We start from the raw sequence: 56831 nt of genomic DNA, 5'->3' as shown, positions 1-56831 counted from the left end.
GCCGAGGCGCGCGGGCGGGGCCCCTTCCTGCCCGCGACCGCCGGGGCCGCGTGCCCGCGAGCAAGCGCCGGGCCACGGTGCCGGCGACCACGCCGCCGGCGTCGGACGCGGGCCCGCGGCAGCGGCCCGGCGGTGAGCGACGGGGCCTAGCCCAGCCCCGGCCGGGAGACGGGGCGAGCTCCCGGCTCCCGGCCAGGGCCGCGTCAGCGTCCGTGCACGTCGTTCGTCGCCTCGATCTTCTTCCATGACCTCGGCCGGACGGGCGCCGCCGCGGGCTTCGCGACCGACGCGGCGCGGGCGGCGGGCGCGGACGGCTTCGACGGCTGGAACAGCCAGGTGTCGAAGAGCGTCCCGAGGGGCTTGCCGGAGACCTGCTCGGCGTACTTGCGGAAGTCGGCCACCGAGGCGTTGCCGTACGCGTGCTCCTTCGGCCAGCCCTTGAGGATGGCGAAGAAGGCGTCGTCGCCGACCTCGTTGCGCAGCGCCTGGACGGCGAGCGCGCCCCGGTCGTAGACCGCGGCGTCGAACTGGTTGTCCGGGCCCGGGTCACCGGGCGCGACCGTCCAGAACGGGTCGTCGGCCGGGTGCGAGGCGTACACGTAGTCCGCCAGCTCCTGCGTGGTGCCCTCGCCCTCGTGCTCGGACCACAGCCACTGCGCGTACCGGGCGAAGCCCTCGTTGATCCAGATGTCCTTCCAGCCCTTCAGCGACACGTCGTCGCCGTACCACTGGTGCGCCAGCTCGTGCACCACCACGGAGGCGTTGGAGCCGTTTCCGAACTGCTTGGGGCTGTAGTACACCCGGGTCTGCGTCTCCAGCGCGTACCCGGTGGTGGTGTTCGGCACGTAGCCGCCCGCAGAGGCGAACGGGTACGGCCCGAAGTAGCCGCTGAGCCAGTCCACCAGCTCCCCGGTCCGCTCCACGCTCGCCCGCGCCGCCCCGTCGTTGTCGCCGAGGTCTTTGCTGTAGGCGTTGACGACGGGGACACCGCCCTCGGACGTGCTGGTCGTGATGTCGAACTTGCCGACCGCGAGGGTGGCCAGATACGTCGCCTGCGGCTTGTTCTGCCGCCAGCTGTAGCGGGTCCAGCCGAGTTTCGAGCTCGTCGACTGGAGCGTGCCGTTGGAGAGGGCCTGGGTGCCGTCCGGCACGGCCACCGACACGTCGTAGGTGGCCTTGTCCAGCGGGTGGTCGTTGCTGGGGAACCACCACCAGGCGGCCTCGGGCTCGTCCGCCGCGACGGCCCCGTCCGGGGTGCGGTGCCAGGTCGAGAACCCGTACGCGCTCTTCGTCGACGGCACCCCGCTGTAGCGGACCACGACGGTGATCGGTGTGCCCTTCGCCAGCGGCGTCTTCGGGGTGATCTCCAGCTCGTGCTGCCCGGAGGTGACGAAGGCGGCCTTGGCGCCGTTGACCCGGACCTCGCTCACGTCCAGCAGGAAGTCCAGGTCGAAGCGGGACAGGTCCTCGGTGGTCCGCGCCAGGATCGTCGCGGTGCCCTGGAGTTCGTCCGTCGCCGGCTGGTACTGGAGCCTCAGGTCGTAGTGGGAGACGTCGTAACCGCCGTTGCCGTAGTACGGGTAGTAGGGGTCGCCGATGCCCGGTGCGCCGGGTGCGTAGCTCGCGGCCGATGCCGGGATCGCCAGCAGCAGGGAGGCCGCCGCGAGTGCGCCCGGGGCGAGGATTCTGCGGTGCACGTCAGCTCCAAGTCGTAGGGACGACAAGTCTGTTCGGAGCCTATTCAGACCCTGTGGCTCCGGGCGTGTCCACAGCACCCCCTGTCACACGATCGCCATTCGGCCGTCACGAACCGACGGCCACTCATATGCCCCCTTCTGAACGGGAGTTGACCGGGGTAACGTCCGCGCATGCCGAAACGCACGCGCTTCACGATCTGGCGAACGTCCGCGACAGCGGCCGTCGCCGTTCTCATGGCCGCCTTCCTCACCCCGGCAGCGGCCCACGCCGCCCCGGCCCCGAGGGAGAGCCGGCCGGTCTACTCCTACGCCGACGCCGTCCGGGAGTCCGTCTGGGTGGACACCGGCCTCGACGCCGACGGCGACGGCAGGACCGACCGCGTCGCCGCCGACATCGTCCGGCCGAGCGAACCCGCCCGGCAGGGCCGCAAGATCCCCGTCATCATGGACGCCAGCCCGTACTACTCCTGCTGCGGGCGCGGCAACGAGAGCCAGACGAAGACCTACGACGCGAGCGGCCACGTCGTGCGGATGCCGCTGTTCTACGACAACTACTTCGTACCCCGCGGCTACGCCTTCGTCGGCGTCGACCTCGCCGGCACCAACCGCTCCGACGGCTGTATCGACATCGGCGGCCGAAGCGACATCCAGTCCGCGAAGGCCGTCGTCGACTGGCTGAACGGCCGCGCCCGCGCCTACACCAGCCGTACCGGCACCACCACCGTCAAGGCGACCTGGACCAACGGCCGCACCGGCATGATCGGCAAGAGCTGGGACGGCACCATCGCCAACGGCGTCGCCGCCACCGGCGTCAAGGGCCTGAAGACGATCGTGCCGATCAGCGCCATCTCCTCCTGGTACGACTACTACTTCGCCAAGGGCGCCCCGCTGTACGACTCCGGCCCCGACGCGCTGTCCGACGCGGTGGAGAGCGACGGCGCCCACGCCAAGTGCGCCGCCGTCCAGCGCGAACTTGTCGACGGGGCCCCGCGCACCGGCGACTGGACGCCCCTGTGGACCGAACGCGACTACGTCAAGGACGCGGGCAAGGTACGGGCGAGCGTCTTCCTCGTGCACGGCATGCAGGACCTCAACGTCCGCACCAAGCACTTCGGCCAGTGGTGGGACGCCCTCGCGGGGCACGGCGTCGAGCGCAAGATCTGGCTCTCCCAGACCGGACACGTCGACCCCTTCGACTACCGGCGCGCTGACTGGGTCGAGACCGTGCACCGCTGGTTCGACCACGAACTCCTCGGCTACGCCAACGGCATCGACCGCGAGCCGATGGCCGACATCGAGCGCCACCCCGACCAGTGGGCCACCTCGAAGGTCTGGCCGCCGAGCGGTACGCGGGCCACCACGCTCCGCCCGGCCACCGGCCCGCAGGCGGGCGTCGGCACCCTCGGCCTGCGCAAGGGCTCCGGCACCGAGACCTTCACCGACGACCCGCGCCTGAGCGAGACCGACTGGGCCGCGCAGGTCACCCGGCCGACCGCCGCGAAGGCCGGTTTCATCACCCGGCCGCTCACCCGTGACCTCCGCCTGTCCGGCTCCTCCAAGGTCACCGTCACCGCCACCCCGACCACCTCGACGGCCCACCTGTCCGCCGTCCTCGTCGACCTCGGTCCCGACACGATCCGGGACTACGCGGACGACGCCGAGGGCATCACCACGCTCACCGACCGCACCTGCTGGGGCGCGAGCACGGCCGGGGACAGCGCCTGCTTCAAGGCGACCCGGGCGAAGACGGCCGCCGTCGACTACACGGTCTTCAGCCGCGGCTGGGCCGACCTCGGCAACTACGCCTCCGACCGCAAGGGCGTCCCGCTCACCCCGGGCAAGGCGTACACCATCACGCTCGACCTCGCGGCCACCGACCACGTCGTCCCCAAGGGCCACCGCCTGGCGCTGATCGTCGCGGGCACGGACAAGGACCTCATCGATCCGCCGTCCACCACCCCGAAGCTCACCCTGGACCTGGCCCGTACCTCGGCCCGGGTGCCGCTCGTCGGCGGCGCCGCCGCGTTCACCCGCGCCACCTCGGGCGGCACCTCCGCCGCGCCGAAGGCCACCACCCTGGACGGCGTGCGGGCACCGCGCACCATCCGGCACGTCCCCGGCAGCTGACGGGACCGGGCGGCCGGGCGAACCGGCCCGGCCGCCACCCCGGCGTGACGGCGGTTGCGGGTGGCTGTCGCGGAACATGTCATGGCGCGCTCGGATTCGTCCCCCTCCGGGAATACTCACGGCATGTCCGCCGCACACGCGACCTTCGGCCTGGCACCGGCGACGCGCGCCGGCGGTGTCCTCGCCGACGGCGGCCATCAGCTCCACCGGGACTTCCTGGACTTCGTGGTCGACGGCCGCCCGCTGCTGCCGCGGCTCCGTGACCTCGACGCCGTCTCCCCGCTCGCCTCCGACGTGCCGCCCGCGATCTTCACCGCCCAGGTCCGCGGCCTGCTGCTCCAGACCGGGGCGCCGCTCCCGGGCGGCCGGTTCGTCATCTACCGCTGCCCCGAGTGCGCGGACCTGGCGTGCGGCGCGGTCACCGCCGTCATCGAACGGGACGGCGACGACTACGTCTGGCGGGACTTCGCCTGGCAGACGGACGCCCACTCGGACCTCGAGCTCAACGGCTACCACGGCGTAGGGCCGTTCCGCTTCCACGGGCCCGAGTACCGGGCGGCCCTGGGTGCCCTGCTCGACGGCGAGGGCCCCCCGCCCCGCCGCCGCGTCCTGCTGATCGGCACCCGCGTCGGCCTGCTCGCCAGGCTCGCCGCCGCCCTGCGCTCCACCGGCATCGGCGCCGACATCACCCCCGACATCGACGACGTACCCGCCGAGGAGCTGCGCCCGTACGGCGCCGTCGCCTTCGGCCCCGCCCTCGGCGAGGACGAACGGGCCGCCGCCCGCCGGGTGTTCGAGCGGGCCGGGATCACCGCGGTCTTCGTCGACGGCCTCGCCCCGATCGTCCCGCTGCTCGTCGCGCAGGTCGAACAGGCCCTGGACCGCGGCCCCGTCGCACAGCGGCGTCTGATCGCTCTGGCGGCCGGCGGCGGCGGAGCGGTGGTCGAGGTCGCCTCGCCCTGCCGGGTGCGCGTCACGGCGTACCACCTCGGCCGGTTCTCCCGGACCCACGCCCATGAGGTCTTCGACGGAGTGCTGGAAGCCGGGCGGCACCGGATCGCGCTGGACGTGAGGACGGTGAAGGGGGAGGCCTTCGTGGTGGCCAGGACGTCCGAGAGCGTGCTGGCGGCGGCGGTGAGCCGCGGGAAACCCGGCTGAGCGGCGGGCGGCCGGGCCGTTAGGATCGGCGTCCTGATGACTGCCACCCTCGTCGCCAAGAACCTCGCCGCCGGCCACGGCGACCGTTCGCTCTTCTCCGGCCTCGACCTCGTCGTCGCCCCCGGGGACGTGATCGGGCTCGTCGGAGCCAACGGAGCGGGCAAGTCCACGCTGCTGCGGATGCTCGCCCAACTGGCCGTGCCGGAAGAGGGCGAGCTCAGGCTCTCCCCGCCCACGGCGACCGTGGGGCACCTCCCGCAGGAGCCGGAGCGCCGGCCCGGCGAGACCGTACGGGAGTTCCTGGCCCGCCGCACCGGTGTCGCCGAGGCCCAGCGGACGATGGACGAGGCCACCGAGGCGCTGGTCGAGGGCGCGCCCGGCGCCGACGACGCCTACGCGGCGAGCCTGGAGCGCTGGCTCGGCCTCGGCGGCGCCGACCTGGACGAGCGGGCCGAGGAGGTCGCCGACTCCCTCGGCCTCGCCGTGGACCTGGACCAGCCGATGACCTCCCTCTCCGGCGGCCAGGCGGCCCGCGCGGGTCTCGCCTCGCTGCTGCTCTCCCGCTACGACGTGTTCCTGCTCGACGAGCCCACCAACGACCTCGACCTCGACGGCCTGGAGCGCCTCGAACGCTTCGTCTCCGGACTGCGCGCCGGCACCGTGGTCGTCAGCCACGACCGCGAGTTCCTCACCCGCACGGTCACCAAGGTCCTCGAACTCGACCTCGCCCAGCACCGGATCAACCTCTACGGCGGCGGCTACGAGGCCTACCTGGAGGAACGCGAGACGGCCCGCCGGCACGCCCGGGAGGGCTACGAGGAGTACGCCGACAAGAAGGCGGCCCTCCAGGACCGGGCGCAGACCCAGCGCGCCTGGATGGACAAGGGCGTGAAGAACGCGCGCCGCAAGGCGGGCAACGACAACGACAAGATCGGCCGCAAGTTCCGCAGCGAGGCCAGCGAGAAGCAGGCAGCGAAGGCCCGCCAGACCCAGCGCATGATCGAGCGCCTCGAAGTCGTCGAGGAGCCCCGCAAGGAGTGGGAACTGCGCATGGAGATCGCGGCGGCCCCGCGCTCCGGCTCGGTCGTGGCCTGGCTGCGGGACGCGGAGGTACGGCGCGGCGACTTCACCTTCGGGCCGGTCTCCCTCCAGATCGACTGGGCGGACCGGGTCGCGGTCACCGGTGCCAACGGCGCGGGCAAGTCCACCCTCCTCGGCGCGCTGCTCGGCCGGATCCCCCTGGACGCCGGGCACGCGGCGCTCGGCTCGGGTGTCCTGGTCGGCGAGGTCGACCAGGCCCGCGGGCTGTTCCACGGTCCGCAGGCCCTCCTGGACGCCTTCTGCGCGGCCGTCCCCGACACCGAACCGGTCGAGGTGCGCACCCTGCTGGCCAAGTTCGGCCTGAAGTCGGACCATGTGCTGCGCCCGGCCGCGAGCCTCTCCCCGGGGGAACGCACCCGGGCCGCCCTGGCCCTGCTCCAGGGCCGCGGCGTCAACCTCCTCGTCCTGGACGAGCCGACGAACCACCTCGACCTGCCCGCCATCGAACAACTGGAGTCGGCCCTCGACTCCTACGAGGGCACGCTCCTCCTGGTCACCCACGACCGGCGGATGCTCGACGCGGTACGGGTGACCCGCCGCCTGGAGGTCGCGGCCGGCAAGGTGACCGAGCGCTGAGGTGAGCAAGCGTCAGGCGTACCGGAGTCGCGCCGCCCTGGCCGCCTCCTCCACACGGCTGCGGTGCGCCCGCCGGGCCTCGGCGTCCCCGGGTGACATGTTGAGGCCCTTCTCACGCTGCCCCGCCGCTCCGTCGATCAACTCCCGGACGATGTCGGCGTGCCCGGCGTGCCGCTGGGTCTCGGCGATCATGTGGGTGAGGACACGGTGGAGCGTGATGTCGTTCCCCGGCCCGCCGGGCACCTGGCCCACCGCGTCCAGGGGCAGTGCGGCGATCGTCTCGTCCGAGTGGGCCCACGCCCGCCGGTACAGGCCGGTGATCTCCTCCCGGCTCTCCTCGGGCCGCGCCCACAGGTCCGCGTCCGGCTCGGCGTCCCCGGTGATCCACAGCGCGGGCCCGTCGTCGAAGGGCCGTCCGAAGGTCGCGCCGAAGTACAGCGCCTCGGCACCGGCGAGATGCTTGAGGAGTCCGAGCAGGTTGGTGCCGGTGGGGGTGAGGGGCCGCCGGACGTCGTACTCGGACAGGCCGTCCAGCTTCCACAGCAGCACGTCGCGGGCGTCCTGAAGGTACACCTGGAGGTCGGTCTTGGGATCGGTTGCGGGCATGGGGCCAGTCTCGCCGCCCGGTGATCGGCCGGACCACCGGTTTTACGCGGGGCCGGGCGCTTCCTCGCGGAAGGCCCGGCCCCGGGTGCTCAGCGCCGCCCGTTCTTCGGGTCGAGCAGCCCCGCGCGCCGCAGCGCGTCGGCCATCGCGCTGTTAGCGGGCGGCGGGGGAGCCTGGCGGGAACCGCCGCCACCGCCGCCACCGCCGCCGCGGGCCTGGCGCTGCTGCGGCGGGCGTCCGCCGCGCTGCCGCCGCTCGCCGCCGCCCTGCTGCTTCTCCTGCGGCGCGGCCTCGTCGTCCAGGCGCAGGGTCAGCGAGATCCGCTTGCGCGGGATGTCCACGTCGAGGACCTTCACCTTGACGATGTCACCGGGCTTGACCACATCACGCGGGTCCTTCACGAACGTCCGCGACATCGCGGAGACGTGCACGAGACCGTCCTGGTGGACGCCGACGTCCACGAACGCCCCGAACGCCGCCACGTTCGTCACGACGCCCTCCAGCACCATCCCGGAGGACAGGTCGGAGATCTTCTCCACACCCTCCTTGAAGGTGGCCGTCTTGAAGGCGGGACGCGGGTCACGCCCCGGCTTCTCCAGCTCCTTCAGGATGTCGGTGACCGTCGGCAGACCGAAGGTGTCGTCCACGAAGTCGGCCGGCCGCATGGACCGCAGCACACCGGTGTTGCCGATGAGGGAGGCGACCTCCTGCCCCGTCGTCTTCACCATGCGGCGCACCACCGGATAGGCCTCGGGGTGCACACTGGAGGCGTCCAGCGGGTCGCCGCCGCGGATACGGAGGAAGCCCGCGCACTGCTCGTACGCCTTCGGGCCCAGCCGGGCCACCTTCTTCAGCTCGGTGCGCGAGGTGAACGGGCCGTTCGCGTCACGGTGCGCCACGATGTTCTCCGCGAGTCCGGAGGTGATGCCGGAGACCCGGGCCAGCAGCGGGGCCGACGCCGTGTTCACGTCCACACCCACGCCGTTCACACAGTCCTCCACCACCGCGTCCAGCGAACGCGACAGCTTCACCTCGGACAGGTCGTGCTGGTACTGGCCGACGCCGATCGACTTCGGGTCGATCTTCACCAGCTCGGCCAGCGGGTCCTGGAGACGGCGGGCGATCGACACCGCGCCGCGCAGCGACACGTCCATGTCGGGCAGCTCCTGCGAGGCGAAGGCGGAGGCCGAGTACACGGACGCGCCCGCCTCGGACACCATCACCTTGGTGAGCTTCAGCTCCGGGTGCTTCGTGATGAGTTCACCGGCGAGCTTGTCGGTCTCCCGGGACGCGGTGCCGTTGCCGATCGCGACCAGCTCGACCGCGTGCTCCTTCGCCAGCCGGGCCAGCTTCGCCAGGGCTTCGTCCCACTTGTTGGCCGGGACGTGCGGGTAGATGACGTCGGTGGCCACGACCTTGCCGGTCGCGTCGACCACGGCCACCTTCACGCCCGTACGGAAGCCGGGGTCCAGGCCCAGCGTCGCGCGCGTGCCCGCCGGAGCGGCGAGCAGCAGGTCGCGCAGGTTCGCCGCGAACACGTTCACCGCCTCGTCCTCGGCGGCCGTGCGCAGCCTCAGGCGCAGGTCGATGCCGAGGTGCACCAGGATCCGGGTGCGCCAGGCCCAGCGGACCGTGTCGGCCAGCCACTTGTCGGCGGGACGTCCGCGGTCGGCGATCTGGAACTTGTGGGCGACGATCCCCTCGTACGACGAAGGGCCGTCGGTCGGCTCCTCCGGCTCCAGGACGAGGTCGAGGACCTCCTCCTTCTCGCCGCGCAGCATGGCGAGGATCCGGTGCGAGGGCAGCTCGGTGAAGGGCTCGGCGAAGTCGAAGTAGTCGGCGAACTTGGCGCCCGCCTCCTCCTTGCCGTCCCGCACCTTGGCGGCCAGCCGCCCGCGCACCCACATCCGCTCGCGCAGCTCGCCGATCAGGTCGGCGTCCTCCGAGAACCGCTCGGTGAGGATCGCCCGCGCGCCGTCGAGCGCGGCCTGCGGGTCCGCGACGCCCTTGTCGGCGTCGACGAACGCGGCGGCGGCGGCGAGGGGTTCGACACCCGGGTCGCCCAGCAGCCCTTCGGCCAGTGGCTCAAGGCCCGCCTCGCGCGCGATCTGCGCCTTGGTGCGCCGCTTCGGCTTGTACGGCAGGTAGATGTCCTCGAGGCGCGCCTTGGTCTGGGCGCCACGGATCTGCGCCTCGAGCTCGTCGGTGAGCTTGCCCTGCTCGCGCACCGACTCCAGGATCGCCGCCCGCCGCTCCTGAAGCTCCCGCAGGTAGCGCAGCCGCTCCTCGATCGTGCGCAGCTGCGCGTCGTCGAGCATCTCGGTCGCTTCCTTGCGGTAGCGGGCGATGAAGGGCACCGTCGAACCGCCGTCGAGCAGTTCCACCGCGGCCTTCACCTGCCGCTCCCGTACGCCGAGCTCCTCGGCGATCCTGCCTTCGATGGATCCCGCTTCGATGGATCCGGGTGTCGTCACGTTCCCGTACCGCCTTCTCCACTGAGGTTGCGCGGCAATTGTGGCAGGTCGCACCGACAACCGGGGATCAGGGCGGCACCCGGCGGGGCGGGCGCGCCGCCGTCAGGCGCTGTGGCCCCGCGCCGAGCTCGACGCGCCGCCGAACAGCCGCGCAAGGGCCCGGAACGGCAGCGTCACGACGGTGGCGATGGCGCCACCGATCTGGCGCAGTACGTCTGCGATCGCACGGAACACGGACTTTCCCCTTTCGTCTCCCGGCCGCTCCGGCCGGGAGAGTACGGGTACCTCGGTGATCGCCGGGCATGCCCCGCCGCCGCGCCAGGCCCGCGGCTCAGCCCTTGCCGATCAGGTCGGCGGGGAAGGCACCGGCCGCCAGCGCCGCGCCGGCGAAGGCCTTGCCGAGCTCCGTGAGCCGCGCGACGCCCTCCGCTCCCAGGTGCTCGTAGGGGGCCGCGTCGAGGCGGTCCGTCTCCCGCTCGATCTCCTCGCGCAGCGCGACACCCCGCTCGGTCAGTTCGCCCTCGCCGTCCAGCAGCCCGCGCTCCCTCAGCCGCCCGGACGCCGCGTCCCACTCGTCCCGGCTCCAGCCTCGGGTGACGAAGACCCACTTCGGGTTGATGCCCTTGCCGGTCGCCGTGTGGGTCACCAGCGCCTCCAGGCCGTCGAGTCCGGCGGCCGTCAGCACCGCCAGGTGCCCGTCGCCCCGGTGCTCGCGCAGCAGGGTGGCCGCGTGCCAGTAGGCCAGGTGCGGTTCCTCGGGGACCGGCAGGTCGGCGTGGGCGGCGTACAGCGGGCGGCCGGAGCGGGAGCAGGCCTCGGCGGCACGCAGGGCCAGCCGCGCGGCCTCCGTCATCTCCGCCGAGCTCACGGCCTCCCCGCCGAGCAGCCGGCGCAGTGTCGCGTCGGCGGCACGCGCGCGTGCCGCCAGCACCGGGCCGGGCGCCGCGGTCTCCCAGACGGCGGGCACATGGCGCGCCACCAGCTCGTACTTGTAGTTGTAGAACGTCGCGGTCACCGTGCCGGCGCCGACCGCCCCCAGGGCGGCGGCCCGCACCGCGAAGTTCACCGCCCGGGGGTCGGTGATCCCCACGGCGCCCAGTTCGCGCCCCAGGTCGGGCGAGAAGTAGAGGGTGGCGTGCAGGGAGTTGAGCACGGAGTGGCAGCGGCGGCCCGCGCGCGGGCCGAGGGCGACAGTAGTCATGAACCGCACGTTACCGACCGGTCGGTACCTTCGGGAGGGCGGCCGCGGTGAACGGGGGGCGAATGGCAGGAAAGGTGGGAAGTTCGTCATTGCGGCCATCCGTGCGCCTTTGAAGAATCGGTGGCATGACGCAGCGATCCGTTCTCGTCCTGCTCTTCGACGGCGTCCAGAGCCTGGACGTCACCGGCCCGGTGGAGGTCTTCGCCGGGGCCGAGACGCACACCCCGGGCAGCTACCGCATCCGGACCGCCTCCCTGGACGGCGCGCCCGTGCGCACCTCCAGCGGCCTGACCCTCCTACCGGACCAGGCGCTGCCGGAGGCGGCCGGGACGCACACGCTGCTCGTGCCCGGGGGACACGGCACCCGCGAGCCCGATCCGCGGCTGACCGGCTGGCTGCGCGAGAACGGACCGCGCGCGGCCCGCCTGGTCTCCGTGTGCACCGGCGCGCTCCTGCTCGCCCGGGCGGGCCTGCTGGACGGCCGGCGTGTCACGACCCACTGGGCCTACTGCGACAAGCTCGCCCGCGACCACCCGGCGGTGCAGGTCGACCCCGACCCCATCTACGTGCGCGACGGACGGGTCTCCACCTCCGCCGGCGTCACCTCGGGCATCGATCTCGTCCTCGCCCTGGTCGAGGAGGACCTGGGCCGGGAGACGGCACTCGTCATCGCCCGCCATCTGGTGGTCTTCCTGCGCCGCCCCGGCAACCAGGCCCAGTTCAGCGCCCAGCTCGCCGCGCAGACCGCACAGCGCGAGCCGCTGCGGGAGGTCCAGCGGTGGATCACCGAGCACCCTGCCGACGACCTCACCGTGGAGTCCCTCGCCGCCCGCGCCCGCCTCTCGCCCCGCCACTTCGCCCGCGCCTTCCAGCACGAGACCGGCACCACCCCCGGCCGCTACGTCGACCGGGTGCGGCTCGAACACGCCCGCCGCCTGCTGGAGGACACCGGCGACGGCGTCGAGGAGATCTCCCGGGCCAGCGGTTACGGCACCCCCGAGGCCATGCGCCGTGCCTTCGTCAGGGCCCTCGGCGCGTCCCCGGCCGAGTACCGCCGCCGTTTCCGGCCCGTACCCGCCTCCTGAAGACATCCCTCGGAAAATCACAAAAAGGAGACCCATGCAGATCGCCATGGTCGTCTACGACCGTTTCACCGCCCTGGACGCCGTGGGGCCGTACGAGATCCTCAGCCGCCTCCCGGACGCGCGCGTCGACTTCGTCGCCGAACGGCCGGGCCCCGTGCGCACCGACACGGGCTTCCTCGCCGTCACCGCGGACAAGGCGCTGGACGAGGTGCCCCACCCCGACGTCGTCGTGGTGGCCGGCGGCCCCGGCACCTCCACCGCGATCGAGAACGAGGCCCTCCTCGCCTGGCTGCGGGCCGCCGACGCGACCAGCACCTGGACCACCTCCGTCTGCTCGGGCTCCCTGCTCCTCGCCGCCGCGGGCCTCCTCGACGGCCGCCGAGCCACCTCCCACTGGCTCGCCCTCGACCTCCTGCGGCAGTACGGCGCCGAACCGACCGGCGAGCGGGTGGTGACCGACGGCAAGTACGTCACGGCCGCCGGGGTCTCCTCCGGTATCGACATGGGGCTCACCCTGCTCGGCCGGATCGCGGGCGACGAACACGCCCAGGCCGTCCAGCTGCTGACGGAGTACGACCCGCAGCCGCCCTACGACGCCGGATCGCCCGCCAAGGCGCCCGCGCACCTCGTCGAGGAGTTCCGCACCGGCGGCCGGTTCAGCCTGACGTAGGCACACTCCAGGTGAAGCGCGGCGGCCGGCGCTCCAGGAAGGCGGCGACCCCCTCAGCGGTGTCGCCGCTGCCCCGCATCTGCCCCGTCCAGTACCCGTCCCGGTCCGTGTGCCCGTCCGCGAACTCCTTCGCCGCGGCCTGGGTCAGCTGCGAGCGGGACACCAGGATCCGGGTGAACTCCGCGACCCGCTTGCCGAGCTCCCCCTCCGGCAGCACCTCGTCGACGAAGCCCGTGCGCAGCGCGCGGGCCGTGTCGATCAACTCGCCGGAGAACAGCAGGTACTTGGCGGTGGCCGGGCCCACCAGCGACACCAGCCGGCGCGTGGCGGAGGCCGGATAGACGATGCCCAGCTTGGCGGGCGTCACCCCGAACAGCGACCCCTCCTCGGCGAACCGCAGGTCGCACGCCGCCGCGAGCTGTGCCCCGCCGCCCACACAGTGCCCGCGGACGGCCGCCAGCGTCGGCTTCGGGAACGCCGCGAGGGCCTCCTCGGCGCGCACGGCGAGCCCCTGCGCCTCCTCGGCCGAGCCGCGCAGGGTGGAGATGTCCGCCCCGGCACAGAAGGTGCCGCCCTCGCCGGTGAGCACCAGCGCCCGCACGGCGGGGTCGGCGGCCAGCGCGTCCAGCAGCGGCGGCAGCGCCCGCCACATCGAGGCCGTCATGGCATTGCGCTTGGCGGGATGATGGACGACGACGGTGGCGACCGAGCCGGTCACACCGTGCAGCAGCTGGGGCTCCATGCGGCGGATGCTATCCGGCTCCGCCGGACCGCCGGTCGAGCGGCTGCCGCCGAACGCGTCAAACCCGTGCACCCCTGGCAGCACAACGATCGGAAACCATCCGAAATCCGCTGACTTGTGTTCAGTTCCGCGGGGCGGAGCGGATCTTTACCAACACTCGACGTGTGGTGACAATCGAGCGCGAGGGTGGCGACCGGACGATGGAGAACCACGGGCGTGGGGCGGCCCCGCGCCCAGAGGGAGGCGACCGGCGCCCGCCGGAGCCACTGCCCTACGAGGGAGTCTGGCGGTTCACCGCCCCCGCCGTCGACGCCTCGGTCCCGCAGGCGCGGCACGCCGTACGGGACCTGCTCCACCGCCAGGGCGTGCCGGTCTCCGACGACCTGTTCCAGGGACTGCTGCTGATCGTCTCCGAGCTGGTCACCAACGCGGTCAAGCACGCCGCGCTGCTGTCGCCGACGCTCGCCGTGGAGATCGCCGTCGGTGCCGAGTGGGTGCGGGTGTCGGTGGAGGACAACCACCCCTACCGCCCCACCGCCCTGGAGGCCGACCACGGGCAGACCGGAGGCCGCGGCCTGCTCCTGGTCCGGGAGGTGGCCCAGGAAGCGGGCGGGGTGGTGGACGTGGAGCACACGGTGGGCGGCGGCAAGGTCATCTGGGCCGCCATGCCGCTCAAACCGCCGCTGGATCCCGCGCGGCTGTCGTGAGCCGCCTCACCAGCCGGCGGCGGGGCCCGTCAGCTCTCTGATCGCCGGGCGGGCCGCGTCCAGGACGGTCATGAACCAGGACGAGAAGGTGTCGGCCGCGTGCCGCTCCTTCAGTTCGGCCGGGGTCACGAAGGCGGTCGCGCCGACCTCCTGCGCATCCGGCGCGGGCGGGGTCTGCACCAGGCCGACGAACAGGTGGTTGTACTCCTGCTCCACCAGGCCCGAGGCCGGATCCGGGTGGTTGTAGCGGACCGTGCCCGCCTCGGCGAGCAGCGACGGCGACACGCCGAGCTCCTCGTACGTGCGCCGGGCGGCCGCCGCGAAGGGCGCCTCACCGGGGTAGGGGTGGCCGCAGCAGGTGTTGGACCACACACCGGGGGAGTGGTACTTGCCGAGCGCCCGCCGCTGGAGCAGCAGCCGGCCCTGCTCGTCGAAGAGGAAGACGGAGAACGCGCGGTGCAGCTGTCCCGGCGGCTGGTGGGCGGCGAGCTTCTCCGCGGTGCCGATCGTCACGCCGTCCTCGTCGACCAGTTCCAGCAAAATCGCCTCTGCGGTGCCGTTCGACGAACTGTGCGTCGCGGTGGCAGGTGTGATCGGCATACCCATCCTTCGCCTCGGTCTTCGCACCTCAAGTCTGCCGTACGAATCCGGCACTCCCGTCACTTCCCGGCACGTCCGCATGTCCGCGCGGTGCGCGTCCGGCGGTCGCCCCGGCCGGACACCGGAAGCGGGACCCGGTAGGTGAGCGTGCCCTGCGGGTGTGGCCGGGAACCGCCCGTGGGTGCCCCGAACACAAGGACGCCGGAGTACTCCGGACGACCGCGTTCCACCGGCGGCGCCCCCGACCGGCTCGCGGCGGCGGCCGCCGTCAGTGGCCGACTGCAAGTGGCCGACCGGTCAGTGGTCCGCCGTCAGTGGCACAGCCGCGCCTCGTGCTCCGCGTGCCCGCTGGGCTCCAGCTGGAAGGTGCAGTGCTCCACGTCGAAGTGGTCGCCCAGGCAGTGCTGGAGCTCGTGCAGCATCTTCTCGTGGCCGATGGCGTTGAGCGCGTCCGAGCGGACCACCACGTGCGCGGAGAGCACCGGCAGCCCGGAGGTGATGGTCCAGGCGTGCAGGTCGTGCACGTCCTCCACGCCGTCCAGGGCCAGGATGTGCGCCCGGACCTCCGCCATGTCGACGTCCTTCGGGGCCGCCTCCAGCAGCACGTCGAGGGTCTCGCGCAGCAGCTTGACCGTACGCGGCACGATCATCACCCCGATGACCAGCGAGGCGACCGGGTCGGCGGCCTCCCAGCCGGTGGTCAGGATCACCACCGCCGAGACGATCACCGCGAGCGAGCCCAGCGCGTCCGCGGCCACCTCCAGGAACGCGCCGCGGACGTTCAGGCTCTCCTTCTGGCCCCGCATCAGCAGCGTGAGCGAGATCATGTTCGCGACCAGGCCGATCGCACCGAACACGATCATCAGCCCGCCCTCGGTGCCGGCCGGGGTCAGGAACCTCTGCACGGCCTCGTACAGCACGTAACCGCCGACGCCGAGCAGCAGCAGACAGTTGGCCAGGGCGGCCAGGATCTCGGCGCGCGCGTAGCCGAAGGTGCGGTTGGTGCTCGGCGGACGGTTGGCGAAGTGGATCGCGAGCAGGGCCATGCCCAGGCCCAGCGCGTCGGTGGCCATGTGCGCCGCGTCCGCGATGAGCGCGAGGGAGTCGGCGGCCAGACCGCCGACGACCTCGACCACCATGACGGCGAGCGTGATCGACAGCGCGACGCGCAGCGTGCCGCGGTACGCCGCCGCCGCCGTCCCGGTGGGCGGCGCGTGCGTGTGCGCGTGCCCGTGATCGTGCCCTGCGCCCATGCCGTCGGCCCTTCCGTGTGTCCGTCGCGTCCGTCCGAGCACACAGTGAACTACGGGTGGGGGGTATCCGGCAACGCGGCACTGAACACCGTTGTCATGTGCCCTGACCTGCGGAAACGAACCCCAGGTCAGGACACCCCCAGCGCACCGGCGCCGACGCGCATTTCGCACCGCGGCTGCCGGCCCGATGCCTTGACGGCCCGTTCGGCCGAGGCGACCGCGCGCGGGGCGTCCCCGGGGCGGCGCCCCTCCACGACGGGCGGCCGGCGGTCGCCGGTGACCTCGTCGATGACCGGGACCGGCTCGCGTACGGAGATGCTCGGGCCTCGGCCGGTGTTCGTGGTCAGGGCGCGGCCGGGGTCTCTTGGCGCACCGGCGTGGGAACGCCGCCGTGGTGCGAGCGCCAGCCCTCCCAGGCCGACTCCACCATCGCGCGCACCCCGTGCCGTGCTCGCCAGCCCAGTGCCCGCGCGGCCCGTTCGGCCGAGGCGACCGCGCGCGGGGCGTCCCCGGGGCGGCGCCCCTCCACGACGGGCGGCCGGCGGTCGCCGGTGACCTCGCCGATGACCGAGACCAGTTCACGCACGGAGACGCCCTCGCCCCGGCCGATGTTCACCGTCAGGTCGCCGGTCAGGGCCCCCTCGGACAGCCGCCGGGCCGCCGCCAGGTGCGCATCGCCCAGGTCGGCGACATGGATGTAGTCACGGACGCAGGTGCCGTCCGGCGTCGGATAGTCGTCGCCGAAGATCCGCGGGGCCTCGTCGCGGGTGAGCCGGTCGAACACCATGGGCACTATGTTGTACACGCCGGTGTCCGCGAGCTCCGGCGCGGCCGCGCCCGCCACGTTGAAGTAGCGCAGACAGACGGTCGAGATGCCATGCGCCCGCCCCGCCGCCCGCACCAGCCACTCCCCGGCGAGCTTGGTCTCGCCGTAGGCGTTCACCGGCGCGCACGGGGTTTCCTCGGTGATCAGGTCCACGTCCGGGTTGCCGTAGACGGCCGCCGACGAGGAGAACACGAAGCGTTCGATCCCGGCCCCGGCGACCGTCTCCAGGAGCGTGGCGAGTCCGCCGACGTTCTCCCGGTAGTAGCGGGCCGGCTGCGCCACCGACTCCGCGACCTGCTTGCGCGCCGCGAGATGGATCACGCCCGTCACCGCGTGCTCGGCGAGGACCCGCTCCAGCAGAGCCCGGTCGCTCACACAGCCCTCGGTCAGCGGCACGCCCGCCGGGAGCCGTGCGGGCACCCCCGCCGAGAGGTCGTCCAGCGCGACGACGCGCTCCCCGGCGCCGGTCATGGCCCGCGCCACATGAGCCCCGATGTATCCGGCACCGCCGGTGATCAGCCACGTCATGGTCGCCCACCCTATGCCGACCGGCACGGGCCGTCCCCAATGTCCCGGATGCCCGCCACCGGCGTGTCCCCGCACCGGGCGCGGTTTGTGGGCCGGCCCCCGCATCACCGATGATGATCGCGGCGAAGGCCGATGCAGACCGTGTCGACCGGCCCGTGAACGGGCGGTGAACACGGGCTTGTCGTCATCCGATAGCCTCTGCCGACATGCCGCCCGGGTGCCCAGACAAGCGGCGCCCCATCATGCAGACGACCGGCGCTCACGCGTCGGCACCCAGGGAGTGAGTTCGGTTGTCGACCGCCATCGTGACCGGTCAGCCGGTCCCCGGATCGTCGCTCGAGAGCGATCTGCGGTCCCTCGGCTTCGAGGTGCTCACGGCCACCGACGCCTCCGACACCGAGACGCTCCTCGCGGCCGTCCCCGCCCAGGAACGCGTGGCCGTCGTCGACGCCCGCTTCGTGGGCCACCCGCACGCGCTCCGCCTCGGCCTCACCGACCCCCGCTTCCCGCTCGCCGGCGTCCACGGCGCCGTCACCGCCCAGCCGGCCGGCCGGCAGGCGCTGACCCGGGCGATCGCGCGGGAGACCTCCGCGGGCGGCGGCACGGCCCTCGCCGTGGACAGCCTCGCGGACCGCCTCGCCCTCGCCCTCGACGCCGACGGCGCCGAGGTGCACCGCCCCGAGCTCGGCAGTCTGGTCGCCGCCGTCCCCGTCGACCCGCAGGAACGCAACGAGGCACGGCAGGCCGTCGCCGCCGTCGACGACGAGGCGGTACGCCTGAAGTCGGCCGTGAAGGCCCGCGACGGTTTCTTCACCACGTTCTTCATCAGTCCCTACTCGCGCTACATCGCCCGCTGGTGCGCCCGTCGCGGCCTGACCCCCAACCAGGTCACCACCGCCTCCCTGCTCACCGCCCTGATAGCCGCGGGCTGCGCGGCCACCGGCACCCGCGCGGGCTTCGTCGCCGCGGGCGTGCTGCTCATCGCCTCCTTCGTCCTGGACTGCACGGACGGCCAGCTGGCCCGTTACTCGCTCCAGTACTCCACGCTCGGCGCCTGGCTCGACGCCACCTTCGACCGGGCCAAGGAGTACGCCTACTACGCCGGGCTCGCGCTGGGAGCGGCCCGCGGCGGTGACGATGTGTGGGCGCTCGCGCTCGGCGCGATGGTCCTCCAGACCTGCCGGCACGTCGTCGACTTCTCCTTCAACGAGGCCAACCACGACGCCACCGCCAACACCAGCCCCACCGCTGCCCTCTCCGACAGGCTCGACAGCGTCGGCTGGACGGTCTGGCTGCGGCGGATGATCGTGCTCCCCATCGGCGAACGCTGGGCCATGATCGCGGTCCTCACGGCGGCCACCACTCCCCGCATCACCTTCTACGTGCTGCTGATCGGCTGCGCCTTCGCCGCGACGTACACCACGGCGGGCCGGGTGCTCCGGTCGGTCACCCGGAAGGCGCGGCGCACCGACCGGGCCGCGCAGGCGCTGGCGGACCTCGCGGACAACGGCCCCCTGGCCACCGTGCTGGGCCGTGCCGCACGGGGCGTGCGTCTTCCGGCGCCGGTCGCCGCCGCCGTCGGCGGTCTCCTCGTGGTGATCTCCGCCGCACTCTGGGGCGCCGCCTGGCCCACCGTGGCGTGCGCCGCGGCCTACGCACTGCTGTCCGGGCTCGCCCTCGCGCGCCCCCTCAAGGGCGCCCTGGACTGGCTGGTTCCGCCTTTCATGCGGGCCGCCGAGTACGGCACCGTCCTGGTCCTCGCGGCGAAATCCGGGGTGAACGGGGTGCTTCCCGCGGCTTTCGGGCTGGTGGCCGCCGTCGCCTACCATCACTACGACACGGTGTACCGCATCCGCGGCGACGCCGGAGCGCCGCCGGCCTGGCTGGTGCGCGCCATCGGGGGGCAGGAAGGGCGGACGCTGCTGGTCACGGTCCTGGCCGCGCTGCTCGCCGCCTCGCAGTTCAAGGTCGCGCTCACGGTCCTGGCCGTGGCCGTCGCCGTGGTGGTGCTCGTCGAGAGCATCCGCTTCTGGGTCGCCGCTCACAGGAAGGGCGCCCCAGCCGTACACGATGAAGGAGAACCCGCATGATCGGCCTCGTGCTGGCGGCCGGTGCCGGACGGCGCCTGCGCCCCTACACCGACAGCCTTCCCAAGGCTCTGGTGCCGGTGGGCCCCGCGGGCATAGAGGGCGAACCGACGGTCCTGGACCTGACGCTCGGCAACTTCGCCGAGATCGGCCTGACCGAGGTCGCGGTCATCGTCGGCTACCGCAAGGAGGCCGTGTACGAGCGCAAGGCGGCGCTGGAGGCCAAGTACGGCCTGAACCTCACCCTCATCGACAACGACAAGGCCGAGGAGTGGAACAACGCCTACTCCCTGTGGTGCGGCCGTGACGCGCTCAAGGACGGCGTGATCCTCGCCAACGGCGACACCGTCCACCCGGTCTCCGTCGAGAAGACGCTGCTCGCCGCCCGTGGCGACGGCAAGAAGATCATCCTCGCCCTCGACACCGTGAAGTCCCTCGCCGACGAGGAGATGAAGGTCGTCGTCGACCCCGACAAGGGCGTGCGGAAGATCACCAAGCTGATGGACCCCGCCGAGGCGACCGGTGAGTACATCGGCGTCACCCTCATCGAGGGCGACGCGGCACCGGAGCTCGCCGACGCGCTGAAGACGGTCTGGGAGACCGACCCGCAGCAGTTCTACGAGCACGGGTACCAGGAACTGGTGAACCGGGGCTTCAAGATCGACGTGGCGCCGATCGGCGACGTGCCGTGGGTCGAGATCGACAATCACGACGACCTCGCCCGTGGACGGGAGATCGCGTGCCAGTACTGACCCGGCTCATCCCCTCGCCGGTCGTCGTGGACATCCGCCCGGGTGCCCTCGACGACCTGGCGTGTGTGCTCGCGGACGAGCGGATCTCGCAGTCGGGCAGGCTCGCCATCGCCGTCAGCGGCGGTTCGGGCGCCCGGCTGCGGGAGCGGATCGCGCCCTCGCTGCCCGGGGCCAGCTGGTACGAGGTCGACGGCGGCACCATCGACGACGCGGTCCGGCTGGCGGGCGACATAAAGGCCGGCCGCTACGACGCGGTCGTCGGCCTCGGCGGCGGCAAGATCATCGACTGCGCCAAGTTCGCGGCGGCACGCGTCGGTCTGCCCCTGGTCGCCGTCGCCACCAACCTCGCGCACGACGGCCTGTGCTCGCCCGTCGCGACCCTCGACAACGACGCCGGGCGCGGCTCGTACGGCGTGCCGAACCCGATCGCGGTCGTCATCGACCTGAACGTGATCCGTGAGGCTCCGGTCCGTTTCGTGCGCTCCGGCATCGGCGACGCCATCTCCAACATCTCGGCGGTCGCGGACTGGGAGCTGTCCAACCGCGTCAACGGCGAGAAGATCGACGGCCTCGCCGCCGCCATGGCCCGGCAGGCCGGCGAGGCGGTGCTCAGGCACCCGGGCGGCGTCGGCGACGACGGCTTCCTCCAGGTGCTGGCCGAGGCGCTCGTTCTCACCGGAATCGCCATGTCCGTGTCGGGCGACTCCCGCCCCTCCTCCGGGGCCTGCCACGAGATCAACCACGCCTTCGACCTGCTCTACCCGAAGCGGGCAGCCGCCCACGGCGAGCAGTGCGGCCTGGGCGCGGCCTTCGCGATGTACCTGCGCGGAGCCCACGAGGAGTCGGCCTACATGGCCGGCGTACTGCGCCGGCACGGGCTGCCGGTGCTGCCGGAGGAGATCGGCTTCACGGTGGACGAGTTCGTCCGGGCCGTGGAGTTCGCCCCGGAGACCCGGCCAGGCCGCTACACGATCATCGAACACCTCGACCTCAAGACCCACCAGATCAAGGACGTCTACGCCGACTATGTCAAGGCCATCGGTAGCTGAACTCCGTCCGGTCGTGCACCCCGCAGGGGTCAAGGACCGGCGCAGCGGTGAGCACTGGATGGGACGCCTCTACATGCGTGAGGTGTCCCTGCGGGTCGACCGCTACCTGGTGAACACCAGGGTCACGCCCAACCAGCTCACGTACCTGATGACCGTCTGCGGCGTCCTCGCCGCCCCGGCCCTGCTGGTGCCGGGGATCCCGGGCGCCGTGCTCGGCGTGGTCATGGTCCAGCTGTACCTGCTGCTGGACTGCGTCGACGGCGAGATCGCCCGCTGGAAGAAGCAGTACTCGCTGAACGGCGTCTACCTCGACCGGGTCGGCGCCTACCTCACCGACGCCGCCGTCCTGGTCGGCTTCGGGCTGCGCGCCGCCGACCTGTGGGGCACCGGCCGTATCGACTGGCTGTGGGCCTTCCTCGGCACGCTGGCCGCCCTCGGCGCGATCCTGATCAAGGCCGAGACCGACCTGGTCGGCGTCGCCCGGCACCAGGCCGGCAAGCCGCCGGTCCAGGAGGCCGCCGCCGAGATGCGCACCTCCGGCATGGCGCTGGCCCGCCGGGCCGCCGCCGCGTTCAAGTTCCACCGGCTGATCCTCGGCATCGAGGCGTCCCTGCTCATCCTGGTCCTGGCCGTCGTCGACCAGGTGCGCGGCGACCTGTTCTTCACCCGGCTCGGCGTCGCGGTGCTGGCCGGCATCGCGCTGCTCCAGACCGTGCTGCACCTGGTGTCCATCCTCGCCTCCAGCAGGCTGAAGTGAGCGCGGCCATGCGCGTCGGCGCGGTGATCATCACCATGGGCAACCGCCCCGACGAACTGCGCGCCCTGCTGGACTCGGTCGCCAAGCAGGACGGCGACCGGGTCGAGGTGGTCGTCGTCGGCAACGGCTCGCCCGTCCCGGACGTCCCCGAGGGCGTACGGACCATCGAGCTGCCCGAGAACCTCGGCATCCCCGGCGGCCGCAACGTCGGCATAGAGGCCTTCGGGCCCGGCGGCCGCGATGTCGACATATTGCTCTTCCTCGACGACGACGGGCTGCTCGCCGGCCACGACACCGCCGAACTGTGCCGGCAGGCCTTCACCGCCGACCCGAAGCTCGGCATCGTCAGCTTCCGCATCGCCGACCCCGACACCGGCGTCACCCAGCGCCGCCACGTGCCGCGGCTGCGCGCCTCCGACCCGATGCGCTCCTCCCGGGTCACCACCTTCCTCGGCGGCGCCAACGCCGTCCGCACCCGGGTCTTCGCCGAAGTCGGCGGGCTCCCGGACGAATTCTTCTACGCCCACGAGGAAACCGACCTGGCATGGCGGGCCCTCGACGCGGGCTGGATGATCGACTACCGGTCCGACATGGTGCTGTACCACCCCACGACCGCGCCCTCCCGGCACGCGGTCTACCACCGCATGGTCGCCCGCAACCGGGTCTGGCTCGCCCGCCGCAACCTCCCCGCCCTCCTGGTCCCGGTCTACCTCGGGGTCTGGATGCTGCTCACCCTGCTGCGCCGCCCCTCCGGCCCGGCCCTGAAGGCCTGGTTCGGCGGGTTCAAGGAGGGCTGGACCACCGCGTGCGGCCCCCGCCGGCCGATGCGGTGGCGCACCGTGTGGCGGCTCACGCGGCTGGGCCGCCCCCCGGTGATCTGACAAGCTCGACGAAGTACTCGCAGTACTCGAAGGCACTCGAAGACGAAAGTTTCCAACCCGTGAGTGAGACAACGCACGACGGCGGCATCGCGGTGAGCGCGGCCCCGTCGCCCGACGAGGGACTGACGGCGGCAGGGCTCGCCGCCAAGTACGGGTTGACCGTCAGCGGCGCCCGGCCCTCGCTCGTCGAGTACGTCCGTCAGCTGTGGGGGCGGCGGCACTTCATCCTCGCCTTCTCCCAGGCGAAGCTGACCGCCCAGTACAGCCAGGCCAAGCTCGGCCAGCTCTGGCAGGTGGCCACGCCGCTGCTGAACGCGGCCGTCTACTACTTCATCTTCGGCCTGATCCTGCACGCCAGCCGGGGCATGTCCCAGGACGTGTACATCCCGTTCCTGGTCACCGGAGTCTTCGTCTTCACCTTCACCCAGAGCTCGCTCATGTCCGGTGTACGGGCGATCTCCGGCAACCTGGGGCTGGTGCGGGCCCTGCACTTCCCGCGGGCCTCGCTGCCCGTCTCCTTCGCGTTGCAGCAGCTCCAGCAGTTGCTGTTCTCGATGCTCGTGCTGTTCGTCGTGGCGATCGGCTTCGGCAGCTACCCGGGCCTGTCCTGGCTGCTGATCGTGCCGGTGCTGGCGCTCCAGTTCCTGTTCAACACCGGGCTCGCGCTGATCGTGGCCCGCATGGGCGCCAAGACGCCCGACCTGGCCCAGCTGATGCCGTTCATCCTGCGCACCTGGATGTACGCCTCCGGCGTCATGTTCTCGATCAACAAGATGCTCGAAGGGCGTTCCGAGACCGTCGCCCGCGTGCTCCAGGTGAACCCGGCCGCCGTCTACATGGACCTCATGCGCTTCGCCCTGATCGACGGCTACGGCGCCTCGAACCTGCCGCCGCACGTGTGGGCCATCGCCCTGTTCTGGGCCGTGGTCGTCTTCGCCGGCGGCTTCGTGTACTTCTGGAAGGCGGAGGAGAGGTACGGCCGTGGCTGACCAGCAGACCGGGGAGCGCCTCCCCACCGTCATCGCGGACGACCTGCACATCGTCTACCGCGTCAACGGCGCCAAGACCGGCAAGGGCAGCGCGACCGCCGCGCTCAGCCGCATCCTCAAAAGGGGCGAGGAACGAGGTGTGCGCAAGGTGCACGCCGTGCGCGGGGTCTCCTTCGTCGCCTACCGGGGCGAGGCCATCGGCCTGATCGGCTCCAACGGCTCCGGCAAGTCCACCCTGCTGCGCGCCATCGCCGGCCTGCTGCCGGCCGAGAAGGGCAAGGTCTACACCGACGGCCAGCCCTCCCTGCTCGGCGTCAACGCCGCCCTGATGAACGACCTCACCGGCGAGCGGAACATCATCCTGGGCGGTCTCGCCATGGGCATGTCGCGGGAGGAGATCAAGGAGCGCTACCAGGAGATCGTCGACTTCTCCGGCATCAACGAGAAGGGCGACTTCATCACCCTGCCGATGCGCACCTACTCCTCCGGCATGGCCGCCCGCCTTCGCTTCTCCATCGCCGCCGCCAAGGACCACGACGTCCTCATGATCGACGAGGCACTGGCCACCGGCGACCGCAAGTTCCAGAAGCGCTCCGAGGAACGCATCCGGGAACTGCGCAAGGAGGCCGGAACCGTGTTCCTGGTGAGCCACAACAACAAGTCCATCCGCGACACCTGCAACCGCGTCCTGTGGCTGGAACGCGGCGAACTGCGCATGGACGGCCCCACCGAAGAGGTCCTCAAGGAATACGAGAAGTTCACGGGGAAGTAGGGGCCTGCCCGGCGGATCCGCCGGGCAGACCCCACCCGATTCGGCCAGGGCCCCGCCGGAACCTTTCCGGTGGGGCCCCGCGTCTGCAAAGGAAACGTCAACTCCTGCTGGCGGCAGGAATCTTGACGCCAATCGGTGTGTTGTTGTGATGCGCGGGACACCCGGAGGGTCCTCCCTGCGTTGTACAACGTAAGCTGTACCGGTCCCGGAAAGCGGCAAGTGGGGCGATAATACGCGACACCCTCCGCCAGGGCCGCCCCACGGACGGCCGGGCGGCGTGTCCGAAATAGTGAGTATTGGGTCGGCGGTGTAGAACGGGAGATGTGACGGCAATGGCTACGGAAACTCCCCAGCTCAACGCAGCACGTGCCGTCCCCGCCACGGGCAGAGCACGGTGACGGGAACCGACACGGCGCGCGAGACGGAGCGCGCCACCCTCGACAAGGCCGCGGGCGAGAACTTCCCCGTGGCACCCTTCTTCCTGCCCCGCGCCTGGCGCGACGACCTCATGGCCGTCTACGGCTTCGCCCGCCTGGTCGACGACATCGGCGACGGCGACCTCGCCCCCGGCGGCGCCGACGCCCGGCTGCTCGGCGTGTCGGCCACCGACGCCGAGGACCGCCTCGCCCTCCTCGACGCCCTCGAGACCGACCTGCGCCGGGTCTTCGACGCCACCCCGCACCACCCCCTGCTGCGCCGCCTCCAGCCGACCGTGCGCCGCCGCTCCCTCACCCCCGGGCCGTTCCTCGGCCTGATCGCCGCCAACCGCCAGGACCAGCTCGTCACCCGCTACGAGACCTACGACGACCTGCTCGCCTACTGCGAGCTGTCCGCCAACCCCGTCGGCCGTCTCGTGCTCGCCGTCACCGGCACCGCCACCCCCGAGCGGATCCGGCTGTCCGACCGGATCTGCACCGCTCTCCAGATCGTGGAACACCTCCAGGACGTCGCCGAGGACCTCGGCCGCGACCGGATCTATCTGCCCGCCGAGGACCTGAAACGCTTTCACGTCCAGCAGGCGGATCTCGCCACGACGACCGCCGGCGCACGGTTGCGCGCACTGGTCGCGTACGAAGCGGAACGCGCCCGCGATCTCCTGAATGAAGGCGCCCCTCTGGTGGGTAGCGTCCACGGCAGGCTGAGGCTGCTGCTCGCGGGGTTCGTGGCGGGGGGAAGGGCGGCGATCCACGCGATCGCCGCCGCCGAACACGACGTACTTCCCGGCCCGCCCAAGCCCGGCAGAGCTCAGCTGCTGCGTGAGGTGGGCTCGATCCTGCGAGGAGAGGGGTGATCCGGACCGTGGAGTCTGTGCCGCACGTGTCCGCACCGGTACTCGCCGCCTACCGCTACTGCGAGGCCGTCACCGGGCAGCAGGCCCGGAACTTCGCGTACGGCATCAGGCTGCTGCCCACGCCCAAGCGCCGCGCGATGTCGGCGCTGTACGCGTTCTCCCGGCGCGTCGACGACATCGGCGACGGCGCGCTGGCGGACGACGTCAAGACCGAACGCCTGACGGAGACCCGGACGCTGCTCACCCGGATCCGCGAGGGCGCGGTCGCCGAGGACGACACCGACCCGGTCGCGGTCGCCCTCGCCCACGCCGCCGAGGCCTTCCCGATCCCGCTCGGCGGCCTCGACGAACTCATCGACGGCGTCCAGATGGACGTGCGCGGCGAGACCTACGAGACCTGGGACGACCTCAAGGTCTACTGCCGCTGCGTGGCCGGCGCCATCGGCCGCCTGTCGCTGGGCGTGTTCGGTACGGAACCAGGGGCGCGCGGCGCCGAACGCGCGCCCGAGTACGCCGACACGCTCGGGCTCGCCCTCCAGCTCACCAACATCCTCCGGGACATCCGCGAGGACGCCGAGGGCGGCCGCACCTACCTGCCCGCCGACGACCTCGCCAAGTTCGGCTGCTCCGCGGGCCTGGACGGGCCCACGCCCCCCGAGGGCTCCGACTTCCCGGGCCTCGTGCACTTCGAAGTGCGGCGGGCCCGCGCCCTCTTCGCCGAGGGCTACCGGCTGCTGCCGATGCTCGACCGGCGCAGCGGCGCCTGCGTGGCCGCGATGGCCGGCATCTACCGGCGGCTGCTGGACCGCATCGAGCGCGAGCCGGAGGCCGTGCTGCGCGGCCGGGTCTCGCTGCCCGGGCGCGAGAAGGCGTACGTCGCCGTGCGCGGCCTGTCCGGGCTCGACACCCGGCACGTGACCCGCCACAGCTCCCGGCGGACCGTCAGGAGGCGCGCCTGATGGACCCCCTGGGTGAGGACGACTCCACCCCCGGTACGCGGCACGCAACCCTCCGCCGCGGCGCGGCGTCCCTGACTGCGACGGTCCGCGGTGCATCGTTCCGTCAACACGACGGACCCGCACAGGAGGGCGCACGATGACCGACGGCACGCGGTCCGGCCGGCCACCGGCCGACCACCATGCCACCCCGGGCCGGGCCGGGCGCACCGCCGTGGTGGTCGGCGGCGGGCTGGCCGGTGTCACCGCGGCGCTCGCGCTCGCCGACGCGGGCGTCCGGGTGACCCTGCTCGAGGGCAGGCCGAGACTGGGCGGCCTCGCCTTCTCCTTCCGGCGCGGCGAGCTGACCGTCGACAACGGACAGCACGTGTACCTGCGTTGCTGCACCGCCTACCGCTGGTTCCTCGACCGTATCGAGGGGACGGCGCTCGCACCGTTGCAGGATCGTCTCGACGTGCCCGTTCTCGACGTCGCACGGCCCGAGGGCCGGCGGCTCGGCAGGTTGCGACGCGACGCGCTGCCCGTACCCCTGCACCTGGGCCGGAGCCTCGCCACGTACCCGCACCTCTCGCTCGCCGAGCGTGCCGCGGTCGGGCGTGCCGCGCTCGCGCTCAAGGGGCTCGACCTCGCCGATCCGACGCTGGACACCCAGGACTTCGGCAGCTGGCTGGCCGCTCACGGCCAGTCGGCGCGTGCTGTCGAGGCCCTGTGGGACCTGGTCGGGGTCGCCACCCTCAACGCGGTCGCGGGCGACGCCTCGCTGGGACTCGCCGCGATGGTGTTCAAGACCGGTCTGCTGTCCGACCCGGGTGCGGCCGACATCGGCTGGGCCCGAGTGCCGCTGGGCGAACTGCACGACGCTCTCGCCCGCAAGGCGCTCGACTCCGCGGGCGTGCGTACCGAGGTCCGTTCACGCGTCACCTCCGTCTCCATCAACGAAAACGGGAGCTGGAACGTTCAGGTTCCCGGCGAGACGCTCCGGACGGACGCGGTGGTGCTCGCCGTACCGCAGCGCGAGGCGCACGGCCTGCTGCCGCCCGGCGCCCTCGACGCCCCCGAGCGGCTGCTCGGGATCGGCACCGCCCCGATCCTCAACGTCCACGTCGTCTACGACCGCAAGGTGCTCGCCAGGCCCTTCTTCGCCGCCCTGGGCACACCCGTGCAGTGGGTCTTCGACCGCACGGAGGCGTCCGGCCTCGGCGAGGGCCAGTACCTCGCCCTGTCCCAGTCGGCCGCGCGGGACGAGATCGACGCACCCGTCGCCGTGCTGCGCGAGCGCTACCTGCCCGAACTCCAGCGGCTGCTGCCCCGCGCGCGCGGCGCCGAGGTGAGGGACTTCTTCGTCACCAGGGAGCGTGACGCGACCTTCGCTCCCGTCCCCGGCGTCGGGCGCCTCAGGCCCGGCGCCCGCACCAAGGCCCCCGGCCTCTACCTGGCCGGAGCGTGGACCGCCACGGGGTGGCCCGCGACCATGGAGGGTGCGGTCCGCAGCGGGGTGAGCGCGGCCGACGCCGCGCTGAGCGCCCTGGGCCGGCCCCGCCCCCGCCACCTCTTCGAGCTCGAGGAGGCGGCGTGACACCCGACCGGCACGCGGCAGGCCCCCGCATCCCCGGCACCGCAACAAGAGGAGTAACTGTGCCCACTGTGCCCCCGGCCGACAAGGCCGCTCGAGAGACCGCGGTGGACGTGGCCGCGCTCCTGGAGCGCGGCCGGACGCTGGCCACACCGGTGCTGCGGGCGGCCGTCGACCGGCTCGCGCCTCCCATGGACACCGTCGCCGCCTACCACTTCGGGTGGATCGACGCGGCGGGCAACCCGGCCGCCGGCGACGGCGGCAAGGCCGTACGCCCGGCCCTCGCCGTCCTTTCCGCCGAGGTCACCGGCGCCGCGCCCGAGACCGGTGTCCCCGGCGCGGTCGCCGTCGAACTGGTCCACAACTTCTCGCTGCTGCACGACGACCTGATGGACGGCGACGAACAGCGCCGGCACCGCGACACCGTGTGGAAGGTGCACGGCCCCGCCCAGGCCATCCTCGTCGGCGACGCCCTGTTCGCGCTGGCCAACGAGGTCCTCCTGGAGCTCGGCACGGTCGAGGCGGGCCGTGCCACACGCCGGCTGACCACCGCCACCCGGGCCCTGATCGACGGTCAGGCCCAGGACATCTCCTACGAGCACCGCGACCGCGTCAGCGTCGAGGAGTGCCTGGAGATGGAGGGCAACAAGACCGGCGCCCTGCTGGCCTGCGCCTCCTCCATCGGCGCGGTGCTCGGCGGCGCCGACGAGCGCACCGCCGACACCCTGGAGAAGTACGGCTACCACCTCGGCCTCGCCTTCCAGGCCGTCGACGACCTCCTCGGTATCTGGGGCGACCCGGAGTCCACCGGCAAGCAGACCTGGAGCGACCTGCGCCAGCGCAAGAAGTCCTTGCCGGTCGTGGCCGCGCTCGCGGCGGGCGGCAGTGCCTCCGAGCGGCTCGGTGAGATCCTCGCCGCCGACGCCAAGAGCAGCGACTTCGAGAACTTCTCCGAGGAGGAGTTCGCGGCCCGCGCCGCCCTCATCGAGAAGGCCGGGGGCCGCGACTGGACGGCAGAGGAAGCGCGCCGTCAGCACACCATCGCCATCGAGGCCCTCGACGCCGTCGACATGCCGGACCGCGTCCGGGCCGCGTTCACGGCGCTCGCCGACTTCGTCGTCGTACGAAAGAGATGATCATTATCGGTCGAACAGCCCTCGCGTAGTCGCCGGCCGGTGCGGCGTGGCATTGCGTACCGCACCCGCACACCGGCCGACGGCGGACCCACAGCAGCACGACTGGTACGACTGCACGAAGGGGAAGCCATGACAGCGACGACCGACGGAAGCACCGGGGCCACACTGCCGTCCCGCGCTGCCGCGGCCAGCGAAACCGACATCACCACCCCCGTGGCGGCCGGGGTGCACGAAGCCGCCGCACGCGCCGCCCGGCGCGCCACCGACTTCCTGCTGTCCCGGCAGGACGCCGAGGGCTGGTGGAAGGGCGACCTCGAGACCAATGTGACGATGGACGCCGAGGACCTGCTGCTCCGTCAGTTCCTGGGCATCCGCGACGAGGCGACCACCGCGGCCGCCGCCCTGTTCATCCGGGGCGAGCAGCGCGAGGACGGCACCTGGGCCACCTTCTACGGCGGCCCCGGCGAACTCTCCGCCACCATCGAGGCCTACGTCGCCCTCCGCTTGGCCGGCGACGAGCCGGACGCCCCCCACATGCGCAGGGCCTCGGCCTGGATCCGCGAGCGCGGCGGGATCGCCGCCGCCCGGGTGTTCACCCGGATCTGGCTGGCCCTGTTCGGCTGGTGGAAGTGGGAGGACCTGCCCGAACTGCCGCCGGAACTCATCTGGTTCCCGAAGTGGTTCCCGCTCAACATCTACGACTTCGGCTGCTGGGCCCGGCAGACGATCGTGCCGCTGACCATCGTCTCCGCCAAGCGCCCGGTGCGCCCCGCGCCCTTCCCGCTCGACGAGCTGCACACCGACCCGGCGCACCCCAACCCGGCTGAGCCGCTCGCTCCGGCGGCGAGCTGGGACGGCGCGTTCCAGCGTCTGGACAAGGCGCTGCACAAGCTGCGCAAGGTCGCCCCGCGCCGGCTGCGCCGGGCCGCCATGAACTCCGCCGCCCGCTGGATCATCGAACGGCAGGAGAACGACGGCTGCTGGGGCGGCATCCAGCCGCCCGCCGTGTACTCGGTCATCGCGCTGCACCTGCTGGGCTACGACCTGAAGCACCCCGTGATGCGCGCGGGCCTTCAGTCACTGGACCGTTTCGCCGTGTGGCGCGAGGACGGGGCCCGGATGATCGAGGCCTGCCAGTCGCCGGTCTGGGACACCTGCCTGGCCACCATCGCCCTCGCCGACGCGGGGCTCCCCGCCGACCACCCGGCGCTGGTCAAGGCCGCCGACTGGATGCTGGGCGAGCAGGTCGTGCGGCCCGGGGACTGGTCGGTCCGGCGGCCCGGACTCCCGCCGGGCGGCTGGGCGTTCGAGTTCCACAACGACAACTACCCCGACATCGACGACACCGCCGAGGTCGCCCTCGCCCTGCGCCGGGTGAGGCACCACGACCCGGAACGGGTGGACAAGGCGATCGGGCGCGGCGTGCGCTGGAACCTCGGCATGCAGTCGAAGAACGGCGCTTGGGGCGCCTTCGACGTCGACAACACCAGCCCGTTCCCCAACCGGCTGCCGTTCTGCGACTTCGGCGAGGTCATCGACCCGCCGTCCGCGGACGTCACCGCGCACGTCGTGGAGATGCTCGCGGTCGAGGGCCTCGCCCACGACCCGCGCACCCGGCGCGGCATCCGGTGGCTGCTCGCCGAACAGGAGCCGGACGGCTCGTGGTTCGGACGCTGGGGCGTCAACTACGTGTACGGCACCGGGTCGGTGGTGCCCGCCCTGACCGCGGCCGGCCTGCCGGGAACGCATCCCGCGATCCGCCGGGCGGTGGCCTGGCTGGAGTCGGTGCAGAACGACGACGGCGGCTGGGGCGAGGACCTGCGCTCCTACAAGTACGTCAGGCAGTGGAGCGGCCGGGGCGCCTCCACCGCCTCCCAGACCGCGTGGGCGCTGATGGCGCTGCTCGCGGCGGGGGAGGGGGACTCCAAGGCCGTGGAACGCGGAGTCCAGTGGCTCGCGGACACCCAGCGGGAGGACGGCTCCTGGGACGAGCCGTACTTCACCGGTACCGGCTTCCCCTGGGACTTCTCCATCAACTACCACCTCTACCGGCAGGTCTTCCCGCTCACCGCGCTCGGCCGCTATCTGAACGGCGAGCCGTTCGCCGACAGGCCCGGGCGGCAGCCGGCCGGGCGGCCCGTCCCGGAGCTCGTCACGCGGTCCGCCGACACGCCCCTCGCCGAGGCCGAGGGGAGCTGATGAGCACCCAGCCCGCCCCGGCCCCGCTGCTGATCGCCTGCGCGCTCGGCATCGAACGCCTGGCCCTGCGCAGGCGGGCCCGCGAACCGGACCGGCACGGCGCGGGCGGGCCGGTGACCGTCCTGCGCACGGGCATGGGGCCCAGGGCGGCGGAACGGTCCGTCACCGGGGCGCTGGCCGGCCCGGCGTTCGCCGGGGCCGCCGTCCTGGCCTCCGGCTTCTGCGCGGGGCTGGCCCCCGGTATGCACCCCGGCGACCTGGTCGTGGCCGAGGAGACCCGGGACCCGCGCGGGAGCGTCGGCTGCGTCGGCACCGACCTGCTCGTCAAGGAACTCGCGCGCATCCTGCCCGGGCGCACCGTCCACACCGGCCCGCTCACCGGCTCCGACCACGTCGTCCGCGGTCAGGAGCGGGCCGGTCTGCTCTCGACCGGCGCGATCGCGGTCGACATGGAGTCGGCGGCCACACTCCTGAGCGCCGTCCGCGCGGGCGAGCGCCCGGTTGCGGCCGTCCGGGTGGTCGTGGACGCTCCAGAACATGAGCTCGTCCGGATCGGCACGGTGCGCGGTGGAATATCGGCTTTCCGTGTTCTTCGTTCCGTCCTTCCCGCTTTCTACGAATGGCACCGTTCTTTGCTGCTCCCCCGGAGGTGAGCCAGATGGCCATGCCGCTGCGTCAGTCCATCAAGGTCGCTACATACCTGGCCGAACAGAAACTCCGTAAGCGGGACAAGTTCCCGCTCATCGTGGAGCTGGAGCCCCTCTTCGCCTGCAACCTCAAGTGCGAGGGCTGCGGAAAGATCCAGCACCCGGCCGGGGTGCTCAAGCAGCGCATGCCGGTGGCGCAGGCCGTGGGCGCGGTGCTCGAATCGGGTGCCCCCATGGTCTCCATCGCCGGTGGCGAGCCCTTGATGCACCCTCAGATCGACGAGATCGTGCGCCAGCTGGTGGCGAGGCGGAAGTACGTCTTCCTGTGCACCAACGCCATGCTGCTGCGCAAGAAGATGGACAAGTTCAAGCCCTCCCCCTACTTCGCGTTCGCGGTGCACATCGACGGGCTGCGGGAGCGGCACGACGAGTCGGTCGCGAAGGAGGGCGTCTTCGACGAGGCGGTCGAGGCCATCAAGGAGGCCAAGCGGCGCGGCTTCCGGGTGACCACCAACTCGACCTTCTTCAACACGGACACCCCGCAGACGATCATCGAGGTGCTCAACTTCCTCAACGACGACCTCGAGGTCGACGAGATGATGATCTCGCCCGCCTACGCCTACGAGAAGGCGCCCGACCAGGAGCACTTCCTGGGCGTGGAGCAGACCCGCGAGCTGTTCAAGAAGGCCTTCGCGGGCGGCAACCGGCGCCGCTGGCGGCTCAACCACTCCCCGCTGTTCCTCGACTTCCTCGAGGGCAAGGTCGACTTCCCGTGCACCGCCTGGGCGATCCCGAACTACTCGCTCTTCGGCTGGCAGCGGCCCTGCTACCTGATGAGCGACGGGTACGTGCCGACGTACCGGGAACTCATCGAGGACACCGACTGGGACAAGTACGGCCGGGGCAAGGACCCGCGCTGCGCCAACTGCATGGCGCACTGCGGCTACGAGCCCACCGCCGTGCTGGCGACCATGGGTTCTCTCAAGGAGTCCCTGCGCGCCATGCGCGAGACGGTCTCCGGGAACCGGGAGTGAGGTGATGACCGCCGTCCCCTTGGGCGTTCCCGAGGTACCGGTCCGGCCGGTGGCGCCGCGGCGCGAATCGCGGCGGATCCAGGTCGGGCCGGTGGCGGTCGGCGGGGACGCGCCGGTGTCGGTGCAGTCGATGACGACGACCCGTACGTCCGACATCGGGGCCACGCTCCAGCAGATCGCGGAGCTGACCGCGTCCGGCTGCCAGATCGTGCGGGTCGCCTGCCCGACGCAGGACGACGCGGACGCGCTGGCGACGATCGCTGGGAAGTCGCAGATCCCGGTGATCGCCGACATCCACTTCCAGCCGAAGTACGTGTTCGCCGCGATCGAGGCCGGCTGCGCGGCGGTCCGCGTCAACCCCGGCAACATCAAGCAGTTCGACGACAAGGTCAAGGAGATCGCGAAGGCGGCCAAGGACCACGGCACGCCGATCCGTATCGGCGTCAACGCCGGCTCCCTCGACCGTCGCCTGCTCCAGAAGTACGGCAGGGCGACCCCGGAGGCGCTGGTCGAGTCGGCGCTGTGGGAGGCGTCCCTGTTCGAGGAGCACGACTTCCGGGACATCAAGATCTCCGTCAAGCACAACGACCCGGTCGTGATGATCGAGGCCTACCGGCAGCTCGCCGCGCAGTGCGACTACCCCCTCCACCTGGGCGTCACCGAGGCCGGTCCGGCCTTCCAGGGCACCATCAAGTCGGCCGTCGCCTTCGGGGCGCTGCTCAGCGGGGGGATCGGCGACACGATCCGGGTGTCGCTGAGCGCCCCGCCCGTGGAGGAGGTCAAGGTCGGCATCCAGATCCTTCAGTCGCTGGGCCTCAGGCAGCGCCGGCTGGAGATCGTCTCCTGCCCGTCCTGCGGCCGCGCCCAGGTCGACGTCTACAAGCTCGCCGAAGAGGTCACGGCCGGCCTGGAGGGCATGGAGGTCCCGCTGCGCGTCGCGGTGATGGGCTGTGTCGTCAACGGCCCCGGCGAGGCCCGCGAGGCCGACCTCGGCGTCGCCTCCGGCAACGGCAAGGGCCAGATCTTCGTCAAGGGCGAGGTCGTCAAGACCGTCCCCGAGTCCAGGATCGTGGAGACCCTGATCGAGGAGGCCCTGAAGCTCGCCGAGCAGATGAAGTGAGTCCGAAGCCAGCACGGACCTGGAGGGGGCCCGATCGTGACGATTCTGGAGACCATCCGGCAACCACGCGACCTGAAAGCGCTGTCCGAGGCGGAACTCGGTGAACTGTCCGAAGAGATACGCGAGTTCCTGGTGCACGCGGTGGCCCGCACCGGCGGGCACCTCGGACCCAACCTGGGCGTGGTGGAACTCACCGTCGCGCTCCACCGGGTCTTCGAGTCGCCGGTCGACCGCATCCTCTGGGACACCGGCCACCAGAGCTATGTGCACAAGCTGCTGACCGGCCGTCAGGACTTCTCCAAGCTGCGCGGCAAGGGCGGCCTGTCCGGCTACCCCTCGCGCGAGGAGTCCGAGCACGACGTCATCGAGAACAGCCATGCCTCCACCGCGCTGGGCTGGGCCGACGGGCTCGCCAAGGCCCGTCAGGTGCAGGGCGGGAAGGGGCACGTGGTCGCGGTCATCGGCGACGGCGCGCTGACCGGCGGCATGGCCTGGGAGGCGCTGAACAACATCGCGGCCGCCAGGGACCGGCCGCTGATCATCGTCGTCAACGACAACGAGCGCTCCTACGCGCCCACCATCGGCGGTCTCGCCAACCACCTGGCGACCCTGCGCACCACCGACGGCTACGAGAAGGTCCTGGCCTGGGGCAAGGACGTCCTGCTGCGCACCCCGGTCGTCGGCGGCACGATCTACGAGTCCCTGCACGGCGCGAAGAAGGGCTTCAAGGACGCCTTCGCCCCGCAGGGCATGTTCGAGGACCTGGGCCTGAAGTACGTCGGCCCCATCGACGGCCACGACATCCTGGCCGTCGAGTCGGCGCTGCGCCGGGCGAAACGCTTCCACGGGCCCGTCCTCGTCCACTGCCTCACGGAGAAGGGCCGCGGCTACGAACCCGCTCTCGCCCACGAGGAGGACCACTTCCACACCGTCGGCGTGATGGACCCGCTGACCTGCGCGCCGCTCGTCCCGGCCGGCGGCCCGTCGTGGACCTCGGTGTTCGGGGACGAGATCGTGCGGATCGGCGAGGAACGGGAGGACGTCGTGGCGATCACGGCGGCCATGCTCCACCCCGTCGGCCTCGGCAAGTTCGCCGAACGCTTCCCGGACCGGGTGTGGGACGTGGGCATCGCCGAGCAGCACGCGGCGGTGTCGGCGGCGGGCCTGGCCACCGGGGGCCTGCACCCGGTCGTCGCGGTGTACGCCACGTTCCTCAACCGGGCCTTCGACCAGCTGCTGATGGACGTGGCGCTGCACCGCTGCGGGGTCACCTTCGTGCTGGACCGGGCCGGTGTCACCGGCGCCGACGGGCCCTCCCACAACGGCATGTGGGACATGTCGGTCCTCCAGGTCGTCCCCGGTCTCAGAATCGCCGCCCCGCGTGACGCCGAACAGCTGCGGGCCCAACTGCGCGAGGCCGTCGCCGTCGACGACGCGCCCACCCTGGTCCGCTTCCCGAAGGAGTCCGTCGGCCCCGAGATCCCGGCCGTCGGCCGTGTCGGCGGCATGGACGTGCTGCACCGCGCCGAGCACCCCGAGGTGCTCCTGGTCGCCGTCGGTGTCATGGCGCCGGTGTGCCTCCAGGCGGCCGAGCTGCTTCAGGCCCGGGGCCTGGGGTGCACGGTGGTCGACCCCCGCTGGGTCAAGCCCGTCGACCCGGCGCTGCCCGGACTCGCCGCCGAGCACCGGCTGGTGGCCGTCGTGGAGGACAACAGCCGCGCGGCCGGTGTCGGCTCCGCCGTGGCGCTGGCCCTCGGCGACGCCGACGTGGACGTTCCCGTACGGCGGTTCGGGATCCCCGAGCAGTTCCTCGCGCACGCCAAGCGCGGCGAGGTGCTGGCCGACATCGGGCTGACGCCGGTCGAGGTGGCCGGACGGATCGGCGCGAGCCTGGCCGTCAGGGAAGCCGCCGACCCCGGCCCCCGGAGAGCGAAGAATCAGGAGAACGCTGAATGACCACGGAGTTCGACCTCGGCGCGCTCCTGGCCGAGCGCGGAGCCGAGCGCTACGAGCTGCACGCCAGGTACCTCAACCACCAGCTGCCGCGCATGCTGCACACCATCGGCTTCGACAAGGTCTACGAGCGGGCCGAGGGCGCCTACTTCTGGGACACGGACGGCGACGACTACCTCGACATGCTGGCAGGGTTCGGGGTGATGGGCCTCGGCCGCCACCACCCCGTCGTCCGCAAGGCGCTGCACGACGTCCTCGACGCCTCCCTCGCCGACCTCACCCGCTTCGACTGCCAGCCGCTGCCCGGGCTGCTGGCCGAGAAGCTCCTCGTCCACAGCCCGCACCTGGAGCGGGTGTTCTTCGGCAACAGCGGCACCGAGGCGGTGGAGACCGCCCTGAAGTTCGCCCGGTACGCCACCGGCAGACCCAGGATCCTGTACTGCGACCACGCCTTCCACGGCCTGACCACCGGCTCCCTGTCGGTCAACGGCGAGGACGGCTTCCGGGACGGCTTCGCCCCGCTGCTGCCCGACACGGCCGTACCGCTCGGCGATCTGGACGCCCTTGCCCGGGAGCTGAAGAAGGGTGACGTCGCCGCCCTGATCGTCGAGCCGATCCAGGGCAAGGGTGTGCACGAGGCCCCGCCCGGCTATCTGCGGGCGGCCCAGGAGCTGCTGCACAGGCACAAGGCGCTGCTCATCGCCGACGAGGTGCAGACCGGGCTCGGCCGCACCGGCGACTTCTACGCCTACCAGCACGAGGACGGTGTCGAGCCGGACCTGGTGTGCGTGGCCAAGGCCCTGTCCGGGGGGTACGTGCCGGTCGGCGCGACCCTCGGCAAGGAGTGGATCTTCAAGAAGGTCTACTCGTCCATGGACCGGGTGCTGGTCCACTCGGCGAGCTTCGGCTCCAACGCGCAGGCCATGGCGGCCGGCCTCGCCGTGCTGTCGGTCATGGAGAACGAGCAGATCGTCGCGAACGCCCGCGCGACCGGCGAGCAGCTGAAGTCCCGGCTCGCCGCGCTCACCGGCAAGTACGAGCTGCTCGCCGACGTCCGCGGCCGGGGCCTGATGATCGGCATCGAGTTCGGCAGGCCGGGCTCGCTGAAGCTGCGCAGCCGCTGGGCCATGCTCCAGGCGGCCCGCAAGGGCCTGTTCGCGCAGATGGTGGTCGTCCCGCTGCTCCAGCGGCACCGGATCCTCACCCAGGTCTCCGGGGACCACCTGGAGGTGATCAAGCTGATCCCGCCGCTGGTCATCGGCGAGCGGGAGGTGGACCGGTTCATCGACGCCTTCACCGCCGTGATGGACGACGCGCACAGCGGCGGCGGCCTGATGTGGGACTTCGGCAGGACACTGATCAAGCAGGCGGTGGCCAACCGCTGAAGCCGGGGGTCTTCGCGGCCCCCGACGGCCTTCTTGTCTCTGAGGCAAGGATTTTGCCCTTGAGGCAACATTTTGGCTCAATGGAGGCATGAACGCCTCAGAAGCCGCGCCGCCGGCGGGCCAGGGCGACGACCTGCCCGCCGTGGCGCCGCAGCTGCGCGCCCTGCGCCGGCGCGCCGGCCTCACCCTGGAAGCCGCGGCCCGCACCGCGGGCCTCTCGCCCGCCCACCTCTCCCGGCTGGAGACCGGCGGGCGCCAGCCCTCGCTGCCGATGCTGCTCGCCCTCGCCCGTATCTACGGTACGACCGTCTCGGACCTGCTCGGTGAGACGGTCGCCGACCGGGACGCCATCGTGCGCGCCGCCGACATGGAGCCGACCCGGGCGGGCGGCTGGACGTACTTCCAGGCCGGGTCCCCCGGGCGCGGCATGCAGGCACTGCGCGTCCGGGTGCCGTACGGCACCCAGGGCGACATCGTGCGGGTCCACCCCGGCGAGGAGTGGCTCCACGTCCTGAAGGGCCGTCTCAGACTGCGCCTGGGCGACAGCGCGCACCTGCTCACGCCCGGTGACAGCGCGCACTTCGACTCGCTCACCCCGCACCGCCTCGCCGCCGAGGACCACGACGGCGTGGAGCTGCTGTTCGTCCACACCCTGCTACAGAGCCCCACGGCCGCACTGTGCCTGGGCCCCCTCACTGGAGAGCTGCCATGAGCGACTACGAGACGAAGTTCCCCCGCTCCCTGTGGATCCGGCTGATCATCTACATCGCCGTCGGCCACCTCTTCGCCGCGTTCCTCTACCTGCTGTTCGCGCTGGGCGCCAAGGGCTGACAGCCGGTCGTCGTCAGCAGGCGTCAGTCGAGGAGGCGTTCGCGCAGCCGCTCCCGGGTCCGCGGGGTGAGCCCCAGGCCCCGCTCCAGGTAGGCGTCGACCCCGCCCCACGTCTCCTCGATGCTCGTGAAGGCCGCCGCCAGGTACTCGGCGCGCGCGTCGAAGAGCGGGCTGAGCAGTTCCATCACCTCGGGGGTGTACGCGGTGTCCGGGCTGCCGCCCCGGCGCACGCGGTACCGGCGGTGCTTGGCATTGGACTCGAGGTAGTCGGCGACGATCGCCTCGCGCTCCACGCCCACCGCGAGGAGGGTCACGGCGATGGAGATGCCCGCGCGGTCCTTGCCCGCCGCGCAGTGCATCAGCGCGGGGACGCTGTCCTCGGCGAGGGCGTGCAGCACCTGGGAGTGCTCGGCCGTGCGCTCCGTCACGATCCTGCGGTACGAGGTGATCATCCGGTTCGCCGCCTTGCCGTCCGCGAGGATGACGCGCAGCTGGTCGAGGTCGCCGTCGCGGACCATCTTCCAGAACTCGGCGCCGTCCGCCGGGTCGCTCAGCGGCAGGTTCACGTTGCGCACGCCGGGCAGGTCGACGTCCGGTCCCTCGAGCTTCTTGTCGGCCGCGTTGCGGAAGTCGAAGACCGTGTGCAGACCGAGGGAGGCGAGGAACGCCGCGTCCTGGTCGGTGGCGTGCGCGAGATGACCGCTGCGGAACAGCACCCCGGACCGCACCCGCCGCCCGTCCGCCGTGGGCAGGCCGCCCACGTCCCGGAAATTGCGTACTCCGGCCAGCTCCGGCTCGGTCGACGGGACCTGCTGCGTCACGTGGGCTCCTTGCGTCGCTCCCGCGGTCGCGGCTCGCCCGCGGGCACGCCGTCGACGATACGACATCGGTTTTCTCAGGCAATGAGTTGTCCACAGGCAGTGAGTTCTCCACAGGCGTTGCCTCCGGGGCCGGAAACCCTTGATGATGTTGGGGCGTGAGCGGATCTGTTGACACCTGTGAGGGTTCGATGGCGAACATCGCCGAAAACGGTCGTACGTGGCTCCTGACGGGGCCCACCAGCAGTTATGCACTGCACCTCACGGAGGCGCACGAACTGCTCCACCTCCATTGGGGCCCGCGCATCGCGCTCGCCGACGCCGAGGCCCTCGCCGTCCGTCCGCTGCCCGGCTACTGGCCCTTCGAGTCCCCGCTCGACGGCCGCGAGGAGTACCCGGTGGAGGGCGGTCCCCGTTTCGTCCGGCCCGCCCTGTCCGTGCGCACCGAGGAGCGGCGCGGCACCGAGTGGGCCTTCGAGGCGTACGACACCGAGGGCGACGAGCTGCGGCTGCGCTTCCGGGACGGCGGTGTGGCCGTCACGCTCCACTACCGGATGCGCGGGGACGTCGTCGAGCGCTGGGTGACCGTCGGCAACGGCGGTGACGCGCCCGTGGAGCTGCTGCGCGCCGACGCCGCCACCTGGACCCTGCCCGACCGGGACGGCTGGCGGCTGTCCCAGCTGCACGGCCGCTGGGCCGCCGAGTCCCGGCTGACAAGTGCGACGCTCACCTACGGCGACAAGATCATCGGCAGCCGCCGCGGCCACACCGGCCACCAGCACCTGCCCTGGGTCGCCCTCGACACCGGCGCGGGCGAGGAGCACGGCGAGGTCTACGGCTGCGCCCTCGGCTGGTCGGGGTCCTGGCGGATCGCGGTCGCCCAGCTTCCCGACGCGCGCGTACAGATCACCGGCGGCGCCGGCTACGACGACTCGGGTCTGCTGTCCCTGGCGCCGGGGGAGTCGTACACCACGCCCGTCTTCGCGGGCCTGTGGAGCGACGGCGGCTTCGGTGGCGCCAGCCGTGCCTGGCACGCCTACCAGCGGGCGTACGTCATCCCGGACGCCGACCGGGACCGGCCCGTGCTGTTCAACTCCTGGGAGGCGACGAACTTCGACATCTCCGAGGAGCAGCAGGCGACCCTCGCCCGGCGGGCGGCGGCGATCGGCGTCGAGCTGTTCGTGGTCGACGACGGCTGGTTCGGTGCCCGCACCGGCGACCGCGCCGGTCTCGGCGACTGGACGCCCAACCCCGACCGCTTCCCGAACGGGCTGAAGCCCCTCGCGGACTACGTGCACGCCCTCGGCATGCAGTTCGGCATCTGGGTCGAACCCGAGATGGTCAACCCGGACAGCGAGCTGTACCGCGCCCATCCCGACTGGGTGCAGTTCCAGCCCGGACGCGAGCGCACGGAGTTCCGCAACCAGCTCGTCCTCAACCTCGCCCGCGAGGACGTCCGGCAGTACCTCTGGGAGCAGCTCGACGGGCTCCTCTCCGACGCCCCGGTCGACTACGTGAAGTGGGACTTCAACCGCTGCTTCACCGACGCCGGCTGGCCCGGCGAGCCGTACCCGCAGCGACTGTGGGTGGACCACGTCCGCGGCTTCTACGGCCTCCTCGACCGGCTCCGGGCGGCCCACCCGGGCGTCGCCTTCGAGTCCTGCTCGGGCGGCGGCGGCCGGATCGACCTCGGTGTCATGAGCCGTACGGACCAGGTGTGGACCTCCGACAACACCGACCCGCTGGACCGGCTGGTCATCCAGCACGGGTTCAGCCAGATCCACCCGGCGCGGGTCATGGCCGCCTGGGTCACCGACAGTCCGAACACCCAGCTCAATGACAGGGTCAGTTCCCTGAAGTTCCGCTTCGTGAGCGCCATGGCCGGGGTTCTCGGGGTCGGCGGCGACCTCTCGGAGTGGACGGAGGAGGAGCTCGCCGAGGCCCGGGAGTGGGTGGAGCTCTACAAGGAGATCCGTCCCGTCGTGCAGCGCGGCGACCTCCATCGGCTGCGGCCGCCGGAGGGCGGGCTGAGCGCGGTGCAGTACGTCCTCGGGGACGAGACGGTCGTCCTCGCCTGTCTCCAGGCACAGCGGTACGGCGAGCCGGTCCCCGCGCTGCGGCTGCGCGGGCTCGACTCCACGGCGTCGTACGAATGCCGCGAAACGGGCGAAATCCATCGAGGCGCCGTCCTGCTGCACCACGGGCTGCGCACGGAATTGCGCGGCGACTTCGATGCGACGGTTCTCCGTCTGCGTCGCATCTGAGCGATCTGCCCGAAATGTGCACTTTCGTTGCAACTAACAATGAAATAGGGGGTCATGAGGGTCGAGAGGGTGAGGAGGGTCATATTCGTGACCGTCCGTTGTGCGTCATGTCCACGTAATCCGCATGGTTCTCCAGGGATTTGAAGAGGTGGAGGCGAAGGGAATTCACGGACGGTGACCGGGAATTCCCGTAACGGATCAAGCGAAACGCGGACAGAGGGAACCATCTGCTTGTCCCATCGCGTCCCGCTCGCTTACGTTCGCCACCAATCCGGACGGAACGCCGAATCCTGCCGCCGCCCGGAGCCCGGACACACTCACCCGTGCACGGCAGGAGCGGGGGACCCACCAGGTACGACTGCCTGTCCCGGTCTCCGGGACGGCTAGGGGTGCAGCCGCGCTCCGTGCGCGGCCGGGCAGCTCCAGCCCGAACCCGACAGCTCACCTCGCAGGCGCCGGAGAGGAATCCGCCATGCCCGCGAAGGGTAAGCACCGCCGTCCCAAGAACCGGCGTTTCACCCGCACCATAGCCGTCGCCGGAACCGGCGGCGCCGCGCTGGCGCTGCCCCTCATGGGGGCCACCGGCGCCCATGCGGCCTCCGCGGCCACCACGAAGGACTCCGTCTCCGAAAAGGCCGTCCAGGCCGTGCCGGAGGCCGGGAAGAAGGCCGCCGCCGCGCATTCGGGCGCGCGTACCTACACGGTCCGGCAGGGCGACTGGCTCGCGAAGATCGCCGACGAGCAGAACGTCCGCGGCGGCTGGCACCGGCTCTACGCCGACAACCGCGAGGCCGTCGGCAGTGACCCCTCGCTGATCCACCCTGGCCTGAAGCTGACGCTCGGCCGGCAGGCCGCCCCGACCGCCGAAGGCGCCAAGTCCTCTGCCCCGAACAAGACTTCGTCCTCCTCGCACGCGAACTCGCCCTCGGCCTCGCGGTCGGCCACGCGGACCCAGCCGTCGTCCGCCGCGGCGCCGAACGCCGCCACCGGCTTCACCCTGCCGGTGTCGGGCGCCACCATCGGCACCGGCTACCACGTGCCGGGCGGCATGTGGTCCAGCGGCTACCACACGGGCGTCGACTTCGTCGTCCCGACCGGCACCTCCGTCAAGGCCGTGGGCGCGGGCACGGTCGTCTCCGCCGGCTGGGGCGGCGCCTACGGCAACCAGGTCGTGATCCGGCTCGCCGACGGCTACTACGCGCAGTACGGCCACCTCTCCTCGATCTCCGTCTCGGCCGGGCAGACCGTGGCGGCGGGCCAGCAGATCGGCCTCTCCGGCGCGACCGGCAATGTGACCGGCCCGCACCTGCACTTCGAGATCCGCACCACGCCGAACTACGGCTCGGACGTGGACCCGGTCGGCTACCTCCGCTCGCACGGCGTCGCCGTCGCCTGACGGTCCTCGGACCACCGAAGGCCGGACCCCTGATCCCCGGGTCCGGCCTTCGGTGCGCGCGGGCGTATTCCCGTCCGGCGCCTTCGGGTGCCGTGGCTTATCTCACCGTCCGTCAACCCCGTATTACGGTCGCGTAGGTCACATCGAAAGGTGAATCATGGGCCGATGTGGCAGACGATTCGAAGAGTGACAACAGAGCAGTGATCGGGTCGTACGTGGCGGTGGGGGACAGCTTCACCGAGGGCGTGGGCGACCCCGGCCCGGACGGGGCGTTCGTCGGCTGGGCCGACCGGTTCGCGGTCCTCCTCGCGGACCGGCGGCCCGAGGGCGACTTCAGGTACACGAACCTCGCGGTACGCGGCAAACTGCTGGACCAGATCGTGGCGGACCAGCTCCCGCGCGCCGTCGAACTCGCCCCGGACCTGGTGTCCTTCTGCGCGGGCGGCAACGACATCATCCGCCCCGGCACCGACCCCGACGAGGTGGCCGAGCGCTTCGAGCTCGCGGTGGCACAGCTCACCTCGGTCGCGGGCACGGTCATGGTGACGACCGGTTTCGACACGCGCGGCGTGCCCGTGCTCAAGCATCTGCGCGGCAAGATCGCCACGTACAACGGTCATGTCCGGGCCATCGCCGACCGGTACGGCTGTCCCGTACTCGACCTGTGGTCCCTGCGGACGGTCCAGGACCGGCGCGCCTGGGACCACGACCGGCTCCACCTCTCGGCCGAGGGGCACACGCGCGTGGCCCTGCGGGCCGGCCAGGTGCTCGGCCTGGACGTCCCCGCCGACCCGGAGCAGCCCTGGCCGCCGCTCCCGCCCCGGGGCACGCTCGACATCCGCCGCGACGACGTCCACTGGGCCCGCGAGTACCTCGTCCCGTGGATCGGCCGCCGGCTGCGCGGCGAGTCCTCCGGCGACCACGTGACGGCCAAGGGCGCACTGTCCCCGGACGACATCAGGACACGGATCGCCTCCGTGGCCTGAGCGGGTTCCCTCCGGGGGTTCGGCGGTGGCTGCCCGGATGCGGTACGGCCCCGGACCGCCTCCGGCGATCGGGGGACGGGCCCGCCCGACCCCCGGCCGGGCGCGGTCTCGGCCGCCGGGCAGTGGGCGCGGGGTGGTTCCGGCGCGGTGTTGCGCATGGCGGGAGCGATGCTCCGGCCGTCCTGTTGCCGCCGAGTACGCCCGCGTCGGGGCGGACCGTGCCAAAGGGTGCGGGCCCCGCACGCGCGGCCGGGCGCTCCGGGGCGAGGGCGTCCGTGCCGCGGGTCGTGGCATGCGGTGCCGTGGTCTCTGCCGCCCGCGCGGAGCGTCACCGTTGGGTCGGGTTCTCCCGGGGCAGGCCCAGTTCCCGGGCAAGTGCCTCGTCCACCCACTCCTGGGCGCGGGAGCGGGGCACCGCGCCTGCGTAGGACGTCAACTGGACGGCGAGGCCGTCGAGCAGGGCCGTCAGGCGCAGGGCGGTGGCGGCGGGGTCCGGGCAGTCGAACTCGCCCGCCCCGACGCCCTCGGTGATGACCTCGGCGATCGCCGCCTTCCACTGCCGGTCCAGATCGCGGGTGACCTCCCGCAGGGCGGGCTCGCGCAGCGCCACCGCCCAACCCTCGATCCACAGCCGCCAGCCCTTGGCCTGGCCGGTGGGCGCGTACCAGCGCACGGCGGCCCGCAGCCGGCGCAGCGCGGACGTACGACGGCCCAGGAGCCCCCGCAGATGCGCGAGGTCTCCCTCCGCCGCGTACGTGAAGGCGGCGGCGACCAGCTTCTCCTTCGTCGAGAAGTGGTACAGCACCAGCGCGTTGCTCACCCCGAGCGACGCGGCCACGTCGGCGATCCGTACCGCCGCCACGCCCCGCGCCTCGATCTGCTCGACGGCGGCCCGCAGCAGCTCTTCCCGCCGCTCCGCCACGCTCAACCGCACTCTCGCCACGCGGTCACCCTAGTCGGCACGCGGTCAGGGCAGCGACGCGGATCCGGCCGTCCGGTCAGCGGTACCACCCGAAGCGCTCCGCGATCACCGGCAGCCGGTCCGCCACCAGGGCGTGCGCGGCGGCCCGGGGAGTCGTGCCGTCGGCCTCCGCGCGCGCGAGCATCAGGTCGATCAGGGCACGCATCGAGCGCCGGGTGTACGCGAACGCCTCCTCGGCGTCCGGGCCGACGTCCCCGAAGAGGGTCCACCACCACCAGGCGTTCGTACCGGAGTTGACCACCACGTCGGGCAGCACGGTCACCCCGCGCGCGGACAGCAGGGCCTCCGCCTCCGGCAGCACCGGCATGTTGGCCGCCTCGACGATCCAGCGGGCGGTGATCCGTTCCTGGCCGGCGGTGTCGATCGCGTACGACACCGCCGCCGGCACCAGCACCTCCGCCTCGGTGGACAGCCAGGCCTCGCCCGGCAGTTCCCGGTCACCGGGGCGCAGTACCGCGCGGTCCACGGTGCCGTACGCGTCCCGCGCGGCGAGCAGCGCCTCGGTGTCCAGACCGGCCGGGTTGGCGATCGTGCCCTTGATGTCGGCGACGGCCACGATCCGCAGACCCGCGCGCGCGAGGAACCGCGCCGTCGCCCCGCCCATGGTCCCAAGCCCCTGCACCGCCACCCGCGTGCCCGCGCGGGGCACCCCGGCCCGGTCCAGCGCCGCGAGCACCGACTCGGCCACCCCGCAGCCGCCGACGAGTTCGTCCAGGCCGATGCCGTCCACCTCGACGGCGAAGGCGTCCGCGAGCCGCCGCCGGGCCGCCGCCTCGTCGTCGAGCAGGGGGTACACGGCCTGCACGCCGGACACCAGCCCGGCCTCGGCGGCGGCCCGGTCGACCAGGTCCTGGGTGAGGCCGAGGTCCTCGCCGGTGGCCCAGCAGCTCTCGACGTACGGCCGCATCGCGCGCAGGTAGCGCACCAGCAGCCCGTACGCCCCGGGGTCCCGCGGGTCGCAGTCGATGCCGCCCTTGGCGCCGCCCAGGGGCACGTACCGGCTCGCGGGGTCGTAGTGCAGGGCCTCCTTCATGGTCATGCCGCGAGCGAGCCCGGTCACCTCGTCGAGGGTGCAGCCGGGCCGCATCCGCAGGCCGCCGCTGGCCACGCCCCGCACCAGCCGGTCCACGACCAGGAACCCCTGGCGTCCGGTGACGTGGTCCGTCCAGACCAGCGACATCAGGGGGGTCGTCATACGGGGCTCCCGGAATCGGCGGCCGGACCGTCTACTGAACAGCCGGTCAGTACAGTGAAGTGGTCCGACAGTATCGGGGCTCCGGCCGGCGGGGCAAGGAACAACCGGACCCCGTCCCCGGTTGTCGTGGCGGGCCGACCATAATGAATGACCTCGCCGACTCCACCTGGAGGTACCGTGACCGGATTGGGTTCCCTGAGCTCCGGGCTGCGCGCGCTGCGGCCCGAGGCCTTCGGCGCGGAGCCCGGCGGTGAGCGCCTGGCCCGTATCCGCAGATCGCCCCACTTCAAGGACGGTGTCTTCCAGAACCCCGGAGGCACCGCCCGCACCCGGCCCTCCGGTTCGACCCTGGACCTGGCGAAGGTCTTCCTCGACAAGGACACCCGCCCCCGGCGCTCCCCGCACGGCACGGTCCCGGTGCACCCCACCACGCTCGCCGACCTCGCCCGGCCGCCCGCCACCGGGCTGCGGCTGACCTGGATGGGGCATTCGAGCGTGCTCGCGGAGATCGACGGGCAGCGCGTGCTGTTCGACCCCGTCTGGGGCGAGCGCTGCTCCCCGTTCCCGTTCGCCGGGCCCAAGCGGCTGCACCCGGTGCCGCTGCCGCTGGCCGCGCTCGGCCCGGTCGACGTGGTGGTCATCAGCCACGACCACTACGACCACCTGGACCTGCCCACCATCAAGGCGCTGGCCGGCACGGACACCCTCTTCGCCGTGCCGCTCGGCGTCGGGGCCCACCTCGAACAGTGGGGCGTGGCCGAGAGCCGGCTGCGTGAGCTGGACTGGCACGAGGCGACCGAGGTCGCCGGTCTCACCCTGACCGCCACGCCGGCCCGCCACTTCTGCGGACGCGGGCTGCGCAACACCCAGCACACCCTCTGGGCCTCCTGGGCCGTCGTCGGCGAGGAGCACCGGATCTACCACAGCGGCGACACCGGCTACTTCGACGGCTTCAAGGAGATCGGAGCCGACCACGGCCCGTTCGACGCCACGATGATCCAGATCGGCGCCTACAGCGAGTTCTGGCCCGACATCCACATGACGCCCGAGGAGGGCATGCGCGCCCACGTCGACCTCCAGGGCGGCCGGGCCGCCTCCGGTGTGATGCTGCCGATCCACTGGGCCACCTTCAACCTGGCGCCCCACCCCTGGGCGGAGCCCGGCGAGGGCACCGTCGCGGCGGCCCGCGCGGCCGGCGCCCGCGCCGCGCTGCCCCGCCCCGGCGAGCCCTTCGAGCCCACCGCCGAGACCGTTCCGTCCGAGCCGTGGTGGCGCGGTGTGGCCCTCGCCCCGGCGGGGGGCTGGCCGCAGACCGTTACCGAGAGCGTCACGGAGGCCACCGTGCGGACCACCGCCGGCTCGGCGGCCAAGGCCCAGGCCGACACGGCTGGTGACGCCCCCCGCGGCGCGGCCGAGGACGAAGGGGACCCGCAGACGGTTCCGGCGGGCTGAGCGCGGTCGTTCGACGAGGGCCGGGGAGTCATGGGCTCCCCGGCCCTCGCGGTACGTCCACGACCGCATTCGACCAGGCAGGACCGGTAATTTACGGATCCGTTCGGTGTATCTGGCCCGGTTATCGGTCTGTCGTACGACGCCTCATACCAGAGCAGGACCCTTGCTGGGGGACTTTGTCAACTGCCCACCGCACATGATGCCGAGGCGACTACGGTGAGTGTCCGTCGGACGACGCAGGGCCGATCCGTGCCCGCCGGACCAGTACGAGGACACCCATGTCTCACCTCCGCGCACCGGCCGCGCGCGCCGACCGCCGTGAGGGCGGCCGGCACGGGCGGCCCGTCGCCCGCCCCGTTCCCGCACTGCCCGAGACCCACATACGGCCACAGCTCCTCCGTCTCGCGGTGCTGCCGCCCGTCGCGGTCGCGCTCAGCGCCAGTGCGGCCGTCCTGGTCACCGTCCGCTCCGCCGGAGTCCGCCCCGGCCTCACCCTGTGGGCCGTGCTCGCCGGATCGGTCTCGGTGACCGTCGCCGGCATCCTCATCGCCGCTGTCGCCGCCGACCGGACCGCCCGCTCGGTGAGCGACCGGGTGGGCGCCCTGCGCCGCAGCGCCGCCCGCGGCGAGGCCGACCTGCGGGCCCTGGTGGAGGCCCTGCGCAAGGGCGAGAACCCGGCCCCGCGGGGGCCGCGCGGCGGCCCGCCGCAGGACGCCGACGACCTCGAACTGCTCGCCGCCGACCTCGCCCGTGCCCACGACGGCGCCGTCGCCGCCGTCGTCCAGGCGGCCCAGCTCTCCAGCCAGGCGGGCAGCGAACAGAAACTCGAGGTCTTCGTCAACCTCGCCCGGCGGCTCCAGTCCCTGGTGCACCGGGAGATCTCCATCCTCGACGAGCTGGAGAACGAGATCGAGGACCCCGACCTGCTCAAGGGCCTCTTCCACGTCGACCACCTCGCCACCCGCATCCGGCGGCACGCCGAGAACCTCGCCGTGCTCGGCGGCGCCGTCTCCCGGCGGCAGTGGAGCAACCCGGTCTCCATGACCGAGGTGCTGCGCTCCGCCATCGCCGAGGTCGAGCAGTACTCCCGGGTCCGGCTGGTCCCGCCGATCGACGGCCGGCTGCGCGGGCACGCCGTCGCCGACGTCATCCACCTGCTGGCCGAACTCGTCGAGAACGCCACCCTGTTCTCCGCCCCGCACACCCAGGTGCTGCTCCGTGCCAACCTCGTCACCTCCGGGCTCGCCGTCGAGGTCGAGGACCGCGGGCTCGGCATGCCGGTCGGCGAGCAGACCCGGATGAACGCCCTGCTCGCCGACCCCGACCAGGTCAACGTGGCCAGCCTGCTGGCGGACGGGCGCATCGGCCTCTTCGTGGTCTCGCAGCTCGCCCGGCGGCACGGCATCACCGTCCGCTTGCAGTCGAACATCTACGGCGGTGTGCAGGCAGTCCTCGTCGTGCCGCAGGGCCTTCTGGGCGCGGAGCCGGACGACGCGCCGGACGCGGGTCACACGGGGACGGGACAGGTCCCGGTGCCCTCGGCCGCCCCGGCCCCGCCGGTTCAGCAGGCCCCGCACCAGCCGCCGCAGGCCCCGCCGGTTCCGCAGGCCCCACAGGTCCGGAGCGGAGCGGACGGAAGGACGACGCGGACCGGGCTCCGGGGCGACGGCACCGCGCACGGGAACCGGCCGGGCGCCGACGACGGGCCGGGCCGGCCCGCGCAGCGCGGTCCCGGCCGGGCGGGGGCCCCGGCGGACGAGGGCGCCCCGCCGCCCCTGCCGGTACGCGGCGCCCACGAGGCACGGCCCACACCGGCGGAGGCCACCCCCGGCATCCGGCCCGACGAGCGGCGCACGGTCCTGGAGAACACGGCCGCACTCCCCGCTCCGCGAGCCGACGGCCCGGTGCGCGGCACCATGGGCAAGCCCCAACTTCCCCGGCGCCGCGCCCAGGAGCACATCGTGCCCCAGCTGAGGGGCGGACCGGCACCGCGCCAGGACAGCGACACCCCCGTCGGCCACGACCCCGGCCTGATGGCCGCCTTCCAGCGGGGGATCGGCCTGGCCGAGGCACAGCAGCACCTGGAGCAGGCCGACGCCCTCTCGGCCCAGACCGCGCCGGGCCACACGGAGCACTTCGGTCTCACCGTCCGGCCCGACGGGAGCGCACCGGCCGGATGACCTCCCACCCCAGCCCAGTTCCCACCCCCACCCCCAGCGCTTCCGCAGACCTTCGTACCCCAAGGAGTCGATCCACCATGGCGAGCGATGCGCCGACCGCCCAGGTTTCCGACCTCGACTGGCTGATGAGCGGCCTCGTCCAGCGTGTACCGCACACCACCAGCGCGGTGCTCCTGTCCTGCGACGGGCTCGTGAAGTCCGTCCACGGCCTCGACGCCGACAGCGCCGACCACATGGCCGCCCTGGCCTCCGGCCTGTACTCGCTCGGCCGCAGCGCGGGCGTCCGGTTCGGCGACGGCGGGGACGTCCGGCAGGTCGTCGTCGAACTCGACTCGGCCCTGCTGTTCGTCACCACCGCCGGCTCCGGCACCTGCCTGGCCGTGCTGGCCGGCCGCGAGGCCGACGCGGCCGTACTCGGCTACGAGATGGCCATGCTGGTCAAGAGCGTCCGCCCCTACCTGGTGACCGCGCCCCGCCGGCCTGCCGTCGATCCCACGGCGACGAGGCCTTGAGGGTGGCCGCGGTCGGCGACGGGCCCTGGCTCGACGACGCGGCCGGACGGCTGGTGCGCCCCTTCACGGTCAGCAACGGCCGCACCCGGCCCACCATCGCGCTCGACCTGATGTCGCAGGTGATGGCCACCGCGGTCACCCCCCTCGGCTACCTCGGCCCCGAGCACACCCAGGCGCTCGAACTGTGCCGGGCGCCCGTCCCGGTCGCCGAGGTCGCCGCCCACCTGGGGCTCCCGGTGGCGGTCACCAAGGTGCTGCTCTCCGACCTCGTCGACTGCGGGGCGCTCACCACCAAGCCCCCCGCCTTCCACCACAACCCCACTGACCAGTCCCTTCTGGAGGCAGTGCTCGATGGACTACGACGACAGCTCTGACCCGTTCCCCACCGCGCTGAAGATCCTGGTGGCCGGTGGGTTCGGAGTGGGCAAGACGACCTTCGTGGGCGCGGTGAGCGAGATCGCCCCGCTGAGCACGGAGGAGCTGCTCACCACGGTCAGCGCCGCCACCGACAGCCTCCACGGCATCGAGAACAAGGTCGAGACCACGGTGGCGATGGACTTCGGCCGCATCACCCTCGACCCGCAGCACGTGCTGTACCTGTTCGGCACGCCCGGGCAGGAGCGGTTCTGGTTCATGTGGGACGAGCTGTCCGAGGGCGCGCTCGGCGCCGTCATCCTGGCCGACACCCGCCGGCTGGAGCAATGTTTCGCGGCGGTCGACTTCTTCGAGGAACGCGGCCTCGGCTTCGTCGTCGCCGTCAACGAGTTCGACGGGTCCTACCGCTACGACCCCGAGGAGGTGCGCGCCGCCATCGACCTCGACCCGCGGGTCCCGGTCGTCCGCTGCGACGCCCGTATCTCCTCCTCCGGCGTCCAGACGCTGCTCACCCTCGTACGCCACCTCATCGCCCACGCCCCGGCGCACGCGCCGAGCCACGGAGCCAGGTCATGAGCTACGACCCGTCGCGCCCGGCCCGGGGGCTGCTGCTCACGCCCGAGGACAAGGAGGCCCCCGCCCGCACCCGGCGGCTGAACCTGCTCGGCCTGGGGGAGCGCCCCGAGCCCGCCCTCGACGCCTTCGCGGACCACCTGGCCGACCTCGTCGGCGCGCCGTACGCCATGGTCAACTTCATCGGCGCGCAGCGGCAGTTCTTCGCCGGCCTGCGCACGCCGGTCACCGGGCCGTTCACGAAGGCCGACGGCACCCGGCCCGAGGTCGGCCGCTGGCTGCCCCGCGACCACGGGTTCTGCCCCCATGTGGTGGTACGCCACAGGGCGCTGGTCCTGGAGGACGTCCGTGACTACCCGCGGTTCGCGTGCAACCCGGTCGTCGACGAGTACGGCATCCACTCCTACCTGGGCGCCCCGCTGATCGACAGCACCGGGAAGGTGCTCGGCACGGTGTGCGTCGCCGACGTCGCCCCCCGGCCCTGGGGGAAGGCGGGCCTGGAGACCATCAAGGCCCGGGCCGCGGAACTGGCCGTACGCATCGAACGGCGCGCGGACGACGGATTCCCGCTGTGACGGAAGCCGCCGCCAGGCCCCCGAAGTGGGTCTTGTGAAGCGGAGCTGTGGCACCGCTTAAGAAAACCTCGATGGACCACAGCCGCCACGTGAGGCAGATTGCTACGCGAATCCACTCCTCTCCCCGGACACGGGTGCCTTCGGCATGCCCGCGGACCGGGATCACACCCACAGGAGCCGTAGCGTTGAAGGCGCTGGTCAAGGAGAAGGCGGAGCCCGGACTGTGGCTCGCGGACGTGCCCGAGCCCGCCGTGGGACCCGGGGACGTACTGATCAAGGTCCAGCGGACCGGCATCTGCGGCACCGACCTGCACATCCGGTCCTGGGACGGCTGGGCCCAACAGGCGATCCGGACCCCGCTGGTGCTCGGGCACGAGTTCGTCGGCCAGGTCGTGGAGACCGGCCGGGACGTCACCGACGTACGGATCGGCGACCGGGTCAGCGGCGAGGGCCACCTGGTGTGCGGCAAGTGCCGCAACTGCCTGGCCGGGCGCCGCCACCTGTGCCGGGCCACCGTCGGCCTCGGTGTCGGCCGTGACGGCGCGTTCGCCGAGTACGTCGTCCTGCCCGCCACCAACGTGTGGACGCACCGGGTCCCCGTCGACCTCGACGTCGCCGCGATCTTCGACCCGTTCGGCAACGCCGTGCACACCGCGCTGTCCTTCCCGCTGGTCGGCGAGGACGTCCTGATCACCGGCGCCGGCCCGATCGGCCTGATGGCCGCCGCCGTGGCCCGGCACGCGGGCGCCCGGAACGTGGTGATCACCGATGTCAGCGAGGAACGGCTCGACCTCGCCCGCAAGACCGGTGCGACCCTCGCCCTGAACGTCTCCGGCGCCACCGTCGCCGACGGCCAGCGGCAACTGGGCCTGCGCGAGGGCTTCGACATCGGCCTGGAGATGTCCGGCCGCCCCGAGGCCCTGCGGGACATGATCGCCAACATGACGCACGGCGGCCGGATCGCCATGCTCGGCCTGCCGGCCGAGGAGTTCCCCGTCGACTGGGCCCGCGTCGTCACCAAGATGATCACCATCAAGGGCATCTACGGCCGGGAGATGTTCGAGACCTGGTACGCGATGTCGGTGCTGCTCGAAGGCGGCCTGGACCTCGCACCCGTGATCACCGGCCGGTACGACTACCGGGACTTCGAGGCGGCGTTCGCCGACGCGGCGAGCGGCCGAGGCGGCAAGGTCATCCTCGACTGGACCACGTAACGCCCTTCACGCCCCCCGGACCCCTTTCCGCGCGAGCACCTTCAGGAGCTTTTCATGTTCGACTCCGTGCGCGACGACCTGCGCGCCACCCTCGACGAGATCCGCGCCGCCGGCCTGCACAAGCCCGAGCGTGTGATCGGCAGCCCGCAGTCCGCGACCGTCGCCGTCACCGCGGGCGGCCGGCCCGGTGAGGTCCTCAACTTCTGCGCCAACAACTACCTCGGGCTCGCCGACCACCCCGAGGTCGTCGCCGCCGCCCACGCGGCCCTGGACCGCTGGGGCTACGGCATGGCGTCCGTGCGCTTCATCTGCGGCACCCAGGAGGTGCACAAGGAGCTGGAGGCACGGCTGTCCGCCTTCCTCGGCCAGGAGGACACGATCCTGTACTCCTCCTGCTTCGACGCCAACGGCGGTGTCTTCGAGACCCTCCTCGGCGAGCAGGACGCGGTGATCTCCGACGCCCTCAACCACGCCTCCATCATCGACGGCATCCGCCTGTCCAAGGCCCGCCGCCTCCGCTACGCCAACCGCGACCTCGCCGACCTGGAGGCGAAACTCAAGGAGGCGTCCGACGCCCGGCGCCGCCTGATCGTCACCGACGGCGTGTTCTCCATGGACGGGTACGTGGCGCCGCTGGCGGAGATCTGCGACCTCGCCGACCGCTACGACGCGATGGTCATGGTCGACGACTCCCACGCGGTCGGCTTCGTCGGCCCCACCGGCCGCGGCACGCCCGAACTGCACGGCGTCATGGACCGCGTCGACATCGTCACCGGCACCCTCGGCAAGGCGCTCGGCGGCGCCTCCGGCGGTTACGTCGCCGCCCGCGCCGAGATCGTCGCCCTGCTGCGCCAGCGCTCCCGCCCGTACCTCTTCTCCAACACCCTCGCGCCCGTGATCGCGGCGGCCTCCCTGAAGGTGCTCGACCTGCTGGAGTCGGCCGACGACCTGCGGGTCCGGCTCAACGAGAACACCGCGCTGTTCCGCCGCCGGATGACCGAGGCGGGCTTCGACGTGCTGCCCGGCGACCACGCCATCGCACCCGTCATGATCGGCGACGCGGCCGAGGCGGGTCGCATGGCCGAACTGCTCCTCGAACGGGGCGTGTACGTGATCGGCTTCTCCTACCCGGTCGTGCCGCAGGGCCAAGCCCGCATCCGCGTCCAGCTCTCCGCCGCCCACTCCACCGAGGACGTCGACCGCGCGGTCGACGCGTTCGTCGCGGCGCGCGCGGAGCTCGCCGCCTGACCAGCGCGGACACCTTGCGATAATTGACCGCATGATCGAAGCGCGGCGGCTCCACATTCTCCGTGCGGTGGCCGACCACCGTACGGTCACGGCGGCTGCCGCCGCGCTCTACCTCACGCCCTCCGCCGTCTCCCAGCAGCTCGCGGCCCTGGAGCAGGAGACCGGCCACCGGCTGGTCGAGCGCGGCGCGAAGGGCGTACGGCTGACCCCGGCCGGCGAGATCCTCCTCGGCCACACCAACGCGGTCCTCGCCCAGCTGGAGCGGGCCGAGGCGGAGCTCGCCGCGTACGGGTCGGGCGAGGCCGGCACCGTCACGGTGGCCGCCTTCGCGACCGGCATCGCCCAGGTCGTGGCACCGGCCGTGGCCCGCCTCGCCGAGTCCGCGCCCGGCATACGGATCCGTGTCCAGGACGCGGAGGGCGACGCCAGCCTGCCGATGGTCCTCGACCGGCAGGTGGACGTCGCGGTCGCCGTCGAGTACCGCGGGGCGCCGCCCGCCGACGACCCCCGGCTGACCCATGTCCCGCTGTACGCCGAGCCCTTCGACGCGGTCGTCCCGGTCACCCACCGGCTGGCGGAGTCCGCGGAGGTCCCGCTCGCGGACCTGGCCAAGGACCCCTGGATCGGCCCCTACCCCGGCAACCCCTGCCACGACGTGGTCGTCCTGGCCTGCGAGAACGCCGGATTCCAGCCTCGCCTCGAACACTCCTCCGACGACTTCCGCGCGGTCGTCGCCCTGGCCGCCGCCGATGTCGGAGTCGCCCTGGTCCCGCGCTCGGCCCTGCGCGGCATGGACCTGACGGGCGTGGTCGTCCGCCCCGTCGACGGCGTGGCCCCCACCCGCCGCGTCTTCGCCGCCGTACGGCGGGGAGCCGAGGGTCACCCGCTGACCCGCCCGGTACTGGACGCGCTCGGCGAGGCGGCGCGGGCGTGAGGGTTCCTTAACCTGCACGTCTCATATGTGGGATAGGTTCCCGGATATGAGAGACGACCTCGGGGAAGCGTACCTCGGGAAAGCCGACCCCATCGACGACCGCATCGGGGCCCGGCTCGCCGAACTCCGCTCCCAGCACGGCTGGTCACTGGGGGAGTTGGCGGAACGCAGCGGAGTGAGCCGGTCCACCCTGTCACGGGCGGAGCGGGCGGAGACCAGTCCCACGGCCGCGCTCCTCAACCGGCTCTGCCACGTCTACGGGCGGACCATGTCCCAGCTGCTCAGCGAGGTCGAGACGGCACCCGTCCCCCTGGTGCGGGCCACCGAGCAGCAGGTGTGGGAGGACCGCGCCTCCGGCTTCGTACGCCGGTCCGTGTCCCCGCCGCACGCCGGGCTGCGCGGCGAACTGGTCGAGGGCCGGCTCACGCCGGGCGCCGACATCGCCTACGACCGTCCGCCCGTGCCCGGGCTGGAACAGCACCTGTGGCTCCTGGAGGGCGTACTCGAGGTGACCGTGGGGGAGACGGACCACCGCGTCGAGGCGGGCGACTGCCTGCGGATGCGCGTCTTCGGGCCGACCCGCTTCCGCGGCACCGGTCCCGGCGAGGCACGCTACCTGCTGGCGGTGGTACGGCCATGAGGATCCTCCGCTGGAACGACGGCCAGGTCCGCGACGGCACGGCCGGCCTCGCGGGCCTCCTCGCCGACACCGTGGCCGGCGGCGCCTCGGTCGGCTTCCTCGCCCCACTCGACCCCGGGCAGGCCGCCGCCTGGTGGCGGGAGCGGGCGGCGGCCGTGGCCGCCGGGCACCTCGCGGTCTGGGCCGCCCTGGACGGCGCCGGCCGGGTGACCGGCACCGTCAGCCTGGCCTTCCCCGACAAGCCCAACAGCCGGCACCGCGCCGAACTCGTCAAGCTGATGGTCCACCGGGACGCCCGCGGACAGGGCCTCGGCCGCGAGCTGCTGGCCACCGCGGAGCAGGCGGCCGGCGCGGCCGGGATCACCCTGCTGCACCTGGACACGGAGACCGGCAGCCCCGCCGAGCACCTGTACCGCTCCGCCGGCTGGACCCGGGCCGGCGTCATCCCCGACTACGCGGCGAGCCCCGCCGGGGTGCTGCGCCCGACGACCCTCTACTACAAGCACCTCCCGGCCGCGGCCCGGTGACTGTCAGTGGGACGGGCTACCGTGCGGGGCATGCCGGACGCCGAAGACGTACGCCGTATCGCCCTGTCCCTGCCGGACACCACGGAGAAGACAGCCTGGAGCATGCCCACCTTCCGGGTGGCCGGGAAGATGTTCGCCACACTGCCCGAGGACGAGACCTCCATCGCCGTGCGGTGCCCGAAGGAGGAGCGCGACGA

Annotated in this window: 53 protein-coding genes and 1 riboswitch (1 of these 54 only partly in view); of the genes, 41 read left to right on the top strand and 12 right to left on the bottom strand. The window is 72.4% G+C overall.

Translation table 11 applies throughout. From position 1 onward, the window contains the following. Positions 1–203 precede the first annotated feature (203 nt). Complete coding sequence (locus ACFY01_RS03520; protein ID WP_390733945.1) at positions 204–1697, bottom strand: M1 family metallopeptidase; 1494 nt, start codon at positions 1695–1697, stop codon at positions 204–206. A 171-nt stretch (positions 1698–1868) separates the two neighbouring features. On the opposite strand from ACFY01_RS03520, the gene ACFY01_RS03515 reads away from it, so the two are divergent. The 3 genes from ACFY01_RS03515 to ACFY01_RS03505 all read left to right on the top strand — a co-directional run bounded on the left by ACFY01_RS03515 (position 1869) and on the right by ACFY01_RS03505 (position 6659). Next, complete coding sequence (locus ACFY01_RS03515; RefSeq protein WP_390733944.1) at positions 1869–3824, top strand: Xaa-Pro dipeptidyl-peptidase; 1956 nt, start codon at positions 1869–1871, stop codon at positions 3822–3824. Between the two features lie 123 nt (positions 3825–3947). Then, entirely contained in the window at positions 3948–4982 is a 1035-nt protein-coding gene (locus tag ACFY01_RS03510; protein ID WP_390733943.1) for an oxidoreductase, read from the top strand. Positions 4983–5018: 36 nt separating this feature from the next. Beyond that, positions 5019–6659: an ABC-F family ATP-binding cassette domain-containing protein gene (locus ACFY01_RS03505; RefSeq protein ID WP_390733942.1), complete on the top strand. Its 1641-nt coding sequence runs from the start codon at positions 5019–5021 to the stop codon at positions 6657–6659. 12 nt (positions 6660–6671) lie between these two features. On the opposite strand, the gene ACFY01_RS03500 is transcribed toward ACFY01_RS03505, so the two are convergent. The 4 genes from ACFY01_RS03500 to ACFY01_RS03485 form a co-directional block, all read right to left on the bottom strand. Next, complete coding sequence (locus ACFY01_RS03500; protein ID WP_390733941.1) at positions 6672–7265, bottom strand: DinB family protein; 594 nt, start codon at positions 7263–7265, stop codon at positions 6672–6674. An 89-nt stretch (positions 7266–7354) separates the two neighbouring features. Then, entirely contained in the window at positions 7355–9739 is a 2385-nt protein-coding gene (locus ACFY01_RS03495; protein WP_390733940.1) for a Tex family protein, read from the bottom strand. A 102-nt stretch (positions 9740–9841) separates the two neighbouring features. Then, on the bottom strand, positions 9842–9973 hold the full coding sequence (locus ACFY01_RS03490; RefSeq protein ID WP_390733939.1) for an LPFR motif small protein: 132 nt from the start codon (positions 9971–9973) through the stop codon (positions 9842–9844). Between the two features lie 97 nt (positions 9974–10070). Further along, positions 10071–10940, bottom strand: coding sequence for a hypothetical protein (locus tag ACFY01_RS03485; RefSeq protein ID WP_390733938.1), 870 nt, complete (start codon positions 10938–10940; stop codon positions 10071–10073). 125 nt (positions 10941–11065) lie between these two features. Here ACFY01_RS03485 and ACFY01_RS03480 point away from each other — a divergent pair, with 125 nt between their 5' ends. Both ACFY01_RS03480 and ACFY01_RS03475 read left to right on the top strand, forming a co-directional pair. Then, complete coding sequence (locus ACFY01_RS03480; protein WP_390733937.1) at positions 11066–12025, top strand: GlxA family transcriptional regulator; 960 nt, start codon at positions 11066–11068, stop codon at positions 12023–12025. Positions 12026–12059: 34 nt separating this feature from the next. Next, positions 12060–12695, top strand: a complete 636-nt coding sequence (locus ACFY01_RS03475; protein ID WP_390733936.1) for a DJ-1/PfpI family protein — start codon at positions 12060–12062, stop codon at positions 12693–12695. Here ACFY01_RS03475 and ACFY01_RS03470 read toward each other — a convergent pair. Then, a complete protein-coding gene (locus tag ACFY01_RS03470; protein WP_390733935.1) occupies positions 12682–13437 on the bottom strand; it encodes an enoyl-CoA hydratase/isomerase family protein in 756 nt (251 codons plus the stop codon). The two genes, ACFY01_RS03475 and ACFY01_RS03470, sit on opposite strands and share 14 nt — an antisense overlap. Positions 13438–13637: 200 nt before the next feature. Here ACFY01_RS03470 and ACFY01_RS03465 point away from each other — a divergent pair, with 200 nt between their 5' ends. Further along, complete coding sequence (locus tag ACFY01_RS03465) at positions 13638–14144, top strand: ATP-binding protein (RefSeq protein ID WP_390734041.1); 507 nt, start codon at positions 13638–13640, stop codon at positions 14142–14144. 6 nt (positions 14145–14150) lie between these two features. Here the strand turns inward: ACFY01_RS03465 and idi are convergent, their stop codons facing one another. From idi to galE, 3 genes are all read right to left on the bottom strand, one after another. Continuing rightward, positions 14151–14744, bottom strand: coding sequence for an isopentenyl-diphosphate Delta-isomerase (gene idi / locus ACFY01_RS03460; RefSeq protein ID WP_390733934.1), 594 nt, complete (start codon positions 14742–14744; stop codon positions 14151–14153). A 311-nt stretch (positions 14745–15055) separates the two neighbouring features. Next, a complete protein-coding gene (locus tag ACFY01_RS03455; RefSeq protein WP_390733933.1) occupies positions 15056–15997 on the bottom strand; it encodes a cation diffusion facilitator family transporter in 942 nt (313 codons plus the stop codon). Between the two features lie 343 nt (positions 15998–16340). Continuing rightward, positions 16341–17351, bottom strand: a complete 1011-nt coding sequence (gene galE / locus ACFY01_RS03450; RefSeq protein ID WP_390733932.1) for a UDP-glucose 4-epimerase GalE — start codon at positions 17349–17351, stop codon at positions 16341–16343. A gap of 290 nt (positions 17352–17641) precedes the next feature. Here galE and ACFY01_RS03445 point away from each other — a divergent pair, with 290 nt between their 5' ends. The 20 genes from ACFY01_RS03445 (at position 17642) to ACFY01_RS03350 (ending at position 38763) form a co-directional block, all read left to right on the top strand. Then, positions 17642–19441, top strand: coding sequence for a DUF5941 domain-containing protein (locus tag ACFY01_RS03445; RefSeq protein WP_390733931.1), 1800 nt, complete (start codon positions 17642–17644; stop codon positions 19439–19441). Continuing rightward, entirely contained in the window at positions 19438–20190 is a 753-nt protein-coding gene (locus ACFY01_RS03440) for a sugar phosphate nucleotidyltransferase (protein WP_390733930.1), read from the top strand. Before ACFY01_RS03445 ends, ACFY01_RS03440 begins: the two co-directional genes overlap by 4 nt. Then, positions 20178–21239 carry an iron-containing alcohol dehydrogenase family protein gene (locus ACFY01_RS03435; protein ID WP_390733929.1) on the top strand — a complete coding sequence of 354 codons (1062 nt, stop codon included), beginning with the start codon at positions 20178–20180 and terminating at the stop codon, positions 21237–21239. Before ACFY01_RS03440 ends, ACFY01_RS03435 begins: the two co-directional genes overlap by 13 nt. A gap of 13 nt (positions 21240–21252) precedes the next feature. Continuing rightward, the gene (locus tag ACFY01_RS03430; protein ID WP_390733928.1) at positions 21253–21996 is read left to right on the top strand and encodes a CDP-alcohol phosphatidyltransferase family protein; all 744 of its coding nucleotides are present in this window, start codon (positions 21253–21255) and stop codon (positions 21994–21996) included. An 8-nt stretch (positions 21997–22004) separates the two neighbouring features. Next, positions 22005–22877, top strand: a complete 873-nt coding sequence (locus ACFY01_RS03425) for a glycosyltransferase family 2 protein (protein WP_390734040.1) — start codon at positions 22005–22007, stop codon at positions 22875–22877. Between the two features lie 59 nt (positions 22878–22936). Beyond that, positions 22937–23866, top strand: a complete 930-nt coding sequence (locus ACFY01_RS03420) for an ABC transporter permease (RefSeq protein ID WP_390733927.1) — start codon at positions 22937–22939, stop codon at positions 23864–23866. Continuing rightward, positions 23859–24638: an ABC transporter ATP-binding protein gene (locus ACFY01_RS03415; RefSeq protein WP_390733926.1), complete on the top strand. Its 780-nt coding sequence runs from the start codon at positions 23859–23861 to the stop codon at positions 24636–24638. Before ACFY01_RS03420 ends, ACFY01_RS03415 begins: the two co-directional genes overlap by 8 nt. Before the next feature lie 394 nt (positions 24639–25032). Beyond that, positions 25033–25929, top strand: a complete 897-nt coding sequence (hpnC, locus tag ACFY01_RS03410; RefSeq protein ID WP_390733925.1) for a squalene synthase HpnC — start codon at positions 25033–25035, stop codon at positions 25927–25929. Continuing rightward, a complete protein-coding gene (gene hpnD, locus ACFY01_RS03405) occupies positions 25926–26888 on the top strand; it encodes a presqualene diphosphate synthase HpnD (RefSeq protein WP_390733924.1) in 963 nt (320 codons plus the stop codon). Before hpnC ends, hpnD begins: the two co-directional genes overlap by 4 nt. Next, positions 26888–27028, top strand: a complete 141-nt coding sequence (locus tag ACFY01_RS03400; RefSeq protein ID WP_390733923.1) for a DUF6380 family protein — start codon at positions 26888–26890, stop codon at positions 27026–27028. The genes hpnD and ACFY01_RS03400 overlap by 1 nt, the downstream gene beginning before the upstream one ends. Further along, entirely contained in the window at positions 27025–28461 is a 1437-nt protein-coding gene (gene hpnE / locus ACFY01_RS03395) for a hydroxysqualene dehydroxylase HpnE (protein ID WP_390733922.1), read from the top strand. The genes ACFY01_RS03400 and hpnE overlap by 4 nt, the downstream gene beginning before the upstream one ends. Before the next feature lie 68 nt (positions 28462–28529). Further along, complete coding sequence (locus ACFY01_RS03390) at positions 28530–29594, top strand: polyprenyl synthetase family protein (protein WP_390734039.1); 1065 nt, start codon at positions 28530–28532, stop codon at positions 29592–29594. Between the two features lie 129 nt (positions 29595–29723). Beyond that, on the top strand, positions 29724–31793 hold the full coding sequence (gene shc / locus ACFY01_RS03385; protein ID WP_390733921.1) for a squalene--hopene cyclase: 2070 nt from the start codon (positions 29724–29726) through the stop codon (positions 31791–31793). Next, positions 31793–32446 carry a 1-hydroxy-2-methyl-2-butenyl 4-diphosphate reductase gene (locus ACFY01_RS03380; protein WP_390733920.1) on the top strand — a complete coding sequence of 218 codons (654 nt, stop codon included), beginning with the start codon at positions 31793–31795 and terminating at the stop codon, positions 32444–32446. The genes shc and ACFY01_RS03380 overlap by 1 nt, the downstream gene beginning before the upstream one ends. A gap of 5 nt (positions 32447–32451) precedes the next feature. Then, on the top strand, positions 32452–33474 hold the full coding sequence (gene hpnH / locus ACFY01_RS03375) for an adenosyl-hopene transferase HpnH (protein ID WP_390733919.1): 1023 nt from the start codon (positions 32452–32454) through the stop codon (positions 33472–33474). 4 nt (positions 33475–33478) lie between these two features. Then, positions 33479–34594 (top strand): flavodoxin-dependent (E)-4-hydroxy-3-methylbut-2-enyl-diphosphate synthase, encoded by a 1116-nt coding sequence (gene ispG, locus ACFY01_RS03370; protein WP_390733918.1) that lies wholly within the window; start codon positions 33479–33481, stop codon positions 34592–34594. A gap of 36 nt (positions 34595–34630) precedes the next feature. Beyond that, positions 34631–36550 (top strand): 1-deoxy-D-xylulose-5-phosphate synthase, encoded by a 1920-nt coding sequence (gene dxs, locus ACFY01_RS03365; protein WP_390733917.1) that lies wholly within the window; start codon positions 34631–34633, stop codon positions 36548–36550. After that, on the top strand, positions 36547–37932 hold the full coding sequence (locus tag ACFY01_RS03360) for an aspartate aminotransferase family protein (protein WP_390733916.1): 1386 nt from the start codon (positions 36547–36549) through the stop codon (positions 37930–37932). Before dxs ends, ACFY01_RS03360 begins: the two co-directional genes overlap by 4 nt. A gap of 88 nt (positions 37933–38020) precedes the next feature. After that, positions 38021–38644, top strand: coding sequence for a helix-turn-helix domain-containing protein (locus tag ACFY01_RS03355; RefSeq protein ID WP_390733915.1), 624 nt, complete (start codon positions 38021–38023; stop codon positions 38642–38644). Next, positions 38641–38763 (top strand): DUF6126 family protein, encoded by a 123-nt coding sequence (locus ACFY01_RS03350; protein WP_390733914.1) that lies wholly within the window; start codon positions 38641–38643, stop codon positions 38761–38763. Before ACFY01_RS03355 ends, ACFY01_RS03350 begins: the two co-directional genes overlap by 4 nt. Positions 38764–38786: 23 nt before the next feature. On the opposite strand, the gene ACFY01_RS03345 is transcribed toward ACFY01_RS03350, so the two are convergent. Further along, entirely contained in the window at positions 38787–39584 is a 798-nt protein-coding gene (locus tag ACFY01_RS03345) for a tyrosine-protein phosphatase (RefSeq protein ID WP_390733913.1), read from the bottom strand. A 188-nt stretch (positions 39585–39772) separates the two neighbouring features. Between ACFY01_RS03345 and ACFY01_RS03340 the strand changes: the two genes are divergently transcribed. From ACFY01_RS03340 to ACFY01_RS03330, 3 genes are all read left to right on the top strand, one after another. Beyond that, on the top strand, positions 39773–41845 hold the full coding sequence (locus ACFY01_RS03340; protein ID WP_390734038.1) for an alpha-galactosidase: 2073 nt from the start codon (positions 39773–39775) through the stop codon (positions 41843–41845). A gap of 308 nt (positions 41846–42153) precedes the next feature. Further along, positions 42154–42313: riboswitch (cyclic di-AMP (ydaO/yuaA leader) on the top strand. A gap of 4 nt (positions 42314–42317) precedes the next feature. Next, positions 42318–43241: a peptidoglycan DD-metalloendopeptidase family protein gene (locus tag ACFY01_RS03335; protein WP_390733912.1), complete on the top strand. Its 924-nt coding sequence runs from the start codon at positions 42318–42320 to the stop codon at positions 43239–43241. 200 nt (positions 43242–43441) lie between these two features. After that, on the top strand, positions 43442–44227 hold the full coding sequence (locus tag ACFY01_RS03330; protein ID WP_390734037.1) for an SGNH/GDSL hydrolase family protein: 786 nt from the start codon (positions 43442–43444) through the stop codon (positions 44225–44227). Positions 44228–44555: 328 nt separating this feature from the next. Here ACFY01_RS03330 and ACFY01_RS03325 read toward each other — a convergent pair whose 3' ends face one another. Together ACFY01_RS03325 and ACFY01_RS03320 are read right to left on the bottom strand one after the other, a co-directional pair. After that, positions 44556–45170 carry a TetR/AcrR family transcriptional regulator gene (locus ACFY01_RS03325; RefSeq protein WP_390733911.1) on the bottom strand — a complete coding sequence of 205 codons (615 nt, stop codon included), beginning with the start codon at positions 45168–45170 and terminating at the stop codon, positions 44556–44558. A 55-nt stretch (positions 45171–45225) separates the two neighbouring features. Then, complete coding sequence (locus tag ACFY01_RS03320) at positions 45226–46404, bottom strand: Glu/Leu/Phe/Val dehydrogenase dimerization domain-containing protein (protein ID WP_390733910.1); 1179 nt, start codon at positions 46402–46404, stop codon at positions 45226–45228. A 177-nt stretch (positions 46405–46581) separates the two neighbouring features. On the opposite strand from ACFY01_RS03320, the gene ACFY01_RS03315 reads away from it, so the two are divergent. From ACFY01_RS03315 to ACFY01_RS03260, 12 genes are all read left to right on the top strand, one after another. Then, positions 46582–47856 (top strand): MBL fold metallo-hydrolase, encoded by a 1275-nt coding sequence (locus ACFY01_RS03315; protein ID WP_390733909.1) that lies wholly within the window; start codon positions 46582–46584, stop codon positions 47854–47856. A gap of 278 nt (positions 47857–48134) precedes the next feature. Further along, a complete protein-coding gene (locus ACFY01_RS03310) occupies positions 48135–50036 on the top strand; it encodes an ATP-binding protein (protein ID WP_390733908.1) in 1902 nt (633 codons plus the stop codon). A gap of 77 nt (positions 50037–50113) precedes the next feature. Continuing rightward, positions 50114–50548 carry a roadblock/LC7 domain-containing protein gene (locus tag ACFY01_RS03305; protein ID WP_390733907.1) on the top strand — a complete coding sequence of 145 codons (435 nt, stop codon included), beginning with the start codon at positions 50114–50116 and terminating at the stop codon, positions 50546–50548. Positions 50549–50550: 2 nt separating this feature from the next. Further along, positions 50551–50922, top strand: a complete 372-nt coding sequence (locus tag ACFY01_RS03300) for a DUF742 domain-containing protein (protein ID WP_390733906.1) — start codon at positions 50551–50553, stop codon at positions 50920–50922. Continuing rightward, on the top strand, positions 50900–51499 hold the full coding sequence (locus tag ACFY01_RS03295; RefSeq protein WP_390733905.1) for an ATP/GTP-binding protein: 600 nt from the start codon (positions 50900–50902) through the stop codon (positions 51497–51499). Before ACFY01_RS03300 ends, ACFY01_RS03295 begins: the two co-directional genes overlap by 23 nt. Continuing rightward, the gene (locus ACFY01_RS03290; protein ID WP_390733904.1) at positions 51496–52071 is read left to right on the top strand and encodes a GAF domain-containing protein; all 576 of its coding nucleotides are present in this window, start codon (positions 51496–51498) and stop codon (positions 52069–52071) included. The genes ACFY01_RS03295 and ACFY01_RS03290 overlap by 4 nt, the downstream gene beginning before the upstream one ends. A 185-nt stretch (positions 52072–52256) precedes the next feature. Next, positions 52257–53285, top strand: a complete 1029-nt coding sequence (tdh, locus tag ACFY01_RS03285) for an L-threonine 3-dehydrogenase (RefSeq protein WP_390733903.1) — start codon at positions 52257–52259, stop codon at positions 53283–53285. 54 nt (positions 53286–53339) lie between these two features. Continuing rightward, a complete protein-coding gene (locus ACFY01_RS03280) occupies positions 53340–54533 on the top strand; it encodes a glycine C-acetyltransferase (protein ID WP_390733902.1) in 1194 nt (397 codons plus the stop codon). A 31-nt stretch (positions 54534–54564) separates the two neighbouring features. After that, positions 54565–55467, top strand: coding sequence for a LysR family transcriptional regulator (locus ACFY01_RS03275; RefSeq protein WP_390733901.1), 903 nt, complete (start codon positions 54565–54567; stop codon positions 55465–55467). Between the two features lie 46 nt (positions 55468–55513). After that, positions 55514–56107, top strand: a complete 594-nt coding sequence (locus tag ACFY01_RS03270; RefSeq protein WP_390733900.1) for a helix-turn-helix domain-containing protein — start codon at positions 55514–55516, stop codon at positions 56105–56107. Further along, the gene (locus tag ACFY01_RS03265) at positions 56104–56634 is read left to right on the top strand and encodes a GNAT family N-acetyltransferase (RefSeq protein ID WP_390733899.1); all 531 of its coding nucleotides are present in this window, start codon (positions 56104–56106) and stop codon (positions 56632–56634) included. The genes ACFY01_RS03270 and ACFY01_RS03265 overlap by 4 nt, the downstream gene beginning before the upstream one ends. Positions 56635–56664: 30 nt before the next feature. Further along, positions 56665–56831: the 5' end (the start) of an MmcQ/YjbR family DNA-binding protein gene (locus ACFY01_RS03260; RefSeq protein ID WP_390733898.1), read on the top strand. It continues 193 nt past the right edge of the window; the window shows 167 of its 360 coding nt (coding positions 1–167); the start codon lies at positions 56665–56667; the stop codon falls past the right edge of the window.

Source organism: Streptomyces sp. NPDC001480, assembly GCF_042894725.1.
Lineage (GTDB): Bacteria > Actinomycetota > Actinomycetes > Streptomycetales > Streptomycetaceae > Streptomyces.
The sequence above is the reverse complement of the archived record's forward strand: the minus strand, read 5'-3'. Positions and strand labels throughout refer to the sequence as shown.

Excerpts from the sequence above, each read along its gene's own strand:
- galE (WP_390733932.1), bottom strand. The coding sequence starts at position 17,351 with ATGACGTGGCTGATCACCGGCGGTGCCGGATACATCGGGGCTCATGTG.
- shc (WP_390733921.1), top strand. The coding sequence starts at position 29,724 with ATGACAGCGACGACCGACGGAAGCACCGGGGCCACACTGCCGTCCCGC.
- ACFY01_RS03510 (WP_390733943.1), top strand. The coding sequence starts at position 3,948 with ATGTCCGCCGCACACGCGACCTTCGGCCTGGCACCGGCGACGCGCGCC.
- ACFY01_RS03275 (WP_390733901.1), top strand. The coding sequence starts at position 54,565 with ATGATCGAAGCGCGGCGGCTCCACATTCTCCGTGCGGTGGCCGACCAC.
- ACFY01_RS03290 (WP_390733904.1), top strand. The coding sequence starts at position 51,496 with ATGAGCTACGACCCGTCGCGCCCGGCCCGGGGGCTGCTGCTCACGCCC.
- ACFY01_RS03485 (WP_390733938.1), bottom strand. The coding sequence starts at position 10,940 with ATGACTACTGTCGCCCTCGGCCCGCGCGCGGGCCGCCGCTGCCACTCC.
- ACFY01_RS03475 (WP_390733936.1), top strand. The coding sequence starts at position 12,060 with ATGCAGATCGCCATGGTCGTCTACGACCGTTTCACCGCCCTGGACGCC.
- ACFY01_RS03440 (WP_390733930.1), top strand. The coding sequence starts at position 19,438 with ATGATCGGCCTCGTGCTGGCGGCCGGTGCCGGACGGCGCCTGCGCCCC.
- ACFY01_RS03340 (WP_390734038.1), top strand. The coding sequence starts at position 39,773 with ATGGCGAACATCGCCGAAAACGGTCGTACGTGGCTCCTGACGGGGCCC.
- ACFY01_RS03280 (WP_390733902.1), top strand. The coding sequence starts at position 53,340 with ATGTTCGACTCCGTGCGCGACGACCTGCGCGCCACCCTCGACGAGATC.
- hpnE (WP_390733922.1), top strand. The coding sequence starts at position 27,025 with ATGACCGACGGCACGCGGTCCGGCCGGCCACCGGCCGACCACCATGCC.
- ACFY01_RS03355 (WP_390733915.1), top strand. The coding sequence starts at position 38,021 with ATGAACGCCTCAGAAGCCGCGCCGCCGGCGGGCCAGGGCGACGACCTG.
- idi (WP_390733934.1), bottom strand. The coding sequence starts at position 14,744 with ATGCCGATCACACCTGCCACCGCGACGCACAGTTCGTCGAACGGCACC.
- ACFY01_RS03400 (WP_390733923.1), top strand. The coding sequence starts at position 26,888 with ATGGACCCCCTGGGTGAGGACGACTCCACCCCCGGTACGCGGCACGCA.
- ACFY01_RS03265 (WP_390733899.1), top strand. The coding sequence starts at position 56,104 with ATGAGGATCCTCCGCTGGAACGACGGCCAGGTCCGCGACGGCACGGCC.
- ACFY01_RS03500 (WP_390733941.1), bottom strand. The coding sequence starts at position 7,265 with ATGCCCGCAACCGATCCCAAGACCGACCTCCAGGTGTACCTTCAGGAC.
- hpnH (WP_390733919.1), top strand. The coding sequence starts at position 32,452 with ATGGCCATGCCGCTGCGTCAGTCCATCAAGGTCGCTACATACCTGGCC.
- ACFY01_RS03380 (WP_390733920.1), top strand. The coding sequence starts at position 31,793 with ATGAGCACCCAGCCCGCCCCGGCCCCGCTGCTGATCGCCTGCGCGCTC.
- ACFY01_RS03455 (WP_390733933.1), bottom strand. The coding sequence starts at position 15,997 with ATGGGCGCAGGGCACGATCACGGGCACGCGCACACGCACGCGCCGCCC.
- ACFY01_RS03335 (WP_390733912.1), top strand. The coding sequence starts at position 42,318 with ATGCCCGCGAAGGGTAAGCACCGCCGTCCCAAGAACCGGCGTTTCACC.
- ACFY01_RS03515 (WP_390733944.1), top strand. The coding sequence starts at position 1,869 with ATGCCGAAACGCACGCGCTTCACGATCTGGCGAACGTCCGCGACAGCG.
- ACFY01_RS03470 (WP_390733935.1), bottom strand. The coding sequence starts at position 13,437 with ATGGAGCCCCAGCTGCTGCACGGTGTGACCGGCTCGGTCGCCACCGTC.
- ACFY01_RS03320 (WP_390733910.1), bottom strand. The coding sequence starts at position 46,404 with ATGACGACCCCCCTGATGTCGCTGGTCTGGACGGACCACGTCACCGGA.
- ACFY01_RS03305 (WP_390733907.1), top strand. The coding sequence starts at position 50,114 with ATGGCGAGCGATGCGCCGACCGCCCAGGTTTCCGACCTCGACTGGCTG.
- ACFY01_RS03505 (WP_390733942.1), top strand. The coding sequence starts at position 5,019 with ATGACTGCCACCCTCGTCGCCAAGAACCTCGCCGCCGGCCACGGCGAC.
- ACFY01_RS03310 (WP_390733908.1), top strand. The coding sequence starts at position 48,135 with ATGTCTCACCTCCGCGCACCGGCCGCGCGCGCCGACCGCCGTGAGGGC.
- ispG (WP_390733918.1), top strand. The coding sequence starts at position 33,479 with ATGACCGCCGTCCCCTTGGGCGTTCCCGAGGTACCGGTCCGGCCGGTG.
- ACFY01_RS03465 (WP_390734041.1), top strand. The coding sequence starts at position 13,638 with ATGGAGAACCACGGGCGTGGGGCGGCCCCGCGCCCAGAGGGAGGCGAC.
- ACFY01_RS03425 (WP_390734040.1), top strand. The coding sequence starts at position 22,005 with ATGCGCGTCGGCGCGGTGATCATCACCATGGGCAACCGCCCCGACGAA.
- ACFY01_RS03350 (WP_390733914.1), top strand. The coding sequence starts at position 38,641 with ATGAGCGACTACGAGACGAAGTTCCCCCGCTCCCTGTGGATCCGGCTG.
- ACFY01_RS03270 (WP_390733900.1), top strand. The coding sequence starts at position 55,514 with ATGAGAGACGACCTCGGGGAAGCGTACCTCGGGAAAGCCGACCCCATC.
- ACFY01_RS03480 (WP_390733937.1), top strand. The coding sequence starts at position 11,066 with ATGACGCAGCGATCCGTTCTCGTCCTGCTCTTCGACGGCGTCCAGAGC.
- ACFY01_RS03295 (WP_390733905.1), top strand. The coding sequence starts at position 50,900 with ATGGACTACGACGACAGCTCTGACCCGTTCCCCACCGCGCTGAAGATC.
- ACFY01_RS03360 (WP_390733916.1), top strand. The coding sequence starts at position 36,547 with ATGACCACGGAGTTCGACCTCGGCGCGCTCCTGGCCGAGCGCGGAGCC.